Annotated in this window: 51 protein-coding genes and 1 pseudogene (2 of these 52 running past the window's edge); 19 read left to right on the forward strand and 33 right to left on the reverse strand. The window is 71.5% G+C overall.

Annotation, left to right across the window (positions count from 1 at the left end; translation table 11 throughout):
• Positions 1-954, reverse strand: partial view of an MFS transporter gene (locus L3i22_RS36215; RefSeq protein WP_255657427.1) — the 5' portion only. Its footprint begins 237 nt before the window's first position; only the first 954 of its 1,191 coding nucleotides appear in the window; the start codon lies at positions 952-954; its stop codon lies off the left edge, out of view.
• 210 nt (positions 955-1,164) lie between these two features.
• On the opposite strand from L3i22_RS36215, the gene L3i22_RS36220 reads away from it, so the two are divergent.
• From L3i22_RS36220 to L3i22_RS36230, 3 genes are all read left to right on the forward strand, one after another.
• Positions 1,165-1,629, forward strand: a complete 465-nt coding sequence (locus L3i22_RS36220; RefSeq protein WP_221321978.1) for a MarR family winged helix-turn-helix transcriptional regulator — start codon at positions 1,165-1,167, stop codon at positions 1,627-1,629.
• 85 nt (positions 1,630-1,714) lie between these two features.
• Entirely contained in the window at positions 1,715-2,419 is a 705-nt protein-coding gene (locus tag L3i22_RS36225; protein ID WP_221321979.1) for a response regulator transcription factor, read from the forward strand.
• A complete protein-coding gene (locus L3i22_RS36230) occupies positions 2,416-4,215 on the forward strand; it encodes a cell wall metabolism sensor histidine kinase WalK (protein ID WP_221321980.1) in 1,800 nt (599 codons plus the stop codon). The genes L3i22_RS36225 and L3i22_RS36230 overlap by 4 nt, the downstream gene beginning before the upstream one ends.
• Here L3i22_RS36230 and L3i22_RS36235 read toward each other — a convergent pair.
• Both L3i22_RS36235 and L3i22_RS36240 read right to left on the reverse strand, forming a co-directional pair.
• On the reverse strand, positions 4,202-5,044 hold the full coding sequence (locus L3i22_RS36235; protein WP_221321981.1) for an aminoglycoside phosphotransferase family protein: 843 nt from the start codon (positions 5,042-5,044) through the stop codon (positions 4,202-4,204). The genes L3i22_RS36230 and L3i22_RS36235 overlap by 14 nt on opposite strands.
• Positions 5,044-5,937 carry an alpha/beta hydrolase-fold protein gene (locus L3i22_RS36240; protein ID WP_221321982.1) on the reverse strand — a complete coding sequence of 298 codons (894 nt, stop codon included), beginning with the start codon at positions 5,935-5,937 and terminating at the stop codon, positions 5,044-5,046. The genes L3i22_RS36235 and L3i22_RS36240 overlap by 1 nt, the downstream gene beginning before the upstream one ends.
• 55 nt (positions 5,938-5,992) lie before the next feature.
• Between L3i22_RS36240 and L3i22_RS36245 the strand changes: the two genes are divergently transcribed.
• From L3i22_RS36245 to L3i22_RS36265, 5 genes and pseudogenes are all read left to right on the forward strand, one after another.
• Entirely contained in the window at positions 5,993-6,529 is a 537-nt protein-coding gene (locus L3i22_RS36245; protein WP_221321983.1) for a GtrA family protein, read from the forward strand.
• Positions 6,530-6,669: 140 nt separating this feature from the next.
• Entirely contained in the window at positions 6,670-9,312 is a 2,643-nt protein-coding gene (locus tag L3i22_RS36250; RefSeq protein WP_221321984.1) for a tetratricopeptide repeat protein, read from the forward strand.
• A gap of 129 nt (positions 9,313-9,441) precedes the next feature.
• Positions 9,442-11,349, forward strand: a complete 1,908-nt coding sequence (gene asnB, locus L3i22_RS36255; protein WP_221321985.1) for an asparagine synthase (glutamine-hydrolyzing) — start codon at positions 9,442-9,444, stop codon at positions 11,347-11,349.
• 103 nt (positions 11,350-11,452) lie between these two features.
• Positions 11,453-12,034, forward strand: coding sequence for a helix-turn-helix domain-containing protein (locus tag L3i22_RS36260; RefSeq protein WP_221321986.1), 582 nt, complete (start codon positions 11,453-11,455; stop codon positions 12,032-12,034).
• Positions 12,031-13,263 (forward strand): annotated as a pseudogene (locus L3i22_RS36265) (MFS transporter). Before L3i22_RS36260 ends, L3i22_RS36265 begins: the two are co-directional and overlap by 4 nt.
• Here the strand turns inward: L3i22_RS36265 and L3i22_RS36270 are convergent.
• The 11 genes from L3i22_RS36270 to L3i22_RS36320 all read right to left on the reverse strand — a co-directional run bounded on the left by L3i22_RS36270 (position 13,229) and on the right by L3i22_RS36320 (position 22,761).
• Positions 13,229-15,505, reverse strand: coding sequence for an excinuclease ABC subunit UvrA (locus L3i22_RS36270; RefSeq protein ID WP_221321987.1), 2,277 nt, complete (start codon positions 15,503-15,505; stop codon positions 13,229-13,231). The pseudogene L3i22_RS36265 and the gene L3i22_RS36270 sit on opposite strands and share 35 nt — an antisense overlap.
• Positions 15,495-16,043 (reverse strand): MerR family transcriptional regulator, encoded by a 549-nt coding sequence (locus L3i22_RS36275; protein ID WP_221321988.1) that lies wholly within the window; start codon positions 16,041-16,043, stop codon positions 15,495-15,497. The genes L3i22_RS36270 and L3i22_RS36275 overlap by 11 nt, the downstream gene beginning before the upstream one ends.
• A gap of 257 nt (positions 16,044-16,300) precedes the next feature.
• Complete coding sequence (locus L3i22_RS36280) at positions 16,301-16,765, reverse strand: bifunctional nuclease family protein (RefSeq protein WP_189330985.1); 465 nt, start codon at positions 16,763-16,765, stop codon at positions 16,301-16,303.
• 125 nt (positions 16,766-16,890) lie between these two features.
• Positions 16,891-17,559: a MerR family transcriptional regulator gene (locus tag L3i22_RS36285; protein WP_255657428.1), complete on the reverse strand. Its 669-nt coding sequence runs from the start codon at positions 17,557-17,559 to the stop codon at positions 16,891-16,893.
• A gap of 68 nt (positions 17,560-17,627) precedes the next feature.
• Entirely contained in the window at positions 17,628-18,080 is a 453-nt protein-coding gene (locus tag L3i22_RS36290) for an FHA domain-containing protein (RefSeq protein ID WP_221321990.1), read from the reverse strand.
• A gap of 208 nt (positions 18,081-18,288) precedes the next feature.
• A complete protein-coding gene (gene gcvH / locus L3i22_RS36295; protein ID WP_221321991.1) occupies positions 18,289-18,672 on the reverse strand; it encodes a glycine cleavage system protein GcvH in 384 nt (127 codons plus the stop codon).
• Positions 18,673-18,686: 14 nt separating this feature from the next.
• Entirely contained in the window at positions 18,687-19,640 is a 954-nt protein-coding gene (locus tag L3i22_RS36300; RefSeq protein WP_255657429.1) for a DUF881 domain-containing protein, read from the reverse strand.
• Positions 19,641-19,683: 43 nt separating this feature from the next.
• A complete protein-coding gene (locus L3i22_RS36305; protein WP_221321992.1) occupies positions 19,684-20,016 on the reverse strand; it encodes a small basic family protein in 333 nt (110 codons plus the stop codon).
• Entirely contained in the window at positions 20,013-20,984 is a 972-nt protein-coding gene (locus L3i22_RS36310) for a DUF881 domain-containing protein (RefSeq protein WP_370644268.1), read from the reverse strand. Before L3i22_RS36310 ends, L3i22_RS36305 begins: the two co-directional genes overlap by 4 nt.
• Positions 20,981-21,604, reverse strand: coding sequence for a CDP-alcohol phosphatidyltransferase family protein (locus L3i22_RS36315; protein ID WP_221321993.1), 624 nt, complete (start codon positions 21,602-21,604; stop codon positions 20,981-20,983). Before L3i22_RS36315 ends, L3i22_RS36310 begins: the two co-directional genes overlap by 4 nt.
• A gap of 188 nt (positions 21,605-21,792) precedes the next feature.
• Entirely contained in the window at positions 21,793-22,761 is a 969-nt protein-coding gene (locus L3i22_RS36320; RefSeq protein WP_221321994.1) for an RNA polymerase subunit sigma-70, read from the reverse strand.
• 938 nt (positions 22,762-23,699) lie between these two features.
• On the opposite strand from L3i22_RS36320, the gene L3i22_RS36325 reads away from it, so the two are divergent.
• Both L3i22_RS36325 and L3i22_RS36330 read left to right on the forward strand, forming a co-directional pair.
• Positions 23,700-24,323, forward strand: coding sequence for a maleylpyruvate isomerase family mycothiol-dependent enzyme (locus L3i22_RS36325; RefSeq protein ID WP_255657430.1), 624 nt, complete (start codon positions 23,700-23,702; stop codon positions 24,321-24,323).
• Between the two features lie 95 nt (positions 24,324-24,418).
• The gene (locus L3i22_RS36330; protein WP_221321996.1) at positions 24,419-25,375 is read left to right on the forward strand and encodes an AraC family transcriptional regulator; all 957 of its coding nucleotides are present in this window, start codon (positions 24,419-24,421) and stop codon (positions 25,373-25,375) included.
• 7 nt (positions 25,376-25,382) lie between these two features.
• Here L3i22_RS36330 and L3i22_RS36335 read toward each other — a convergent pair whose 3' ends face one another.
• The gene (locus L3i22_RS36335) at positions 25,383-27,335 is read right to left on the reverse strand and encodes a VWA domain-containing protein (protein WP_221321997.1); all 1,953 of its coding nucleotides are present in this window, start codon (positions 27,333-27,335) and stop codon (positions 25,383-25,385) included.
• A 2-nt stretch (positions 27,336-27,337) separates the two neighbouring features.
• Positions 27,338-28,762 (reverse strand): sigma 54-interacting transcriptional regulator, encoded by a 1,425-nt coding sequence (locus tag L3i22_RS36340; protein WP_221321998.1) that lies wholly within the window; start codon positions 28,760-28,762, stop codon positions 27,338-27,340.
• A gap of 113 nt (positions 28,763-28,875) precedes the next feature.
• Here L3i22_RS36340 and L3i22_RS36345 point away from each other — a divergent pair, with 113 nt between their 5' ends.
• Entirely contained in the window at positions 28,876-29,691 is an 816-nt protein-coding gene (locus tag L3i22_RS36345; RefSeq protein ID WP_221321999.1) for a PhzF family phenazine biosynthesis protein, read from the forward strand.
• A 33-nt stretch (positions 29,692-29,724) separates the two neighbouring features.
• Here L3i22_RS36345 and L3i22_RS36350 read toward each other — a convergent pair whose 3' ends face one another.
• On the reverse strand, positions 29,725-31,296 hold the full coding sequence (locus L3i22_RS36350) for a GGDEF domain-containing protein (RefSeq protein WP_255657431.1): 1,572 nt from the start codon (positions 31,294-31,296) through the stop codon (positions 29,725-29,727).
• A gap of 70 nt (positions 31,297-31,366) precedes the next feature.
• Between L3i22_RS36350 and L3i22_RS36355 the strand changes: the two genes are divergently transcribed.
• Together L3i22_RS36355 and L3i22_RS36360 are read left to right on the forward strand one after the other, a co-directional pair.
• Entirely contained in the window at positions 31,367-32,995 is a 1,629-nt protein-coding gene (locus L3i22_RS36355; RefSeq protein ID WP_221322000.1) for an ABC-F family ATP-binding cassette domain-containing protein, read from the forward strand.
• Positions 32,996-33,004: 9 nt separating this feature from the next.
• On the forward strand, positions 33,005-33,397 hold the full coding sequence (locus tag L3i22_RS36360) for a hypothetical protein (RefSeq protein ID WP_221322001.1): 393 nt from the start codon (positions 33,005-33,007) through the stop codon (positions 33,395-33,397).
• A 33-nt stretch (positions 33,398-33,430) separates the two neighbouring features.
• Here L3i22_RS36360 and L3i22_RS36365 read toward each other — a convergent pair whose 3' ends face one another.
• The 3 genes from L3i22_RS36365 to glgA are packed head-to-tail and all read right to left on the reverse strand — an operon-like array spanning position 33,431 to position 37,246.
• Complete coding sequence (locus L3i22_RS36365; RefSeq protein ID WP_221322002.1) at positions 33,431-34,441, reverse strand: hypothetical protein; 1,011 nt, start codon at positions 34,439-34,441, stop codon at positions 33,431-33,433.
• A gap of 4 nt (positions 34,442-34,445) precedes the next feature.
• Complete coding sequence (locus L3i22_RS36370) at positions 34,446-36,056, reverse strand: glycoside hydrolase family 10 protein (RefSeq protein WP_221322003.1); 1,611 nt, start codon at positions 36,054-36,056, stop codon at positions 34,446-34,448.
• Positions 36,053-37,246, reverse strand: coding sequence for a glycogen synthase (gene glgA / locus L3i22_RS36375; RefSeq protein WP_221322004.1), 1,194 nt, complete (start codon positions 37,244-37,246; stop codon positions 36,053-36,055). Before glgA ends, L3i22_RS36370 begins: the two co-directional genes overlap by 4 nt.
• Before the next feature lie 81 nt (positions 37,247-37,327).
• On the opposite strand from glgA, the gene L3i22_RS36380 reads away from it, so the two are divergent.
• The 3 genes from L3i22_RS36380 (at position 37,328) to L3i22_RS36390 (ending at position 43,242) form a co-directional block, all read left to right on the forward strand.
• The gene (locus tag L3i22_RS36380) at positions 37,328-39,550 is read left to right on the forward strand and encodes a bifunctional diguanylate cyclase/phosphodiesterase (protein ID WP_221322005.1); all 2,223 of its coding nucleotides are present in this window, start codon (positions 37,328-37,330) and stop codon (positions 39,548-39,550) included.
• Between the two features lie 58 nt (positions 39,551-39,608).
• Positions 39,609-40,841, forward strand: coding sequence for a glucose-1-phosphate adenylyltransferase (glgC, locus tag L3i22_RS36385; protein ID WP_221322006.1), 1,233 nt, complete (start codon positions 39,609-39,611; stop codon positions 40,839-40,841).
• A gap of 82 nt (positions 40,842-40,923) precedes the next feature.
• On the forward strand, positions 40,924-43,242 hold the full coding sequence (locus L3i22_RS36390; RefSeq protein ID WP_255657432.1) for a bifunctional diguanylate cyclase/phosphodiesterase: 2,319 nt from the start codon (positions 40,924-40,926) through the stop codon (positions 43,240-43,242).
• A gap of 107 nt (positions 43,243-43,349) precedes the next feature.
• Here the strand turns inward: L3i22_RS36390 and L3i22_RS36395 are convergent, their stop codons facing one another.
• The 5 genes from L3i22_RS36395 to L3i22_RS36415 form a co-directional block, all read right to left on the reverse strand.
• Positions 43,350-44,339, reverse strand: a complete 990-nt coding sequence (locus tag L3i22_RS36395; protein ID WP_221322007.1) for an AraC family transcriptional regulator — start codon at positions 44,337-44,339, stop codon at positions 43,350-43,352.
• A 9-nt stretch (positions 44,340-44,348) separates the two neighbouring features.
• On the reverse strand, positions 44,349-44,732 hold the full coding sequence (locus L3i22_RS36400) for a phospholipase (RefSeq protein WP_221322008.1): 384 nt from the start codon (positions 44,730-44,732) through the stop codon (positions 44,349-44,351).
• A complete protein-coding gene (locus tag L3i22_RS36405) occupies positions 44,729-46,120 on the reverse strand; it encodes a DUF4331 domain-containing protein (RefSeq protein ID WP_221322009.1) in 1,392 nt (463 codons plus the stop codon). The genes L3i22_RS36400 and L3i22_RS36405 overlap by 4 nt, the downstream gene beginning before the upstream one ends.
• A 19-nt stretch (positions 46,121-46,139) precedes the next feature.
• Positions 46,140-46,415 carry a hypothetical protein gene (locus L3i22_RS36410; protein WP_221322010.1) on the reverse strand — a complete coding sequence of 92 codons (276 nt, stop codon included), beginning with the start codon at positions 46,413-46,415 and terminating at the stop codon, positions 46,140-46,142.
• Positions 46,416-46,553: 138 nt separating this feature from the next.
• Complete coding sequence (locus tag L3i22_RS36415) at positions 46,554-47,444, reverse strand: lytic polysaccharide monooxygenase (RefSeq protein WP_221322011.1); 891 nt, start codon at positions 47,442-47,444, stop codon at positions 46,554-46,556.
• A 135-nt stretch (positions 47,445-47,579) separates the two neighbouring features.
• Between L3i22_RS36415 and L3i22_RS36420 the strand changes: the two genes are divergently transcribed.
• Positions 47,580-47,948 (forward strand): FKBP-type peptidyl-prolyl cis-trans isomerase, encoded by a 369-nt coding sequence (locus L3i22_RS36420; RefSeq protein ID WP_221322012.1) that lies wholly within the window; start codon positions 47,580-47,582, stop codon positions 47,946-47,948.
• A gap of 11 nt (positions 47,949-47,959) precedes the next feature.
• Here the strand turns inward: L3i22_RS36420 and L3i22_RS36425 are convergent, their stop codons facing one another.
• From L3i22_RS36425 to L3i22_RS36435, 3 genes are all read right to left on the reverse strand, one after another.
• A complete protein-coding gene (locus L3i22_RS36425; protein ID WP_221322013.1) occupies positions 47,960-48,607 on the reverse strand; it encodes a hypothetical protein in 648 nt (215 codons plus the stop codon).
• A 92-nt stretch (positions 48,608-48,699) separates the two neighbouring features.
• Positions 48,700-49,566, reverse strand: a complete 867-nt coding sequence (locus L3i22_RS36430) for a hypothetical protein (protein WP_221322014.1) — start codon at positions 49,564-49,566, stop codon at positions 48,700-48,702.
• 104 nt (positions 49,567-49,670) lie between these two features.
• Entirely contained in the window at positions 49,671-49,880 is a 210-nt protein-coding gene (locus tag L3i22_RS36435) for an RNA-binding S4 domain-containing protein (protein ID WP_203677087.1), read from the reverse strand.
• 177 nt (positions 49,881-50,057) lie between these two features.
• Between L3i22_RS36435 and L3i22_RS36440 the strand changes: the two genes are divergently transcribed.
• Positions 50,058-50,957, forward strand: coding sequence for a DUF1775 domain-containing protein (locus tag L3i22_RS36440; protein ID WP_221322015.1), 900 nt, complete (start codon positions 50,058-50,060; stop codon positions 50,955-50,957).
• Between the two features lie 646 nt (positions 50,958-51,603).
• Here L3i22_RS36440 and L3i22_RS36445 read toward each other — a convergent pair.
• Both L3i22_RS36445 and zwf read right to left on the reverse strand, forming a co-directional pair.
• Positions 51,604-51,939 carry an STAS domain-containing protein gene (locus L3i22_RS36445; protein WP_221322016.1) on the reverse strand — a complete coding sequence of 112 codons (336 nt, stop codon included), beginning with the start codon at positions 51,937-51,939 and terminating at the stop codon, positions 51,604-51,606.
• A gap of 75 nt (positions 51,940-52,014) precedes the next feature.
• On the reverse strand, positions 52,015-53,505 hold the full coding sequence (gene zwf, locus L3i22_RS36450) for a glucose-6-phosphate dehydrogenase (RefSeq protein ID WP_221322017.1): 1,491 nt from the start codon (positions 53,503-53,505) through the stop codon (positions 52,015-52,017).
• A gap of 183 nt (positions 53,506-53,688) precedes the next feature.
• Between zwf and L3i22_RS36455 the strand changes: the two genes are divergently transcribed.
• On the forward strand, positions 53,689-54,627 hold the full coding sequence (locus L3i22_RS36455; protein WP_221322018.1) for an exopolyphosphatase: 939 nt from the start codon (positions 53,689-53,691) through the stop codon (positions 54,625-54,627).
• Positions 54,628-54,883: 256 nt separating this feature from the next.
• On the opposite strand, the gene L3i22_RS36460 is transcribed toward L3i22_RS36455, so the two are convergent.
• The 3 genes from L3i22_RS36460 to mmsA all read right to left on the reverse strand — a co-directional run.
• Positions 54,884-55,936 carry an ROK family protein gene (locus L3i22_RS36460; RefSeq protein ID WP_221322019.1) on the reverse strand — a complete coding sequence of 351 codons (1,053 nt, stop codon included), beginning with the start codon at positions 55,934-55,936 and terminating at the stop codon, positions 54,884-54,886.
• Between the two features lie 157 nt (positions 55,937-56,093).
• Positions 56,094-57,341, reverse strand: coding sequence for a multiple monosaccharide ABC transporter permease (mmsB, locus tag L3i22_RS36465; protein WP_221322020.1), 1,248 nt, complete (start codon positions 57,339-57,341; stop codon positions 56,094-56,096).
• Positions 57,338-57,671, reverse strand: the 3' portion of a protein-coding gene (gene mmsA, locus L3i22_RS36470; RefSeq protein ID WP_221322021.1) for a multiple monosaccharide ABC transporter ATP-binding protein. The gene runs 1,202 nt beyond the window's last position; only the last 334 of its 1,536 coding nucleotides appear in the window; the start codon falls outside the window, past its right edge — the gene reads right to left on this strand; its stop codon occupies positions 57,338-57,340. Before mmsA ends, mmsB begins: the two co-directional genes overlap by 4 nt.

Consider the following 57,671-nt stretch of genomic DNA (forward strand, 5'->3'; position numbering starts at 1 on the left):
GTAGCTGAGGATGCGCATCTGCAGCCCGGGCACCGTTCCGAAGCCGAACCCGCCCATCAGCAGCAGCCCCGCGACCGCCGCGATCTGGTTTCCGGCGGTCAGTGCGAACAGGGCCAGCGCCACGGTCAGCGCGGCCAGCAGGACCGTCAGGGTCCGCGGCACGTTGCGGTCGGCGGCCCGGCCGCCGAGGAGGTTGCCGATGAAAAGACCAAGACCGAAAACGATCAGGAGCCACGGTACGGCGGCAGCCGTGAACCCGCTCACCCCGGTAAGGGTGTACGCCAGGTAGCTGAAGGCCCCGAACATGCCCCCGAAGCCGAGCACGGTGACCAGGATCGACAGCCACACCTGAAGGCTCGCGAACACCCGGAACTCACCGAACACGCTGCCGCTCGGGGCGGCCGGCGTGGCCGGGATCAGCGCCGCGATCCCGGCGAGGGCGAGCACGCCCACGGCGGAGATGGCCCAGAACGTCGAGCGCCATCCGGCGGCCTGGCCCAGGAATGTCCCGAGCGGCACGCCGAGCACGTTGGCGACGGTCAGGCCGGTGAACATGATCGAGATCGCGCCGGCCTTCTTCTCGGCCGGCACCAGGTCGGTCGCCACCACCGTGCCGATGCCGAAGAACGCGCCGTGGCACAGCGCGGCCAGGATCCGCCCGAGCAGCATCAGGCCGTAGGTCGGGGCCAGCGCGGAGAGCACGTTCCCGGCGATGAACAGGACCATCAGCCCGAGCAGCGCCCGGCGGCGGTCGATCCGGGTCAGCGCGGCGGTGAGGACGATCGCGCCGACGGCGACCGCCAGGGCGTACCCGGAGATGAGGCCGCCGGCGACGGCTTCGGTGACCCGGAAGTCGGTGGCGACCTCGGGGAGCAGGCCGGCGATGACGAATTCGGTGAGTCCGATCCCGAAACCGCCGATCGCCAGCGCGTACAGGGCGATGGGCACGAGCATTCCTCCAGCGTGTGCAATATCCAGCGTGTGCAACTAAAAATACTTGCATGCGCGCTATACCCGCGCAAGCGGATGTAGAGTGAGCAGCGCCGCACCCACCGGGGCAGCGCCGCACCCACCGGAGCGGGCCGCACCCACCGGAGCGGGCCGCACCCACCGGAGCAGACTGCTGGACGGGTTGTGGGAAATCAGTGCGTGGGAGGGACGACGATGGGGATCGGCAACGACGCGGTGGAGATCCGCGCGCAGGGCTGGCGCCGCCTCGCCGCCCTGCACGGCCTGATCGAGACGGCTCTGGAGAAGGAGCTGCAGTCCGGCTTCAAGCTCTCGATGGTCGAGTTCACCGTGCTCGACGCGCTGAGCCGGCAGGACGGCTGGCACATGCGCATGCAGCAGCTGGCCCGCGCCGCGGCACTGTCCAGCAGCGCCACCACCCGCCTGGTGACCCGGCTGGAGGACCGCGGCCTGCTGACCCGGATCCTCTGCGCCGACGACCGCCGCGGCATCTACACCGAGCTGACCCCGGCCGGGCAGGCGCTGCTGGCCACGGCGCGACCGACCCACGACCGGGTCCTCGAAGCGTCGCTCACCCGGGCCGAGCTGATTCCCGAGCTGGAGAGCCTGGTCACGGCTCTGACCTCGGACGAGAAGACCGCTATCGACGTACGGAAATAGTGGTTTGCTGTTTTTGATGGGTTTTTGCCCGGTGGCCTCACCGGAATCGCACATTTATTGAGGCCGGTGGACTCGCTGAGCCAGAATGCGAGCCGTGACCGCCCGTATCCTTGTCGCCGACGACGACCCGAAGCACGCCCAGCTCATCCGGCTCTACCTGGAGCGGGAGGGGCACCAGGTGCTCACCGTCGGCGACGGCCGGGCGGCCCTGGAGCAGACCCGCGCGCGGCGGCCGGACCTGCTGGTCCTGGACGTGATGATGCCGCTGGTCGACGGCCTGGACGTGTGCCGGATCCTGCGCGCCGACCCGGACCCGGGGCTGGCCGGGGTGGCGATCCTGCTGGTCACGGCGCGCTCGGCGGAGAGCGACATGCTGCTCGGGCTGGACATCGGCGCCGACGACTACCTGAGCAAGCCGGTCAGCCCGCGGGAGCTGACCGCACGGATCCGGGCGCTGCTGCGCCGGGTGCGCGGCGGGGAGAGCCCCGAGGTGCTGCGGGTCGGTGACCTGGAGGTGGACGCGCCGCGCTTCGAGGTGCGGGTGAGCGGCAGCGCGGTGCGGCTGACCGCGAAGGAGTTCGCGATCCTGGAGCTGCTGGCCCGGGAGCCGGGGCGGGTGTTCACCCGGGGTCAGATCATCGACAAGACGTTCGGGTTCGAGAACGACGTCTCGGAGCGGACCGTGGATGCGCACGTGGTCAACCTGCGCCGCAAGATCGAGGCGAATCCGGCCGAGCCGCGGTACGTGCAGACCGTCTACGGGCGCGGTTACCGGATGGGCGAGCGGTGAGTTTCCGGCTGCGGATCTTCCTGCTGGTCTCGATCGTGGCCGGCACGGCGATCGGCGCGACGGCGTGGCTCACGCTCAGCCTCACCTCGCGGGAGGTCTCCCGGCTGGACAGCGCGCGGCAGAAGCACGAGGCGGAGATCACCGACGCGATCTGGACGTTCGGCGTCACCAACGGGCGGTGGAACGGCATCGACCGGGTCGTCGACGACCTGTCCCAGCGCACCGGCCTGCACATCCGGGTGGAGGCCGACGGCGAGGTGCTGACCGATTCCGACGTGCTGCACAACAAGATGGTCGGGCCGATCCAGACCAGTTACACCACGATCGACCCGTACCCGGAGCTCGAACCGGAGATCGGCCGGCAGGCCAGTGTGCTGTCCTCGGCCGCGTCGGCGAGCCCGGCCGATCAGAAGGTCGCGCAACTCTGGGCCAAGAACCCCAAGCGCCAGATGTACGTGACCGGCCCCGTCCCGGCCCGTCCGGAACTGCCCGCCGAGCTGTTCGCCACCACGCCGTCCGCCGCCGCCCTGCCGAATCTGGAGTCGCGCGCACTGTTCCAGGTGGCGCAGTACCGGGCCGCCCTGGTCGCGGTCCGCTGCGGGTACGAGGCCCAGCTGCTGCGCGCGCCGGCGCTGGGCCTGCTCACCGCGCCCTACCTGTCCCCCGCCCAGCTCGCCGCCGCCCCGCGGTGCGTCCGGGCCGGGCAGGTCAAGGTCTACGGCGACACGGGCTGGCTGGACCAGTGGTGGCAGGCGATCGCCCAGTGCCGGCTCCAGCCGATGATGTACTTCAACCAGTGCCTGCCGTCGGAGTTCGTCCAGGCGGCGTCGAGCACCGCCGCGCTGCCGGTGCGGGTCTTCTTCGGCGCCGGGCAGATGGAGTTGACCGGGCTGGCCCAGCCGGCCGTGTTCGGCGCGGCCGGGCTGCTGCTGGCCGCCGCGATCGGCACCGCCTGGATCGCCCGCCGGATCAGCCGGCCGGTGCGGGCGCTGACCGGCGCGTCGCTGCAGCTCGCCGCCGGCCAGCTGGACGTGCGGGTGGCCACCCGGGGCAAGGACGAGCTGGCGTTCCTGTCGTCGTCGTTCAACGCGATGGCCGAGGCGGTGCAGCGCAGCGAGGAGCGCCAGCGCCGGCTGGTCGCCGACGTCGCGCACGAGTTGCGCACCCCGCTGTCGAACCTGCGCGGTTACCTGGAGGGCCTGGCCGACGGGGTGATCGAGCCGAGCCCGGAGCTGTTCGCGTCGCTGCACGAGGAGACGCTGCTGACCCGCCGGATCCTCGACGACCTGCAGTACCTGGCGCTGGCCGAGGCGGGCGACCTGGCGTACCACCCGGAGCCGCTGGACCTGTCCGAGCTGGCCGCGACGGCGGTCACCGCGCACCGGGCGAACGCCGCGAACGCCGGGCTGGAGATCGTCATCGACGCGCCCGAGCCGGTCCACGTGCACGCCGACCCGGGCCGGATCCGGCAGGTGCTGGGCAACCTGCTCAGCAACGCGATCCGCTACACCGACGCCGGTGGCCGGGTCGAGGTGCGGGTGGCCCGCGACCCGTTGACCGCGATCCTGTCGGTGACCGACACCGGCGTGGGCATGTCCGAGGCGGAGGTGTCCCGGGTGTTCGACCGGTTCTGGCGGGCCGACCCGGCCCGGCAGCGGGCCACCGGCGGGTCCGGGCTCGGGCTCACCATCGCCCGGCGGATCGTCGACGACCACGGCGGCAACATCGGCGCGACCAGCCGGCCGGGGCTGGGGTCCACGTTCACGGTCCGGCTGCCGGCGGCTATCCGCCCGTGATCCGGCGCAGGGTGCTGCGGCCGAGCCGGGCCATCGGCGGGTTGGTCCGGTCGTAGTACCAGACCAGGCCCATGGCCTGTTGGAACGCCCAGGCTCGGCCGCGTTCCCAGTCCAGGTCGGTGCAGGTGACCGCCGATCGGAAGGCTTCCCGGGTCGCCCGGTCGAAGAGGTGCCAGGCGCAGATCAGGTCCAGCGCCGGATCGGCCGGGCCGAGGCCGCCGACGTCGAGGACCCCGGCCAGGTGATCACCGTCGGACAGCAGGTTGCCGGGGATCAGGTCGCCGTGGCACATCACTTCCGGGGACTCGCGGGGCAGCTCGCGCAGCTCGGCCCAGAGCCGGCGCAGCGCCGGGACGTCGAGCAGGCCCTCGCCGGCGCGGAAACACGACTCCAGGTACGCGTCGTGGGCCGGGAGGTCGCCGCCGCGTCCCTGGCCGCGGAACGTGCGGCCGGCCGGGTCCAGGGTGCGGACGCCGTGGATGAACTCGGCCATGTCGTACCCGAAAGCCTGGTTTTGCTGGTGTGAATTTTCGCTGGTCACGGTGCCCGGGAGCCAGGTTTGGACGGACCACGGCCGGGGGAAGCCGGGGCCGGGCACGCCGAGCGCGACCGGCTCGGGGGTGCGGAACCGGGTCGCGCCGAACAGCTCGCGGGCGGCCGCGGCCTCGGCCTCGACGTCCTGGTCCTGCAGCGGGAAGCGGGCGGTGAGGCCGTCGCCGAGGCGGAAGACCGCGTTGACGGTGCCGTGCACGCCGACCCGGGCCAGCGGGAGGTCGCGCCACTGCGGAAACTGGGCGGCGAGCAGTGCATGTGCGGTTTCGGTCCGCATCACAGCGGGCCGTAGCGGCGGGCGGCCGCCGGGTCCCGGCGGGCGGCCTCGGCGAGCTCGTCGGCCATCAGCACGCGCAGGGCGGTCGAGGCGGACGGGCCGAACGGGTCGAATCGCGGCGGGTCGCCCTGCCGGCCGGAGGACTGCCAGGTGAGCCAGGCGTCGTCGAGCGTGCGATCCGCCGTACCGAAGCAGGTTCTCAGAAAGGCGAACGCGGCGCGCAGCGACGCCGTCGCCTCCGGGCCGAGATGGTCGGCGCCGCGCACCAGGTGGTAGTCGTGGGCGATGTCGAGATCCCACAGCTCGCGGTGCAGCAGCTCGGCGCCGTCGTGCATGTTGAACACGTCGTGGTCGCCGCAGCGGAGCAGGATCGGCAGGCCGCTGGACCGGATCTGATCGGCGTTGGCGCGCAGCCGGTGCACGATCGTGTCCTCCGGGCGCATCTCGGCGGCGAACTGCGCGAGCACGCTGAGCGTGTTGCGGGGCCGCGGCTCGGCGGTGAGCAGCGCGGGCGACACCGCGGCGACCGCGGTGAAGCGCGCCGGGTCGGCGAAGGCGATCCGCAGCGCGCCGTAGCCGCCCATCGAGCTGCCGACCAGCGCGATCGCGCCGGTGTTGAACTCCGTCGCCAGGTGCGCGGGGAACTCCTCGGCGACCAGGCGCTCCCATCGGCCCAGGTAGAAGCCGCCGACGGTCGGCGTCGAGAGGCAGGCGACCAGGGTCCGCGGGAGGCCGGCCGCCTCGATCACCGGCCGCATCATGGTGAGCACGTCCGCGGAGGAATTCGCCCCGTGCAGCACCAGAATCAGCGGCAGTCTTTCCGCGTTCGTCCAGCCTTCCGGGGTGAGCACGGTGTAGCCGTGGTCGTCGAGGGTGCCGCGCACGAGGTCCATTCCGGCCAGCCTTCCAGTGGTGCGGGAGTGGCGGCCAGCGAATAAACTCCGGCGGATGCGACTGAGGCGGTTGTGGGTCAAGCATCACGAGGCGGCCAAGTTCCTGCTCGTCGGCGGGGTCTGCCTGGTCGTCACCACCGCGATCAACTACCTGCTGAAGCTGACCGTGCTGCACGAGAAGCCGGTCACCGCGCTCGCCTTCGCGACGATCGTGGCCACGATCCTGTCCTACGTGCTGAACCGGGAGTGGTCGTTCCGGACCCGCGGCGGCCGCGAGCAGCATCACGAGGCGGCGCTGTTCTTCGCGGTCAGCGCGATCGGAATCGGTCTGAACCTGGTCCCGCTCGCGGTCTCGCGCTACCTGCTCGACCTGCGCGTGCCGGACGTCAGCCGCCCGATGCAGGAGATCGCCGACTTCGTCAGCGGGATCGTGCTGGGCACGCTGATCGCGATGGCCTTCCGGCTCTGGGCGTTCAAGCGCTTCGTCTTCCCGCACGAGGACGCGCGCCCGGCGCGCTCCCGCCCGGGGCCGCGCACCCGGTCCCTGCGGCATCGCCCGCGTCCGGCGGCTCGGGACCGGTCCGACCTCTAGGTTCTGTCCCGCCGATCGCGCGGGAGCCGCAACGTAGTCCGGTAGGCCGGTGCGGTGAGGCGGGCCGGCATGGAATGGTGTGCGCGTGCAGATCGAGCTGGATGACGCTGTCGTGACCCCGGACCAGGGGCGCTGACCGCGTGCGCGCCGGACGTGTGGTGAGTGTGGAGGCGCCCGGGCGCCGCGGTTCGGGCTACCTGATCGCCGGGCGGCTGGTGCTGACCTCGGCCGAGGTCGCGCCGGCGGTCGGCGAGCCGGTGACGATCGTGCCGGTCTCCTCCGGGCGGTCGTTCCCCGGGGTGGTGACCTGGCGGGGAACGCCGGGCGCGCTGGTCCGGGTCGACGATCCGGGCTGGAGCGACGTGAGCGACCCGGCCCCGGTGTTCGGGCGGGTCGCCACCGCCCGGGCCGGCCTGCCCGGGGAGACGTGGGGCTCGGCGAGCCGGGAGCGGGTGGCCGGCTCGGTGAGCTTCGAAGCCGACCGGCTGGTGCTCAGCGCCCCGGACGAGCCGGCCGCCGGCGCCGCGGTGTTCTGCCACGGCCTGCTCGTCGGCGTGGTCGCCGACGGCGGGCCCGGGCTGCTCGAAGTGGCGCCGGTCGCCGGGCTGTCCCGGGAGCCGGGCTTCCTCGAGGCGGCCGGGCGGGCCATCCCGCGGCTCGCGCCGGTTGAGCTGGCCGCCGCCCAGCTGACCGAGCCGGACCAGCCGCGCTCCCCCGCCACGCTGCTCAGCGCCGCCGCCGAGGTGGTCGGCTTCCGCGGCCGGCAGCAGCTGATCGACGAGCTGGGCGCCTGGTGCTCCGGCGCCGGCTTCGCGACCCTGCTGCTGCACGGCCCGGCCGGGCAGGGCAAGTCCCGGCTCGGTCACGAGCTGGCCGGCCGGCTGACCGCGGCCGGCTGGGCCACCCTGTGGCTCGACGAGGCGGCCCCCACCGACGCGCTCGCGGTGCTGGCCGACGTGGTGGTGCCGCTGCTGGTCGTGGTGGACACCGCGGAGACCCGGCCGGACCAGCTCCGGGCGCTGTTGCAGGCGTGCGCCGGGCACGACGGGACGCGGCCGCTGCGGGTGCTGCTGCTGGCCCGGACGGCCGGGGACTGGTGGCGGCTGCTGCGTACCGACCCGGCCGCCGAGCGGCTGCTCGACGGCGCGTCCGTGGTGGAGCTGCCGGTGCTGGACGAGGACCCGGCCGGCCGGGCCGACGCGTACCGGCAGGCGATCCAGGACCTGGCCGGCACGCTCCCGCACGTGCCCGGGTACGCCGTGCACAACTGGGCGTCGGTCGCCGCGCGGCTGACCGCCGAGCCGCACGACGCCGGCGGCGAGGCGCTGACCGTGCAGACCACCGCGCTCGCCGACCTGCTCGACGCGATGTGGCCCGGCCCGGCCGCCGACGGGCGCAAGACCGCCGAGGACCGGGTGCTGGCGCACGAGCAGCGCTACTGGTCGTTCACCGCGGCCTGGCACGGCCTCGATGTCGCCGAGCCGGCCCTGCAGGACGTGCTCGCCGCGGCGTTCCTGTTCAGCCCGACCGACTCCGAGCAGGCCTACCGGTTCCTGGGCGCGGTCGCCGACCAGGACCGGCGCAACACACTGCGGGCCTGGCTGGCCGACCTCTACCCGGGCACGAACGGCCGGCCCTGGGGCACGCTGCCGCCGGACCGGCTCGCCGAGCGCTTCGCCGGGCTGCGCCTGGCCCGCTCCCCGGGTCTGCCCGAGCCGCTGATCCCGGTCGCCACCGACCGCCAGCTGCGGCGGATGCTGGCCGTCTACGCCCGGCACCCGGGTCTCGCCGAGCGGCTGGTCGACCTGTGCGTCCGGCACGCCGACCGGCTCACCCCGGCCATCGTCGCGACCGCCACCAGCATCGACACGCCCGAGCCGCTGCTCGCCGCGCTGCAGCGGATCAGCGCCGACCCGGACACCGACGTGGAGCGGCTGGCGCTGATCGGCGACGGGCTGCCCCGGCTCAGCCCGCTCGCGGTGGAGATCGCCCAGCGGGTCACCGACCGGCACCGGCAGTCCGGCCGGGCCGCGGAGCTGGCCACCGCGCTCAACAACCTGTCGATCCGGCTCGGCGACCTGGGCCACAACGGTCCGGCGCTGGCCGCGATCGAGGAGGCCGTCATGATCCACCGGCAGCTCGCCGGGGAGCGGCCGGAGACGTTCGAGGCGGACCTGGCCCGCTCGCTGGGCAACCTGTCGGTCCGGCTGGGCGAGCTGGAGCAGCCCGAGCCGGGCCTGGCCGCGGCCGAGGAGGCCACCGGGATCTACCGGCGGCTCGCCACCCGGCAGCCGGACACGTTCGTACCCGACCTGGCCTCGGCGCTGATGAACCTGTCGCTCAGCCTCGGCGCGCTCGAACAGTTCCCGGCCGGGCTGGCCGCGATCGAGGAGTCCGTCGACCTGTACGGGCAGCTCGCCACGCACCGGCCGGACACGTACCTGCCGGACCTGGCCGCGGCGCTGAGCGTGCTCGGGATCAGCCTGGGCAGCCTGGACCGGGACGAGCCGAGCCGGGCGGTGGCCGAGGAGGCCGTCACGATCCGCCGGCAGCTGGTCGCCCAGCGGCCGGACGCGTTCCTGCCCGGCCTGGCGACCGCGCTGACCGACCTGGCCGTCCGGCACGTCGTGCTCGGCGAGCGGGAGTCGGCGCTGGCCGCGATCGAGGAGGCGCTCGCCATCCGGCACCAGCTCGTGGAGCGGTCGCCGGCCGCGTTCGGCGAGGATCTGGAGTGGTCGCTGCACGTCCACAAGGTGATCCTGGAGTCCGCCGCCCCGGAGTGAATTGTGCGGATCAGGTGAAGAACTTTCACGCGAGGCCGTGCGGGCCCGGAAGCCCGCAGGATCCGCACAGGTTCTTCACGAGCCGGCCCTACGGTCGCCTCCTCGACCAGGAACACGAGGAGGCCCGCGATGTGTGGTCTGAGTGCGTACTTCAGCAGCCGGTCCGACGCCGGACCGATCGACGAGACGATGGCGGCGGCCTTCGCCGCCGCGCTGGAGAGCATGCGGCACCGGGGGCCGGACGACACCCGGATCGAGCACGGCGACGGCTACGCGCTCGGTTTCAACCGGCTCGCGATCATCGACCGGGACCATTCGGTGCAGCCGCTGCACTACGCCGACCGCTGGTCGGTGGTGTTCAACGGCGAGATCTACAACTACCGCGAGCTGCGCGCCGAGCTGATCCGCGACCACCGGGCGAGCTTCGCCACCGACGGGGACTCCGAGGTGCTCGCCGCCGCGTTCCACTACTGGGGCGAGGCGGCGCTGCCCCGGCTGCGCGGGATGTTCGCGTTCGTCGCCTACGACCACCGGACCGGCACCGTGCACGCCGCCCGGGACGCGTTCGGGGTCAAGCCGCTCTACCTGCTGGAGACCGCGGACGGGCTGTGGCTGGCCAGCGAGCGCAAGGCCCTCGACCCGTTCGCGGCGCCGGCCGGGGGCGCGCTGAACACCGACGCGGTCGGGCACTACCTGACGTTCCAGTACGTACCGGACCCGATCACCCTGCACCGGCACATCCGCCGCCTCCCGCCGGGCCACCGCCTGGTCTGGACGCCGGGCGGCGGGGTCCGCGAGCACCGCTGGTTCCGGCCGTCACTGCGGCCGCTGCGCCTGCAGCCGGCGGCCGCTCACCAGGCCATCCAGGACGCGTTGCGGGCCAGTGTCCGGACCCACCTGCACGCCGACGTCCCGGTCGGCACGTTCCTGTCCAGCGGCGTCGACTCCTCCGCGGTCGCGGCGCTCGCCGCCGAGGCCCGGCCGGGCATCCACGCGTTCACCGCCGGGTTCGCCGCCGACGGGTACTCCGAGATCGAGATCGCCCAGGACACCGCGAACCAGCTCGGCATCCCGCTGACCCCGACCGTGGTCACCGACGAGCAGGTGCTCGCCGAGCTGCCCCGGATCGTGCAGCTGCTCGACGACCCGGTGGCCGACCCGTCGCTGATCCCGCTCTACTTCCTGGCCCGCACCGCCGCGCGGTACGTGACCGTGGTGCTCTCCGGCGAGGGCGCCGACGAGCTGTTCGGCGGGTACACGATCTACCGCGAGCCGCTGTCGCTGGCCGGCGTCGACCGGCTGCCGCAGGGCGTCAAGCGCGGCCTGAAGCACCTCGCGCACGCGCTGCCCGAGGGCGTGAAGGGCCGCTCGTTCCTGGAGCGCGGGACCACCCCGATCGAGCAGCGCTACTACGGCAATGCCCGGATCTTCGATCCGGAGGAGAAGGCGCGGCTCATGCGCTTCACCGCCGAGCCGCACACGGCGATCACCTCCCGGCTGTACGCGGAGACCGCCGACGTGGACGAGGTGGCCTCCATGCAGTACGTGGACCTGCACACCTGGCTGCCCGGCGACATCCTGGTCAAGGCCGACCGGATGTCGATGGCGCACAGCCTGGAGCTGCGGGTGCCGTTCCTGGACCAGCAGGTCTACGCCGCCGCGGCCGGGCTGTCGACCGAGCTGAAGCTGCCGCACGGCTCCCGCACCACCAAGGCGGCGCTGCGCGAGGCGATGCGCGGGATCGTCCCGGAGTCCGTGCGGGACCGGCCCAAACTGGGCTTCCCGACTCCGACCCGGCTGTGGCTGCGCGGCGTGATCGGCGACTGGGTGGACCACCTGTTCGCCACCTCGCAGACCGGCCACCTGCTGGACCTGGAGTACGCCCGCGGCCTGCTCGCCGAGCACCGGGCCGGGACGGCGGACCGGTCCCGCAAGGTGTGGACGGTCGCGATGTTCTGCCTCTGGCACGCGATCAACGTGGAGCGGACGATCGTGGTCCCGCAGCCGGCGGCGGAACGGGTCATGACGACCTACTGAGACCTTCCCGAACGGCGGCGCCGTCCCGCCTCCCCGCGGGGCGGCGCCGCTTCCATCGACGTACGTATTGAGAAGAAGTCTTTGCATTGATATCTTCTCATGCATGACCGATCGCTCTCCGGGAGCGCCGCGGGTTCTCGACGTGGACTCCCTCAAAGCCCTGGCCCACACGCTGCGGCAACAGATGCTCGCGCGGCTGCAGCGGGAGGGCCCGGCCACCTCGGCCGAGCTGGCCGCCGAGTTCGGCGCCGACCGCGGGGCCACCAGTTATCACCTGCGCCAGCTCGAACGGTTCGGGTTCATCGAGGAGGACACCGGCCGGTCGGCCGGGCGGCGGCGGTTCTGGAAGGCCGTCCCGCAGGACCTGCGGCTGCCGCGCCGGTCCGACGACCCCGCGGTCGCGGCCGCCGCCGAGGAGGTCGGCCGGCAGTGGTTCGAGCGCGGCCGGCACGAGCTCGACGACTACCTGCGCAACCGCGAGTCGTTCGGCGAGTGGGCCGAGGCCGTCATGCACTCGTACGGCAGCACCCGGCTCACCCCGGACGAGCTGAAGCAGTTCGCCGAGGAGTACATCGCGTTCCTCAAGACCTGGCACCGCGGTCCCGGCGAGGACAGCCCCGGCGCCCGATCGATCACCGTCCTGTTCAACGCGTTCCCCAGCCCCGACGGGCGGGCCGAGGCATGAGCACCTCGCTGTGGCGCAACCGGGACTTCACCGCGCTCTGGGCCGGGCAGGTGGTGTCCGCGCTCGGGGCGTCGATCACCAGCACCGCGATGCCGCTGCTGGTGCTGGCCACCACCGGGTCACCGCGGGACGCCGGGCTGGTCGGGGCGGCCGGGACGCTGCCGTTCCTGGTCGGCAACCTGCCCGCCGGGGCGCTCGTGGACCGGTGGAACCGGCACCGGATCCTGCTGGTCAGTGAGCTGCTCGCGGCCCTGGCGGTGGTGACCGTGCCGCTCGCGATCTGGGCCGGGCGGTTGAGTGTGGGCCAGATGTGCGCGGTCGCGTTCGTACAGGGAATGTGTTTCGCGTTTTTCAGTCTTGCCGAACGCGCCGCCCTCCCGCGGGTCGTCCCGGGTGAGTAACTGGCCACCGCGATGGCGCACAACGAGGCCCGCAGCCGCGGCGCGACCCTGGCCGGGCCGCCGCTCGGCGGCCTGCTGTTCGCGGCCGGCCGGGCGCTGCCGTTCCTGGTGGACACGATCACCTATCTGGTCTCGGCCGCCGCGCTGCTCTGGGTGCGCCGCGATCTGAGCAGCGACAATCCGCCGAAGGAGCCGCTCTGGCGGTCGGCGGCCGACGGGCTGCGCTGGGTGTGGCGGTTCCCGCTGATCCGCGCCGGGATCCTGCTGGTCGCCGCGAGCAACCTGGTCTTCCAGGCGCTGGTCCTGGTCCTGGTGGTGCTCGCCGGGCAGCGCGGGGCGAGCCCGGCCGCGATCGGCGTGATGCTCAGCGTCTACAGCTCCGGTGGGCTGCTCGGCGCGATCGCCGCCGGCCGGCTGCACAAGCATCTCCAGCCGCGCACCGTGATCATCGGGGTGAACTGGGTGTGGGCCGCGCTGCTGCCGCTGTTCGCGGTCGCCGGCGCGCCCTGGCAGCTGGGGCTGATCGGCGCCGCGACCGCGTTCGTCGGCCCGCTGTGGAACGTGGTGATCGGTACCTACGCGGTCACGCTGGTGCCGAACGAGCTGCTGGGCCGGGTGAACAGCGCCGGCATGGCGCTGTCCTGGGGCGTGCTGCCGCTGGGCTCGCTGGCCGCCGGCTTCCTGCTGGACGGGGTCGGCCCGATCGGCGCGGTCTGGGCGCTGTCCGGGTTCATGCTGCTCACCGCGGTGCTCGGGACGCTCAGCCGGGCCGTCCGCGGGGCGCCGCCGCTGGTCAGCTCACATACTCCCGAAGATGCTGTGCGGTGAGCGTGTCCGACTTGGCGATCAACTCGTGCGGCGTGCCGGTGAAGACCACCTGGCCGCCGTCCTGCCCGGCGCCCGGCCCCAGGTCGATGATCCAGTCGGCGTGGGCCATCACCGCCAGGTGATGCTCGATCACCACCACCGTGTTGCCGGTGTCGACGAGCCGGTCCAGCAGCGCCAGCAACTGGTCGACGTCGGCCAGGTGCAGGCCGCTGGTCGGCTCGTCGAGCAGGTACGTCGCCGGACTCCCGCCCATGTGCACGGCCAACTTGAGCCGCTGCCGCTCCCCGCCGGAGAGCGTGTTGAGCGGCTGCCCGAGGGTCAGGTAGCCGAGCCCGACCGCGGCCAGCCGGTCCAGGATCGTCCGCGCGTTCTTCTCGGTGAAGAACTCGAGGGCCGCACTGACCGGCATCGCGAGGACCTCGCTGATGTCCCGGTCGCGCAGCTTGTACTCGAGGACCTTGGCGGTGAAGCGGCGCCCCTCGCACTCCTCGCAGACGCTGGCGACACCGGCCATCATCGCCAGGTCCAGGTAGACCAGGCCGATGCCCTTGCAGTTCGGGCAGGCGCCCTCCGAGTTCGCGCTGAACAGGGCGGCCTTGACCTTGTTAGCCTTGGCGAACGCGGACCGGACGGCGTCGAGCAGGCCGGTGTAGGTGGCCGGGTTGCTGCGCCGGGAGCCGCGGATCGCGGCCTGGTCGACGACGATCACGCCGGCGCGTTTCGGTAAGGACCCGTAGAGCAGCGAGCTCTTGCCCGAGCCGGCCACGCCGGTCACCACGGTCAGGATGCCGAGCGGGATGTCCACGTCGACGTCCCGCAGGTTGTGGGCGTTCGCACCGCGGATCGGCAGCGTGCTGGATTTTTCGCGACAAGTCTCTTTGAGGGCGATCTTGTGGCTCAGGTAACGACCGGTCAGAGTGCCTGAAGCGCGCAGATCGGTCACCGCGCCTTCGAACTGCACCCGGCCACCCGCCGGGCCGGCCCCCGGACCGAGATCGACCACGTGGTCGGCGATCGCGATCGTCTCCGGCTTGTGCTCCACGACCAGGACCGTGTTGCCCTTGTCCCGCAGTCGCAGCAGCAGTCTGTTCATCCGCTGGATGTCGTGCGGGTGCAGGCCGACGGTGGGTTCGTCGAAGACGTAGGTGATGTCGGTGAGCGACGACCCGAGGTGCCGGACCATCTTGACCCGCTGCGCCTCACCACCCGACAGGGTGGCCGACTCCCGGTCCAGCGACAGGTAGCCCAGACCGATCTCGACCAGCGACTCCAGGGTGTGCCGCAGACCGCGGACCACCGGCGCGACGGACGGCTCGGTGACCCCGGCGAGGAACTCGGCCAGGTCGCTGACCTGCATGGCCGCGGCCTCGGCGATGTTGCGCCCACCGATCCGGGACTCCAGGACGGCCGGCTTGAGCCGGGCGCCGGCGCAGTCCGGGCAGGTGGTGAACGTGGCGACCCGGTCGATGAAGGTACGGATGTGCGGCTGCGCCGACTCCCGCTCCTTCGCCAGGTACATCCGCTGGACCTTGAGGACCAGACCCTCGTACGTCGTGTTGACCCCGGCGATCCGCAGCTTGACCGCGGGCTTGTAGAGGAAGTCGTCCCACTCCTGCTCGCTGAAGTCGCGCAGCGGCTTGTCCGGGTCGAACAGCCCGGAGTCGGCGAAGCCGCGCACGTACCAGCCGCCGACGGTGAAGTTCGGGACCGTGATCGCACCCTGGTTGATCGACTTCTCCCGGTCGACCAGGCCGTCCACGTCGATGCTCGACACCCGGCCCAGCCCCTCGCACGCCGGGCACATGCCCTCGGCGTTGAACGAGTAGGCCAGCGCGCTGCCGGCGCTCGGCGCGCCCAGCCGGGAGAACAGGATCCGCAACATCGTGTACGCGTCGGTGACCGTGCCGAGCGTGGACCGGGCGTTCGCGCCCATCCGCTCCTGGTCCACCACGATCGCGGCGCTCAGATTGTGCAGCGCGTCCACGTCCGGCCGCGCCGGGCTGCCCATGAACGACTGGAGGAAGGCCGAATAGGTCTCGTTGATCAACCGCTGGGACTCGGCCGCGATGGTGCCGAAGACCAGGGACGACTTGCCCGAGCCGGAGACCCCGGTGAAGACGGTGAGCTGGTGTTTCGGGATGTCGAGCGAGATGTCGCGAAGGTTGTTCTCACGCGCCCCGCGAACCTGGATGAGGTCGTGCCGGCCGGGGGTCGGATGCTCTGGGTCGGGGTCAGCCTGCACGCCGGCGAGCCCTCCTGGCGGCCAGTTCGTCGCCCGCGGCGGGTTCCTCGGGCAGCTCGTTCACCGGCTGCGGCGCGGCCGGCTCGGCGGGCAGATGCGACAGCGAGCCCTGGATCTCCTTGAACGCGCCGCCGATCGCGATGCCGAACACGCCCTGGCCGCCCTGGAGCAGATCGACGACCTCCTCCGGGGAGCGACACTCGTAGACCGTGGTGCCGTCCGAGATCAGCGTGATCCCGGCCAGGTCCTCCACCCCGTGCGAGCGCAGCGTGTCGATCGCCCGGCGGATGTTCTGCAGCGAGACCCCGGCGTCCAGCAGACGCTTGACCACCTTGAGAACGACCAGGTCCCGGAAGGAGTAGAGGCGGGACGTGCCGGACCCGGAAGCGTCCCGCACGCTCGGCACCACCAGCGTGGTGCGCGCCCAGTAGTCGAGTTGGCGGTAGCTGATGCCGACCGCCTGGCAGGCCGTCACCCCGCGATAGCCGACCGAGCCGTCCTCGCCGACGAGTGGGCCTTCAAGAGGCTGCTCGTGCACGCGACTACCTCCCCGCTGCCCGTGATCTATGGATCTGGGCGGTGCCGGTTCACCTGGACTTCACGAGCGTATATCTCAGTCGCGGGTGAAACATGGAGGTAACCGCACGACACGCCGCGTTCGGACGAGCGACACGCCGACACGCCGTTACTCTCCGGCGCGTCGGGGGGTTTTCCGTCTCTTCCCGGCGTTTCCGGCAGCGACACGGCCAGAAACATCAACCGTTTCCGGCCGCGGCCGACCGGCGCCAGGCGGCGTCAGCCGGCGAAATCCTCCGGCCGCACCTGGTCCAGGAACTCGCGGAACTTCTCGACCTCGTCCTCCTGCTCGTCCGGGATGACGATGCCGGCCTCGGTGAGCACCTGATCGGCGCACCGGATCGGCGCACCCACCCGCAGCGCGAGGGCGATCGAGTCACTCGGCCGCGCGGAGACCCGCAGGTTGTCCCCGATCAGCAGATCCGCGTAGAAGACGTTGTCCTTCAGCTCCGTGATCTCCACGGCTTTCAGCGGCTGCTGCAACGCCGCCAGGATGTCCCGCAGCAGATCATGGGTAAGCGGCCGAGCCGGCTTCACACCCTGCTGCTCGTAGGCGATCGCGGTCGCCTCCACCGCACCGATCCAGATCGGCAGATACCGGTCGCCGTCGACCTCTCGCAGCAACACGATCGGCTGGTTACTGGGCAGCTCCACCCGGACCCCGACCACGCTCAGCTCGCGCACCGCCGCCTCCGTGTTCGTTGTTGTCGCCGCCCCCAGACGGCCCGCCCCTTACCCTGCACGGTACACGCACTCCAAGCCGATCCGCCCCGCGCGGGACACCCCGCACAGGGTAGGCCGACACCGGGTCAACGACCCAGTTCGCCGCGCAATCCGGTGCGCACCAGCGCCGCGTGCAGCCGCTGCGACAGAGCCTGCAGCTCACGGGCGGTGTCGGTGGCCCGGGCCCGGGCCGCCGGGTCCTGCTGGCGCACCATCGGCGCCAGCAACTGGGTGAACAGGCCGACCTCACGGTCCGACGAGTTCTTGAACGCGCGCAGATGACGCACCTCGAGACCGAACTGGGTGAGACCCACCACGGCTTCGACGATGATCACCGCGTCCGGGTCGTACCACCCCGGCGGGCGCGCCACGACCAGGCCGATCTGCTCCAGCTCGGCCAGCAGCGCCTCGTCGATCCCGGTCCGCTCGACCAGATCGTCCTTGGGGATGCGGGCATCGGCCGGATCGGCCGCCCGCTGCGTGCCGACCGCCACCAGCGTCGGCCGCTGCGGGACCACCGGCTCCTGCTCCATCCGGTCCAGCTGCTCCCGGATCACCCGCAGCGGCAGGTACTGATCCCGCTGGGCGGTCAGCACGAAACGCAGCCGGGCGACGTCGTTCCAGGAGTACTTGCGGTACCCGGAGGCGGTGCGTTGCGGGTCGACCAGACCCTCCGCCTCCAGGAACCGCAACTTCGAGATCGTGGTGTCGGGGAACTCCGAACGCAGATGGGCCAGCACCTCCCCGATGCTCATCAGCGCACTCTCGCGCCCGCCCTGGGGGCGCGAAGCCCCCGGGTCGCGTGCGGCCGCCCCCGACGGGTTCACGCCCGGCCGCCCTCGCCCTCCGGCCGCGGGCCGGCGATGAACACCAGACGGAACTTGCCGATCTGGACCTCGTCGCCGTTGCTCAGCGTCGCCGCCTCGACCCGCTCACGGTTCACGTACGTACCGTTGAGCGAACCGACGTCGCGCACGGTGAACACGCCCCCGTCACGGTGGAACTCGGCGTGGCGACGGGAAACCGTCACGTCGTCGAGGAAGATGTCACTGTCCGGGTGCCGTCCGCTGGTCGTCACGTCGTGGTCCAGCAGGAACCGGGCGCCCGCGTTCGGCCCGCGGCGGACCACCAGCAGAGCCATGCCGGGCGGCAGCGAGCCGGACATCCGGCTGGGTACCACGTCGGTGTCCGGACCCTCGAGCACCTCGTCAAGGGCGCCAAGGTTCAGCGTGGACGTGACGTCGAGCGGGGGGAACTCGTCGTCTGGGCGCGTCATCGGACCACCTCACGGATCAGTTGGTCGTCGCCTCGACCGGCAAGGTCATGATGTTGCGACCTCACCGAGGCCATCAAGGCCCGACGCACGACTATGTTGGTCGGTTTCAAAGGAATAACAGTTCTACATGTGCCCCGCGAGCCTAGTCAGCGCCAATATCGCAGGGCAACCAGACTCGCGGGCAAGCCGGAAGATCCGGGTCGATCCCTCAGTTCTCGATGAGCGCCTGGTACGCATCCGCGTCCAGGAGCCCGTCCAGAGACGCCGGGTCGGCCGGGGCGATCTCGATCAGCCAGCCGGCCGCGTACGGCTCGGCGTTGATCAGCTCGGGCTCGTCACCCAGGGTGGCGTTGCGGGCCACCACGGTACCGGCGATCGGCGCGTAGATCTCCGAAACGCTCTTGGTCGACTCGACCTCGCCCATCGACTCGCCGGCGTCCAGCTCGCGACCCTCGTCGGGCAGCTGGACGTAGACGATGTCGCCGAGCGCGTCCTGCGCGAAGTGGGTGATCCCCACCCGCACGGGACCATCGCCGTCACCGACGGCAACCCACTCGTGCTCCGCGGTGTACCGCAGATCCTCAGGAATCAACACTTCCTCCGTAGTCACGAAACCGGACGTGCGTACTGCAAGGCAGTAGCCTTGCGCACCGCGGTCACCTCGACCATGGAGCGCGAATCCATGGTCACGCTACCGCCGTCGCTCTTCACCGACGCCACCACCCCGCCCGGGATCTGCAGCGCCGTCCTCATCGTCTCCGGAGAACCGATCACGAGCAGCCGGAACGGACCGGTCAGCCGGTCACCGTCGGCGAGGATCCCACCACCGGCCGCATCGACGAAATACGTGGACGCGACGATCCGTACGGACGTGCCGTTCACCCCGCTGATCTGCATCACCTCGCCGCCCGAGCCGCGCAGCTCCTGCACCGTGTTCAGCACGTCGGACGCCTTCACCTTGTCCATCGCGATGTCCAGCCCGGGGCCGCGGCCGGCGATCGTCCCGGCCAGGAGTCCCAGCTCCTGGCTTCGCTTACCGGCCTCCTCGAGCGCCGCCTGACGGCCCTCGACGCCCGAGGTGAGCTGCTGCCGGGTCCGCTCCAGGCTCTCGATGTCGGTGTTCAGCCGGCTGTCCCGGGCCTCCAGATCGCTCAGGATCTGGACCAGGTCCTCCTGCCGCATGGTCGACAGCCCGCTGTCCGCGTCGTTGCTGCGCAGCTGCACCACCAGGGTGAAGCCGAGCAGCGCGAGCAGCACCCAGATCAGCGTCCCGGCCGGCGCCGGACGTTTCAGGCCCGGTTTCCGTTCCTTCGCGGCGCTGCGGTCAAGATCACTTTCGGCGCTAGCAGGCTCGGGCGTGTCGGGCATCGACGCAACGGGTGACGTGGGCGATATCTCCTCCACGGTCACGTCACCCACCCGGGTGTCCTCGGCCTCGGCCGGCTCGGCGTCGCCCCCGGCGCTCTCCGGCACGTCCACGGCCGGCGGCTTGCGTCCCGCCGTGGGCAGGCCGAAGCCCGGCACCGTCTCGTCGCGGTCGCTGTCCTCGCGGTCGGTCATCGAGTCCCCACGTTGTCCTGCCCGACAGATCGGATACGGGCCGTCACGCCCGGAAGAGATGCCGGCGAATCGCCGCGACGTTACCGAAGATCCGCACGCCGAGCACGACCACGACGCCGACCGACAGCTGACTGCCGACGCCGAGCTGGTCACCGACGTACACGATCAGCGCGGACACCAGCACGTTCGAGATGAACGAGACCACGAACTGCTTGTCGTCGAAGATCCCGTCCAGCTTGGCGCGCAACCCGCCGAACACCGCGTCCAGCGCCGCGATCACCGCGATCGGCAGGTACGGCACCAGCTCCAGCGGCACCGACGGGTGGAACACGATGCCCAGCAGGACACCGACGAGCAGGGCGAGTACGGCGATCATCGGCCGCCTTCCGATCCAGAGACGGACGGCACCGACCCCGAGGGGGCGCCGGAGCCGGACACGGACGAGGCGCCCGACGGAGCGGGCGGAGGGGTGCTCGGCGACGCCGACCGCAGCTTCAGCTCCGGCGCCGCGTCCAGGGTGACGTCGCGGACCTTGGCCGACTCGAACGACATGCCATAGGTCTGCGCCAGACTCTCGAAGAACTTCCCGGCGTAGCCGTTGCGGAAGTCGGCGGCCAGGTCGGCCGGGCCCAGCGCGATCACCTCGTACGGCGTCGTCACCGGCCGCGTGTCGACCAGGATCGCCTCGCCGGCCTGCCGGATCGTCGACGTCGCGGTCAGCCGCTGCCCGTTGATCGCGATCGCCTCGGCCCCGGCCGCCCACAGCGCGTTCGCCGCGAGCTGCAGGTCGGTGTCCTTGACCCGGCCCTCGGTACCGCGCACCCCGGTCACCGCGTCCACCGACGTCGGCCCGTCCGCCAGCCGGATCTTCGCCCCGGAGCCGTGCACCGCGGCCAGCCCGGTCGCCGCCTCCAGGTTGTCGATCCCGGCCATCGCGGCGCTGCCCAGCTCCTGCTCGCGCAGCTTGTCGACCTGATCGGCGAGCACGTCGGCCCGGGCCTGCAACTGCTCGGTCTGCTCGCGGCGGCTCTCCACCTGCTTGGCCAGCGAGTCCCGGGCCTGCGTCCGGCTCGGCTCGTCGGCCACCGTCTGCTGGTAGCCGATCACCAGCAGGAAGCCGATCGCGGCCAGCGTGACCGAGGCGAAGCCCCGGGTGGCGCGCTTGCGGGCGCCGGTCCGGCCGTGCCCGGCGGCGCGCCGGGCGGCGGCGTCCGCGTACCCGGGGTCCAGCGGATTCTGGAAGAGCGCGGTGAGGAAGTCGGGGCCGTAGGTCCGCTTGCCCGCGGCGGTACCGTCCGGATCCGGGGTCGACGACTTTCGGTCAGGAGTGGCCGGGATCGTCACGGTGCGACCGCCCGGGGCGTGCCCGGGCCCGCCCGGTCGGCGCGCAGCAGACGCGCGGCCTGGGCCAGATAGAGCGCGCCGGCCGCCCAGTACAGCCCGAGCGCCCACCAGGCCAGGCCCCAGCCGATCGGCTGCGCCCAGCTGTCGATCGACGGGACCGCGCTGGCCAGCAGGATCACCGGGAACGCGGCGAGCAGCACGAACGTGCCGGTCTTGCCGACGTAGTGCACCGGGGGCGGACCGTACCCGTGCCGGCGCAGGACCAGCAGCGCGACGCCGAGCACCACCTCACGCAGCAGCAGCGCGCCGGTCAGCCACCACGGCACGACGTCGCGGATGGTGAAGCCGACCAGGGTGGCCAGGATGTAGAGCCGGTCCGCGAACGGGTCGAGCAGCTCACCGAGGCGGGACACCGAGTTCATCCGGCGGGCGACGTAGCCGTCCACCCAGTCGGTGGTGCCGCCGATCGCCAGGACGATCACCGCGGCGATGTCGTGATGCGGGCCGAGCAGCAGGTAGAGGAAGAGCGGGACCCCGAGCAACCGGAAGAAGCTGATCACGTTCGGAATCGTGAAGATCCGGTCGGAGGTCTCGATGGACGGCGCAGGCTGCTGCGACATCGCCACGACTTCCTCTCCCCCTTTGGTGCGACAGGTCTGTCGCTTTCCGCTCGCCGAGCACTATAACCACCTGCCTACCGCCCGCCGCCGCCCAGTCACGCTCGCCACACCCCCTAATCCATCCTAGGAGGCTAGGCACCTGCCCAGACCCGGCAGAATCACGATCAACGGCATTGCGCCGTACGGCGTCAGCCCACGTCCCCGAAGAGCGGCCACAACGACGGCGCCACCGGCGACGGAAGCCGCCACCCACCCGTCTCCAGCCACGTCGTGGTGTTGATCACGCGGTTCGCCACGATGTCGAGCATCACCAGGGCGAACGGCTGATATTCCGTACCCTCAGGTCGCATTTGCCAGAAAGCGGGCTGGCCCGAGGCCGCCACCGGAACCAGCCGATGGCCCTCGCAGGCCGCCTCGGGCGCGGCCATCGCCAGGCCGATCTGATCCCGCCCGCGCAACCCCCAGGCGAACGGCGGCATCGACGTCGTCGCATCCTCGTGCAGCAGCGCCACGAGCCCGGCCACGTCGTGGCTCTCGAACGCCGCGCAGTACCGCGCGAGCAGCTCCTTCTGCGCCACGTCGAACGGATCGAGCACGTCACCGGGGCGCGGCGCGACCGTCCGCAGCGTGGCCCGGGCCCGCTGCAACGCGCTGGTCACCGACGCCGCCGACGTCTCCAGCAGCACCGCGACCTCGGCAGCCGGCCAGCACAACACGTCCCGCAGGATCAGCACCGACCGCTGCCGGGGCGGCAGATGCTGCAGCGCCGCGACGAACGCGAGCCGCACGCTCTCGCGCTGCACGACCAGCGTCGCCGGGTCCTGCGCCAGGTCCAGGACCAGCCGATCCGGCACCGGGCGCACCTCGGCGCCAGGCGGCAGCAGGGCACCGAACGGCTCGCCGGCCCTCGACGGCACGCTCAGGTCGATCGGCAGGGCCCGGCGTGCGGCGCCGCGCAGCAGGTCGACGCAGACGTTGGTGGCGATTCGGTAGGCCCAGGTGCGTACTGAGGCGCGGGCGGGGTCATAGCGGTCGGCGGCTCGCAGGACCCGTTCGAACGTCTCCTGGACGGCGTCCTCGGCCTCGTGCCCTGAGCCGAGCATGCGGTAGCAGTAGCCGGTCAGCTCGGTCCGCAGCCCCGCCAGCGCCTCCTCCACGCCCTGACCTTATGCCTGGCCCTTCCCTGGTATGTCGCAAGGCCCGCCCCGAACAGAACAGTCCCCCACCCACCACCGGGGGGACGACCCAGACCCATTCTGACCGAATTTTCATGATCGTTCCGGCGGCCTGTGGACAGAGCGCCAGTGTGGATAACTCCCGGCGCCCGCCGAAACGTGGTAGGCAACGCACCGCCGCCCTCGGCCGCGGCCTGCTCGCTGCCAGCTTTGCCGACCCGCCACCGCCGACCGGTCACGGCTGCGGCCTACCCGCTGCCAGCTTTGCCGACCCGCCACTGCCGACCGGTCACGGCTGCGGCCTACCCGCTGTTTGCTTGCCAGGCACCGCCCGCTGGTGCTCACGGCTGCGGCCGCCGCTGACGGAGGTTGCCGATTGCGGTTGCTTCGGAGGTACGCCGTAGGCGCGCTCCGCCGACGGCGCAAGCTCCCCGGCTGGTACTCAGGGCTGCCCCGACACGATCGAACAGCTCTCACGACCAGCCGAGTCCGGCGAGCTGGTGCTCACGGTCGTTGAAGGCGCCCAGAACAGCCATGACAACCAGCCGGGACCGGGACCGCGCGGCATGGGCGACGCGGCACGGCACGGGCGGCACGGCACGGGCGGCACGGCACGGGCGGCACGGCACGGGCGGCACGGCACGGGCGGCACGGCACGGGCGGCACGGCACGGGCGGCACGGCACGGGCGGCACGGCACGGGCGACGCGGCACGGGCGACACGGCACGGGCGACACGGCACGGGCGACGCGGCACGGCGGGGCGGCGCGGCGGGGCGGCGCGGCACGGCGGGGCGGCGCGGCACGGGCGGCGCGGCACGGGGGCTTCACGCCGTACCGAAGAAATGTTGGACCGATTAATCGGCGGAGCCGCAGCCGTATGTCTTTCCGAAGCGCGCCGCAGGCGCCTGAGGAGGGACCGATGATGGAGACCGAGGTGCGCACCGAGATCGCCGCGCAGCGGACCGAGCTGAGTGAGATGCTCGGCGGGCTGGCGCCGGAGCAGTGGGACGCCGGCACGCTGTGTGCCGGGTGGCGGGTGCGGGAGGTGGTCGCGCACATCACCTATCCGTTCCGGACGTCGCCGCCGCGATTCTTCCTCGACCTGGCGAGATCCGGTGGGAAGTTCGATCGGATGGCCGACCGGACCGCGCGCCGGGATGCCGCCGCGATGAGTGCCGCCGAGCTGGTGGCCGGGCTGCGGGACAACGTGGATCACCCGTGGTCGCCGCCGGGTGGCGGGCTCGCCGGGGCGCTGTCGCACGATGTGATCCACGGGCTGGACATCACTCTTGCGCTGTTCCCGGAACGGACCGTTCCGGCCGACCGGATGGCGGTGGTGCTCGGCGGCATGACCCCGCGCACCATCGGCTACTTCGGCACCGACCTGTCCGGCGTCCGGCTGATCGCGACCGATCTCGACTGGGCGTTCGGGGACGGGGAGCCGGTGCACGGCCGGGCCCAGGACCTGCTGATGCTGGTCTGCGGCCGCGCCCTGCCGGCCGGTCTGCTGAGTGGGGGTTCCGCCGCCCGATACACCGAATGACCGAGGGCAAACCGCCCGATCAGGCACAGTGAGGCGCATTCAACACCGGTTGGCAGGGTGTCAACTGACCGGTCAAGCTGTTGAGCGTGCACGCGATGACAACTCATTTGACCAATGTGGAGGAAGCTCGGGAGGTCCTGCGCCAGGCCTTCTACACGATGGACGTGGAGGTGCTCCGTCCGAAGAAGGACTGGACGGCCCGCTTCGCGGTCGGTGGCTGCAAGTCGGTCACCCTCGGCGACCTCGACTTCGGGGTGGACGTCCGGGTCCGGGCCGGCGAGCTCGGCGCCTACCACGTGAACCTGCCGCTGACCGGGGCGATGGCCTTCCACCAGGGCCGCGACGAGCCGAACCGGGCCCGGGCCGGGCAGGGCGCCGCGCTGTTCCAGCCGGTCGGCGACACCGTCGTGGACAGCTGGGACGGCGACTGCCGGATCCTCGCCGTCAAGATCGGCCGGGCCGACCTGGAGACCCAGCTGGAACGGATGCTGGATCGCCCGGTGCGCGGCCCGGTCGACCTCGGCCAGGTGCTCGACACCCGGAGCGGGCCGGGCGCCAGCTGGGCCCGCCTGGTCCGGCTGATCACCGCCGACGCCAGCGGGCCGAACGGGCTGACCGGGCACCCGGTGATCGGCGCCCGGATGAAGGAGGCGCTGATCACCGGCCTGCTGCTGTCCACCGACCACAAGTACCGGGGGCCGCTGGAACGGCAGAGCCCGGCGCTGGCCGCGCCGGGCGCGATCCGGCGGGTGGTCGAGGCGATGCGCGCGCAGCCGGGCCGTCCGTTCACGGTGGCCGACCTGGCCGGTATCGCCGGGGTGGGTTCCCGGGCACTGCAGCAGAGCTTCGCGAGGTACGTCGGGATGCCGCCGATGACCTATCTCAAGCAGATCCGGCTGGCCCTGGTCCACGACGGCCTGCGCGCGGCCGACCCGGGGACGACGACGGTGGCCCAGGTGGCGTACCGCTACGGGTTCACCCACCTGGGCCGGTTCGCCGCCGCCTACCGGGAGCGGTACGACGTCCCGCCCTCGGAGACGCTGCGCGGGTGACCGCCGCTCAGCCCCGGCCCCGCCGGGCCCGCACGTAGTCGTCGATCACGTAGCGGCCCAGCTCGGCGGCGTCCGGGCTGAACACCCGGCCGCCGTTGCGCCGGGCCACCGCGTCCATGAACCGTTGCAGGCCCGGGTCCTCGCCGAGCATGAACACGTTCATCGTGGCGCCGTACCGGGTGAGCAGGTCGACCTCGCGCACGGTGGCCCGGACCGTCTCCGGCGTCGGCGGCCACCAGAACGTGGCCTCGCCGTCCTCCTCCAGGTGGGCGGTCGGCTCGCCGTCCGTGACGACCAGCACCACCGGCTCGGCGCCGGGATGCCGCCGCAGGTGCCGGCCGGCCAGTTTCAGGGCGTGCTGCAGGTTCGTGCCCTTCTCCATGGTCGGCTCGGTCCCGGCCAGCTCGCCCTGCGACAGGGTCATCGCATACTTCCCGAAGCCGATGATCTGCAGCGCGTCCTGCGGATACTTCGTGGCGACCAGGTGCGACAGGGCCAGCGCGGTCTGCTTCATCGGGCCCCAGCGGCCGTCGGCGAACATCGAGTAGGACAGGTCGACGCAGAGCGCGACCACCGCCGAGGACCGTCGTTCGGTCTCGGCGATCTCGAAGTCGTCCGGCTCCAGCCGCACCGGGAGGGTCGCGGTGCCACGTGAGGCGGCGCGGCGGCGGACCGCGTTGCCGATCGTGCGGACCACGTCCAGCGGCTGGTCGTCACCGAACTCCCAGCGCCGGGACGAGCCGATCAGGTCGCCGGCCGCGCCCGCGTCGCGTACGTCGTGCTCGCCGCGTTTGCCCTTGACGTCGTGGAAGATCTTCGACAGGGCGGTCTGGCCGAGCCGGCGCAGCGCCTTCGGCGACAGGGTGAGCCCGTCGCCGTCGCGCTCCACCCAGCCCTGCCGGCGCAGCTCCCGCTCCAGCTCACGCAGCCGGCGCAGGTCGTCGGCGGCGGACCGGCCGAGCTGGCGCTCGACCGCGTCGACGTCGACGTCGTCCAGGGTGGCGCCCGGATGCTCCTGGCCGAGCTGGTCGATCAGCTCGTCCAGGTCACCGATCTCGCCGAGCGCCTCGGCCGCGTCGCCGTAGCCGAGGTCCTCGCCCCCGCGCATCCGCTCGCCGCGGCCCCAGTTCATGCCGGGGCGCAGCGCCTGCAGATTGTCGGTCAGCTCGTTCAGCTGACCGCGCAGCGGGCCGTCGCCGAGCGCCTGGTCCATCAGGCTCTGCAGCTCCTCGCGCTGCTGCGGGCTCAGCGACCGCATCAGGCGTTCGGCCGCGGCGGCCTGGCGGGCCAGCGAGTCGATCAGCTCGTCGATGTTCTGCGGGTCGTCCGGGAAGAACCGCCCGTGCTTCTCCATGAACTCGCGGAACGCGTCGTCGGTGTCCTCGCCGCGGGCGTGTTTCTCCAGCAGCTGGTTGAGGTCGCCGATCATCGCCGAGACCTCGGCGAAGTCCCCGTTCTGCAGCGCGTTGCGCATCCCGGCGAAGCGCTGCTCGACGACCTCCTGCCGAAGGCCGTCGAGGATCTGCTGGTAGATGGCTCGCGCTTCCGGCGAGGCCCAGTTGTACTCGGACAACTCCGCAATGGCCTGCGAGGTGGACCGCGGCAGATTGTCCAGGACCGCCTCGTTGAACCGCGCGTCCATGTCGTCGCGGGCGCTCAACGTGTCCCGCTCGGCGGCCAGGGCCTGGTCGAGCTGCTGCCGGGCCCGGGTGACCGCCCCGTCCAGGTTGCCCCGGCGCAGGGCCTCCTTGCGGAGCCGGCGCGCCCGGTCCCGCAGATTCTCCAGCCCACGGCCGTCGCGCGGACCGCGGCGGATCAGGTCACGCAGGGCATCCCGGAGGCTGTCCCCCTGCATGACCCGCTCGCCCATCTCGTCCACGGCCGCGCGCACGTCGTAGGGCGGGGCGAGCGGATCGGGCCCGTCCTGCCACGCTCCATAGCGGAAGACGTTGCGAGGCATGTTCAGCTCCCGTAGAGGGTGCGGCCGTCGTCGGTCAGCTCCTTGGCCAGCCGTCTGGTCAGGTGCAGCCCCTCCAGGACGAACTCGATGCCGGACGCGGCCTGCCCGGGGCTCGGCGCGTCGCCGAGGCCGAGCCGGTCGAGGACCTTGGCCAGGCCCGGGACCGTGCCGATCTGGGCGAGCAGCTCGTCCGCGCTGACCAGGTCGCCGGTCTCGATGATCGCGCCCTCGGCGACCAGATCGGTGAAGCCGGACAGGTCCAGGCCGGCGAGCCGGGCCCGGAACGTCTCCGCGGTCGCGACCCGGAGCAGGTGACCGAGGATCTCGGTCTCCCGGCCCTCCTCCCCGCTCTCGAACTCGACCTTCCCGCGCAGCGTCGACGTGACTGAGACGGTGTCGCAGATCCGGGCCACCGCCTCCCGCTCGTTGCGCAGCCCGGACCGGCGCAGCGCGGACGCCGCCACGGTCTCGGCGGCGGCGATCGAGAACCGGGCCGAGACGCCCGAGCGGGAGTCCACCGACGACGACTCGCGGACCGCCCGCGTGTACCGCGCGAGCACGTCGATCAGGTGCTCCGGCACGGCCGCGACCAGCGCCGCCTCCTGCCGGACCAGGGCGGTCTCCAGCTCCAGGTCGACCGGGTAGTGGGTACGGATCTCCGCCCCGAACCGGTCCTTGAGCGGGGTGATGATCCGCCCGCGGTTGGTGTAGTCCTCCGGGTTCGCCGAGGCGACCAGGAGCACGTCCAGCGGCAGCCGCAGCTGGTAGCCACGGACCTGGATGTCGCGCTCCTCGAGCACGTTGAGCAGCGACACCTGGATCCGCTCGGCCAGGTCGGGCAGCTCGTTGACCGCGAAGATGCCCCGGTTGGTCCGCGGGACCAGGCCGAAGTGGATGGTCTCCGGGTCGCCCAGGGCCCGGCCCTCGGCCACCTTGATCGGGTCGACGTCGCCGATCAGGTCGCCGACGCTGGTGTCCGGGGTGGCGAGTTTCTCGCCGTACCGCTCGGAGCGGTGCAGCCAGGAGATCGGCAGCAGGTCGCCGGTCTCGCCGGCCAGCCGGCGGCTGCCCGGGGTGAGCGGGTGGTAGGGGTGTTCGTGCAGCTCGGAGCCGGTGATGAACGGCGTCCACTCGTCCAGCAGGCCGATCAGCGAGCGGATCAGGCGGGTCTTGCCCTGGCCGCGCTCACCGAGCAGGACCATGTCGTGGCCGGCGAGCAGCGCCCGCTCGACCTCGGGCAGCACGGTGTCGTCATAGCCGACGATCCCGGGGAAACGGGGCTCGCCGGTGCGTAACTTCTGGAGCAGGTTGTCGCGCAGCTCCTCCTTGACGGTGCGGAACTCGTGCCCGGTGGCACGCAGCTCGCCCAGGGTGCGCGGCAGGTCGGCGGGAGGTTCGAACGAGATCGCGGTAGGACCCTCAGTCACCGCTGGAACGCTACTCCGGAGATCGGACAACCGGCGACTGTGATCGGGAACGCGGCCAGGGCCGCGAGATTGGCTCTTACCCGCGGCGGCGGCCGCGCGGCACGCTTGGTCCCATGATTGAGCGGTACGCGGCATTCACCGATTCCCCGTCCGGCGGCAACCCGGCCGGGGTCGTCCTCGACGCCTCCGGCCTGACCGACGCGGACATGCTCCGGATCGCGGCTGACCTGGGCTATTCCGAGACCGCCTTCGTCACCGAGCGGGCCGGCGAGCGGTACCGGGTGCGCTATTTCAGCCCGCTGACCGAGATCCCGTTCTGCGGCCACGCGACCGTGGCGACGGCGGTCGCGCTCGGCCCGGGCGAGCACCGGTTCGTGACCAACGTCGGCGAGGTTCCGGTGATCGTCGACACCACCGGCGTCGCCACGCTGACCAGTGTCCCGCCGGCCGTCGCCGAGCTGCCGGCCGCCGATCTGGCCGCGCTGCTGACCACGCTGGGCTGGTCGGCCGAGGACCTCGACCCGGAGCTTCCGCCCCGGGTGGCCTACGCCGGGGCGTTCCACCCGGTGATCGCCGCCGGCAGCCGCAAGCGCCTGGCCGAGCTGGACTACGACGTGCCGGCCCTGAAGGCGCTGATGACCGACCGGGACTGGACCACGGTGCAGCTGGTGTTCCGGGCCGGTCCGGACAGCTTCGACGTGCGCAACCCGTTCCCGATCGGCGGCGTCTACGAGGACCCGGCGACCGGCGCGGCGGCCGCCGCCCTCGGCGGGTACCTGCGCGAGCTGGGCCTGGTCCCGGACGACGCGACCCTGGGTCTGCGGCAGGGCGACGACCTGGGCCGTCCGAGCCGGATCACGGTCCGCCTGGTCCCCGGCGAGCCCGGTGTCCGGGTCAGCGGGCGGGCGGTGCCGATCCCGGCGGAGTGATCTCCACGCCGGGAGGCGCGGCGCCGGCTGGGCTCAGGCGTTGAAGGCCATGCCGTCCTGGTAGCGGTTCCAGGTGCCCTTGCCCTGGTGCTTGGAGGCGTACATGGCCATGTCCGCGTCGTGGAGCAGGGTGCGCACGTCGTCCCGCTCCTCGGCGCAGGCGATGCCGATGCTGGCGTTCGCGTGCACCGCGATGTCGCCCACGTCGATCGGGTCCTTCATCGACCGCAGGATCCGCTGCGCGGTCAGCTCCGCGTCGCGGACCGTGCAGTGGCGCAGCAGCACCGCGAACTCGTCGCCGCCGAGCCGCGCCACCAGGTCGCCGGAGCGCACCGACTGGCGCAGCTTCTCGGCCACCCCGGCGAGCAGCAGGTCGCCGGCCTGGTGGCCGTGGGTGTCGTTGACCGCCTTGAAGCCGTCCAGGTCGACCAGCAGCAGCGCGACGCTGCCCGGCACGGTCTCGGCGTCCTCCAGCGCGCTGGTGGTCTCCTCGCGGAAGTGCGCGCGGTTCGCCAGGCCGGTCAGCTCGTCGTAGTGCGCCTGGTGCCGCAGCCGCTGCTCGTGCTCGCGCAGCTCGGACAGCGTGGTGTCGAGCTGGTCGATCAGGCGGGTGTTGTCGTGGAACGCGGCCAGCTGCCGGGCCACCACCAGCGCGATGATCGCGCCGAAGCCGGCCACCACGCCCCACAGCTGCGCGTTCACGCCCTTGCCGCTCGCCTCGTGCGGCAGCGCGTAGACCAGGGTCAGGAAGACCACCACGATCGAGCCGTACGGCAGCAGGCTGTACGGCTTGCGCCGCCGCGACCCGAACGGCGCCTCGTCGAACTGGGCGATGATCTCCTGGATCCGCGGGCCGAGCGCGATCAGCAGCGACGGCGTCAGCCGGACCACGTAGACGATCGCGGGCAGCGAGCCGTTCGCGCCGGGCGGGGCGACGAACAGGCCGACGCTGCTGGCGATCGCCGAGAAGATCATCGGGAACGCGGCCGCCTTGTTCATCGGCGCGTTCCCGGACAGCACCATCTTCACCGTCGCGAACGAGGAGGTGAGCGCGACCGCGCCGCCCGCCAGCGTGCCGATCAGGCTGGCGCCCTGGTCCATGTCGGCCGGGTTGATCAGGAAACACCAGGCCACCACGACGCCGCCGACCAGGACGGTGGCCGAGTCCAGCCAGAAGGCCAGCGACTCCCGCCGGGTGCGGTTCGGGTGCGGGTGGATCAGCATCGCCACGATGATCAGCGCGAGGCCGGAGGCGAAGCAGGCGGACTGGACCGTGCCGCCGGCCGTGGACCACTGGCCCTGCCGGGTGAACGCGAGCACCGCCTGCACGGTGTCGCCGAACAGGAACAGCGACGAGCCGATGCCCATCAGACGCCAGAACCGGCGGATCGGGTGCTTGGCGACCCGGAAGACCTGCCAGGACGAGTACATCAGCAGGAAGTCCAGCGGAGGCTGCGCCAGCCAGAAGATCCGGACCTGCGAGTTGGGGTTCCCGACGACGACCAGCAGCACGCCGGCCAGCACGAACGCCGCGATCGCGGCGAGCATGGCCCAGTCCCGGCGGATCGCGGCAGCGGTCTCACGCCCGTATGCCAGCCTCGTCACAAAAGGGTGATCGGCCGGTGACCCGCCGTCATGAAGGTTCCGGCGCGGGCACTGCGTAGGATGCGCCCTGATGAGCGCCACACTGATCGCCCGGGAACTCGCCGCTGGGCACGGCGACCGCAACCTCTTCACCGGGCTCGACCTGGTGGTCGCGCCGGGCGACGTGATCGGCCTGGTGGGGGCGAACGGGGCCGGGAAGACCACGCTCCTCCGTACCCTCTCCGGGTTGTTGGCCGCGGAGAGCGGGAGCGTCACGCTCAGCCCGCCCACCGCGAACGTCGGATATCTCCCGCAGGAGCGCGAACGGCGCGCCGGGGAGACCGTGCGGGACTTCCTCGCCCGCCGCACCGGCGTCGCCGCGGCCCAGATCGCGATGGACGCCGCCGCCGAGGACCTGGCCGTGGGCACGGCCGGCGCCGACGACCGGTACGCGGTGGCCCTGGAACGCTGGCTCGACCTGGGCGGCGCCGACCTGGACGAGCGGGCCGCGCCGCTGGAGACCGACTTCAAGCTCGACCTGGACCTGCCGATGACCGCGCTCTCCGGCGGCCAGGCGGCCCGGGCCGGGATGGCGTCGCTGCTGCTCAGCCGCTATGACATCTACCTGCTGGACGAGCCGACCAACGATCTCGACCTGGACGGGCTGGCCCGGCTGGAGACGTTCGTCGAGGGGTTGCGGGCCGGCGTCGTGGTGGTCAGTCACGATCGGGAGTTCCTCGTCCGTACCGTGACGAAGGTCCTTGAATTGGATCTTCATCAGAACCAGACCCATCTGTACGGCGGTGGCTACGGCTCCTACCTCGAGGAGCGGGAACGGGCGCGCTCGCATGCGCGGGAGCAGTTCGAGGAGTACTCCGACAAGAAGGAGGACCTGCTCGAACGCGCCCGCACGCAGCGCGCCTGGATGGACAAGGGCGTGCGCAACGCCCGCCGCAAGGCGCCCGACAACGACAAGATCGCCAAGAGCCAGCGCGGCGAGACCAGCGAGAAGCAGGCCGCCAAGGCCCGGCAGACCGAGAAGATGATCGAGCGGCTGGACGTGGTCGAGGAGCCCCGCAAGGAGTGGGAGCTCCGGATGGAGATCGCGGTCGCGCCGCGGGCCGGGGCGGTGGTGGCGACCCTGCGGGACGCGGTCGTGCGGCGCGGGTCGTTCACGCTCGGCCCGGTCACCGTGCAGATCGACTGGGGCGACCGGGTCGCGATCACCGGGGCGAACGGCGCCGGGAAGTCGACGCTGCTCGCCGCCCTGCTCGGCCGGCTCGACCTGGACTCCGGGACCCAGCACCTCGGCCCGGGGGTCGTGGTCGGCGAGGTCGATCAGGCGCGCGGGCTGTTCCTGGGGTCGTCGTCGCTGGTCCGCGCGTTCGGTGACGCCGTGCCGACCTGGGCGGACGCCGACGTGCGCACGCTGCTCGCCAAGTTCGGCCTGAAGTCCGGCCACGTGATGCGCCCCGCCGAGTCGCTCTCCCCCGGCGAGCGCACCCGGGCCGCGCTGGCCCTGCTGCAGGCCCGCGGGGTGAACCTGCTCGTCCTCGACGAGCCGACCAACCACCTCGACCTGCCGGCCATCGAGCAGCTGGAATCCGCGCTGGCCGGCTACACCGGGACGTTGCTGCTGGTCACCCACGACCGACGGATGCTCGCGGCGGTCCAGACGAACCGGCACCTCGAGGTCGGCGACGGCCGGGTCACCGGCTAGGTTGACGGAGTGAGCACGATCATCACCTTCTACACGGCCGCCGACGACGACGCGGCGGAGGAGCCCGGGCCCGGCCGCGACGCGGTGCGGTTCGAGGGCTTCGACGTCTTCGCGTCCCTCGAGGAGTGGGAGAGCCTGCTGCTCGACCGGTCGGGCGACGAGGTGGACGGGCCCGAGCAGGTCAACGACGAGGTGTCGCCGATCATCCTGGCCTTCCTGCCCCGGCTCGCCAAGGCCCTCGCCGCAGCGAACCCGGCCGCCCTCGGCGACCTCACCCGGCGGTGGGTGGCGGCCCGCGCGAAGGACGGGGAGACCCTGGACCCGGCGCTGGCCCGGCGGGTCCTCGACGCGGTGGCCGCGCTGGCGCGGTCGCGGCGCAAGCTCTACTGCCAGGTCGCCTGATCAGAGCACGCGTGCCAAGCCGCACGACGACGGTCAGCCGGCCGCGGGTTTGATCCTGGCCAGGAGCGCGGCCGCCTCGGCCGCCGGCAGCTCGGCGGTGACCTGGACCGACGGGATCATCAGCGGGTAGGCGCGGCCGACGTTCCAGCTCCGGGTGTATGGCGCCGGATCGACGACCGCCACGCGGACGCCGTCGAGGTGCGGGATGTCGGCGGGCCGGCCCTCGTTCCAGATCCAGGCGCCGTCCGCGTCGGCCAGGTTGAAGTTGCCGCTGATGCCGCCGGGCACGTCCATCCCACCGGTGGACGCGGCGGCGACCTCGGCCGGGCTGGGCGCGGAGCCGGGCAGCACCTCGGCGGGAAGTGCCGCCGCGAGCAGCGTGTGCAGCTGGAAGTTGTCGCCGATGCCGGCGATCGTGACCCGGAACGCGCGGCCCGAGGCGCGGGCCACGACCAGCAGCGTCTCGTCGTCGAGGACCTGGAGCAGGCCGTGCAGCCACTGCGCGGCGTCGAAGTACTCCGCGGCGGCGGCGACCGCGGCGGTCAGCTCGGCGCGTTGCGGCAGCGCGGCCCGCACGTCGTGGCGCTGGGACAGGAACAGCACCGGCTGCACCCAGTCGTTCGCGGTGAACCACGCCTCGCCGGCCAGCCGGTGCTCCGGCGGCAGGCTCGCCAGGACCGGGCCGATCGCGGCCTCGTCCTCCGGGTCGGGCAGCTGATCGTCGTCGCCGACGAGCTGCCGGAACTGCTCGGCCGCGGCCAGGACCTCGATCGCCCGGGTGGTGAGCACCGGCAGGATCGCCTCGATCTCGCCGCTCTCGCCGGCCATCCCGCCGGCCAGCTGGGCCAGCGAGCTGCCGATCCCGAACGGGATGCTCGCCAGCACCGGCGCGATCCGGGTCAGCGCCGCGCCGACCTGCTCGGGTGCCGACCTGGGCGTGGTCTTCGCCAGGCCCTGCAACGCTTCGTGGAACCGGTCGGCGTCCCGGGCGGCGTGCGCGGCCACCAGGACGTCGGCGTATTTGACGACATTCTTTCCGAACATCCGATCACGCTACTGGGGCGGTCAACCCCGGGCTGAGCGGGCTCTCGTTGCCGTTGCGGTCGACCGCGCTCAGGCAGTACGTGCCGTTCGCGACCGGGTACCGATCGGCGATCTCGGCGCCGGCGCGACCGGTGGCGACCAGGCCGGCCGGCCCGCCGGTGGTGCGGTAGAGCGCCCAGTTCGTGGTGGCCACGCCGCTCTGCGTGAAGATCAGCTTGCCGGTGGCGTCGCGGCGGACGGCGGTCAGCTGGGGCGTCGCCGGGGCGGCCGCGGTCAGCCGGGCCAGCCGGGGCTGCAGCGCCGGGGAGTTGTAGAACGCCTTGCGGTACCGGGTGACCGCGCCGAGCTTGTCGTCCCGCACCTGGGTGGCGCTGAAGTGGATCTCGCCCTGCGCGCCGAGCTGCCGGTTGAGGGTCATCTCCCGGCTCAGCATGGTGGGTTTGCTCCAGTCGTTCTTCTCGCCCACCCGGTAGTCCGCCATGCCGATGTAGAGCTGGACGTTCGTGCCCTTCGTCAGCGCCGTCCACCATTTCAGCATGGTGGTGTAATCGGCCTTGTCGAACCCGATCGTCCAGTACAACTGCGGCGCGATGTAGTCCAGCCAGCCGGACTGCACCCATTTCCGGGTGTCGGCGTAAATGGTGTCGTAGCTCTCCAGCCCGTTGGAGGCCGAGCCCTTCACATCGGTGGCCTTGTTGCGCCAGATGCCGAACGGACTGATCCCGAACCTGACCCACGGCTTGGTCTGCTGGAGCCGGTCGTGCATCTCCTGGACCAGGACGTTCACGTTCTCCCGGCGCCAGTCGGACTTGGACCTGCCGGCGCCGTACTTCTTGAACGAGGCGGCGTCCGGGAAGTCCTCGTTCGTGCCCTCCGGGTACGGGTAGAAGAAGTCGTCGAAGTGCACGCCGTCGACGTCGTACTTCTGCACCGCCTCGAGCATCGAGTCCTCGACGAACTTACGCGCCTCGGGAATTCCCGGGTCGAAGTAGAAACGGCCGGTCTTGCCCTTCGGATAGGCGACCCGCCATTCCGGGTGCAGACGCAGAGGATGATTCGGCGCGAGCTTGGCGGCGTCGGTGCCGACGCCGCTCGGGGCCGGCTGCGTTCCCCGGTACGGGTTGAACCACGCATGGAACTCCAGCCCCCGCGCGTGTGCCTCGGAGACCATGAACGCCATCGGGTCCCAGCCCGGCGACTTCCCGTCGAAGCGGCCGGTGAGCCAGTTCGACCAGGGCGCGTACGCGGACGGCCAGAACGCGTCCCCGCTGGGCCGCACGTGCACGAAGATCGCGTTGTGGTTCTGCGCGACGGCCAGGTCGAGCCACTTCTCGTACTCGGACTTGACCTTGTCCTCGCTGAGCCCCGGTTTGCTGGGGAAGTCCAGGTTGTAGACCGTGGTCAGCCACATGCCGCGCAGCTCCCGGGTGGCCCGGGCGGGCTGCCCGGCGCACTGCCCGGTGGTCCCGGCCACCGCGCCCGCGCCACCGTTGACCGGCGCGGCCGCGGAGGCCTGGTAGAACGCCGCCCGGACCAGCCCGGCGCCGATCGCCAGCGCGGCGATCAGGACGACCGACAGGAGCAGCCCGAGGCGGAGACGTTGAACCCCGGTCACAGCACCGACCGGTAGACGTCCAGCGTGTCCTCGGCGATCCGGGCCCAGCTGAAGTGCTCGACCGCGCGGCGCCGGCCGGCCTTGCCCATCTGCTCGGCCAGCTGCGGGTCGTTGAGGACCCGGGCGAGCGTGGCGGTCAGGTCGGCGACGAACTTCTCCGGCTGCAGCGGGGTGCCGGTGCCGTCCCCGGCCTGCTCGAGCGGGACCAGCAGACCGGTCTCGCCGTCCGCGACGACCTCGGGGATGCCGCCGGTGGCCGAGGCGACGACCGCGGTCTCGCAGGCCATCGCCTCCAGGTTGACGATGCCCATCGGCTCGTAGATCGACGGGCAGACGAAGACCGTGGCGTGCGTGAGGACCTGGATGACCTCGGCCTTGGGCAGCATCTCCTGCACCCAGATGACGCCCTGCGGGTCCCGGGACGCGCGCAGCTCGTCGGCCAGGGCGGTGACCTCGGCGGCGATCTCCGGGGTGTCCGGGGCCCCGGCCAGCAGGATGATCTGCGCGTCGGACGGCAGGTCCTTGCAGGCCCGCATCAGGTACGGCAGGCCCTTCTGCCGGGTGATCCGCCCGACGAAGACCACGCTCGGCCGGTTCCGGTCGATGCCCAGCCGGTCGACCACGTCGGTGCCGTGATCGGGGGCGTAGAGCGCGGTGTCGATGCCGTTGTAGACGACCTGGACCTTGTCCGGGTTGACCGTCGGGTACGCCTTCAGCACGTCCCGCCGCATCCCGGCGCTCACCGCGATGATCGCGTCGGCGTGCTCGATCGCGGTCCGCTCGCAGAACGAGGAGAGCGCGTAACCGCCGCCGAGCTGCTCGGCCTTCCACGGGCGGAGCGGCTCCAGGCTGTGCGTGGTCAGCACGTGCGGGATGCCGTGCAGGAGCTTCGCGGTGTGCCCGGCGAAGTTCGCGTACCAGGTGTGGCTGTGCACGATGCTCGACCCGGCGCAGCCGTCGGCCATCGCGAGGTTCACCCCCATGGTGCGCAGCGCGGCGTTGGCGCCGGCCAGCTCGGCGGGCTCCGGGTACGCCGTGACGCCCTCCTCGGTACGCGGCGCACCGAAGCAGTGCACCCGCACGTCGGCGAGCCGCCGCAGGTCCCTGGTCAGGTATTCCAGGTGCACGCCGGCACCGCCGTACACCTCCGGCGGGTATTCACGGGTCAGAAGGTCCACACGGAGAGCCACGCCCCGCAGGATAGCCCACCGCAACCCGGCGCGACCCGGTCCAGCACCCGGCCGGCAACCGCCGCCCGATTAGATGTCTGAGTGTTCAAGACTCCGCCCGGGTGGCAGTGTGCCCTGATCATCGGGGTGGTGGCGGTCACCGCCACCCATCTGCTCGCCGGTACGTCCGGTGGACCGCTCTTCGTCGCGATCCAGGCCGTCGCGCTCGCGTTCGTGGTCCGCGCCCGGTCCGGCACCGGCTGGCGGCTGGTCGCCGCGTCCCAGCTGGCCGGCCTGGCCTGGACCGCCTGGTGGACGCTCGGACCGTTCCACGCGACGACCACGCAGTCCGGGCTGAGCCTGGCCCCGCAGTACGCGCTGTTCGGGGCGGGCGCCCTGCTGCTCACCCGGCGCCGCCGGACGATCGGCCTGGCCGAGATCGGCGTCGAGGCCGGCGCGGTGGTGCTCGGCCTGGCCATGGTGGCCTGGTCGTTCGTGGTCCTGCCGTACCTGGGCACGGCGAACTACCTCCAGGTCAGCAACGCGATGGCCGGGCTCTTCGCGGTCCTGGACCTGACCATCCTGGCCGCCGCGATGCGCGGCCTCACCGGCCCCCGGCGGATGTCGGCGTGGCTGCTCAGCGCCGCGGGCGCGAGCCTGCTCGGCGGGCACCTGGTGTACGCGGCCACGGACAGCGGCGGCACCGGCCCGTTCCTGCCCGGCGGCCTGCCGTTCCTGATCTTCCAGCTCGCCGGGGTGCTGATCGTCGCCGCCGCGCTGCACCCGGCGGCGGCCGCCCCGGGTGTCGCCGTCCCGGCCCCCACCCAGGTCGACCGGCGGCCGCCGGCCCGGATGGTGGCGATCGCGGTCGCCGCCCCGCTGCTGCCGATCGCCACCCGCCACGACGAGCCGGCCATCTGGGTCCCGGCGGTGCTCACCTCGGCGCTGTGCGGCCTGCTGGTGCTGCGGATCTGGCTGCTGGCCCGGGTCTCCCGGCGGCACGCCCGGGAGGCCGAGCGGCGCTCCACCGCGCTGCGGGCCGCGATCGACGAGCAGGCCGCGCTGCAGCGGCGCCTGCAGTACCGGGCCGGGCACGACGCGCTGACCGGGCTGGCGAACCGGGACCTGCTGCTGGAACAGCTGGCCGGGCCGGGCGTCCGGGACCGGGCGCACTGCCTGATCCTGTGCTCGCTGGACGGGTTCAAGGAGGTCAACGACTCGTACGGGCATCCGGTCGGCGACGAGGTGCTGCGCCAGCTGGCCGGGCGCCTGCTGCTGTTCGCGCCGGAGGCGGTGCTGGTCGCCCGGCTCGGCGGGGACGAGTTCGGGCTGCTGCTGACCGACCCGGGGGTGGCGGCCGAGCTGGCCGCCCGGGTGCTGGACACGGTGGCCGGGGTGCCGGTGACCGTGGACGACCGGCGGATCCATCTCACCGCCAGTGCGGGGCTGGCCGACGCCGTACCCGGAAATCCGCCCTCGGCCGTGCTCGGTGACGCGGACCTGGCGCTGCGCAAGGCCAAGCGGGCGGGCGGAGCCCGGCTCGGGTATTTCGACGACTCCCTGCGGGCGGAGCAGCACGAGCGCGCGCACCTGGCCGCCGGGCTGCGGCAGGCGCTCGCCGACGAGTCGCTGTTCCTGCACTACCAGCCGGTGGTGGACCCGGCGAGCGGCCGGATGACCGGGGTCGAGGCGCTGATGCGCTGGCGGCGCGACGGCGAGCTGGTCCCGCCGGCGGTGTTCATCCCGGTCGCCGAGCAGACCGGCCTGATCGGCGCGATCGGCGACCGGGCGCTGCGGCTGGCGTGTGCCCGGGCCGCCGGATGGTTCCGGCGCGACGGCGTCTACGTGACCGTGAACGTCTCCACGTACCAGCTGCGCGACCCGTCGTTCGCGGCCACCGTGCTCGGCATCCTGGCCGAGACCGGGCTGGCGCCGGCCGGCCTGGTCCTGGAGATCACCGAGTCGGTGCTGATCGACGCCGCCGACACGCCGGTGCTCGGCCGGCTGCGCGAGCACGGGATCCGGATCGCGATCGACGATTTCGGAACCGGATATTCCTCGCTGGCGTACCTGCGGACCCTGCCGGTCGACATCCTGAAGATCGACCGGTCGTTCATCGGCGACGTCAGCATCACCCGGGCGATCCTGGAACTGGCACGCAGCCAGGACCTGGTCACGGTGGCCGAGGGGGTGGAGACGGCGACCCAGGCGGAGCAGTTGCGCGAGCTCCGGTGCGACCTCGTCCAGGGCTACTATTTCGGTCGTCCGGCCGCTCCCGAGGTGATCGAGACACTCATTCGAGAGAGCAGCGCCACGGCGGCTTAACCAAAGTTCGTAACACTTTGGGTGGCGGACGGCAGGCCGGGATATTAGCGTCCTTGCCATGGCTGTCAAGGTGCTTGCGATCGTTCTGGCCGGTGGAGAAGGCAAGCGCCTGATGCCCCTAACCGCGGACCGGGCCAAACCCGGGGTCCCGTTCGGGGGCATCTATCGCATGATCGATTTCGTTCTCTCCAACCTCGCCAACGCGGGGTACCTCAAGATCGTCGTGCTGACGCAGTACAAGTCGCACTCGCTCGACCGGCACATCTCCAAGACCTGGCGGATGTCGACGCTGCTCGGCAACTACGTCACCCCGGTGCCGGCCCAGCAGCGACTCGGGCCGCGCTGGTTCGCCGGTTCCGCCGACGCGATCTACCAGAGCCTCAACCTGATCAACGACGAGTCGCCGGACTACGTGATCGTCTTCGGCGCCGACCACATCTACCGCATGGACCCGAAGCAGATGGTCAACGACCACATCGCCTCGGGCGCCGCGGTCACGGTGGCCGGCATCCGGCAGCCGCTGTCGCTCGCCGACCAGTTCGGCGTGATCGACGTCGGTCAGGACGGGAAGCGGATCCAGGCCTTCCGGGAGAAGCCGCGCGACGCCCAGGGCCTGGCCGACTCGCCCGACGAGGTCTACGCGTCGATGGGCAACTACGTCTTCACCACCCGGGCCCTGTGCGAGGCGGTCAGCGCCGACGCGCTGAACCCGGACAGCAAGCACGACATGGGCGGCAACATCATCCCGATGCTGGTCGAGCGCGGCGAGGCGAACGTCTACGACTTCCGCGACAACGACGTGCCCGGCGCCACCGAGCGGGACCTCGGCTACTGGCGCGACGTGGGCACGCTCGACTCGTTCTACGAGGCCCACATGGACCTGATCGCCACCCTGCCGATCTTCAATCTCTACAACCACGAGTGGCCGATCTTCACCAACTACGGCTCCTGGCCGCCGGCCAAGTTCGTGCACGGCTACGACGACCGCCAGGGCCGGGCCATCGAGTCGATGATCTCCCCCGGGGTGGTCGTCTCCGGCGCCCTGGTCGAACGCTCGATCATCTCGCCGAACGTCCGGGTCAACTCGTGGGCGCACGTGGAGGGCTCGGTGCTGATGGAGGGCGTCTCGGTGGGCCGGCGCTCGGTCGTCCGCAACGCCATCATCGACAAGAACGTGTCGATCCCGGAGGGCGCCCAGATCGGTGTCGACCTCGATCGCGATCGCAAGCTCTACACCGTCAGCGACAACGGTGTCGTGGTCATCGGCAAAGGACAGAAGATCGAGCTCTGAGCGTACGGCGTGAGACCCGTCCCGTAGTTTGCTCCACGGCACGGGTCCTCAGTCCGTCCGGTTCGGTGCCGATACCGGTGGTGTGAGCGACGACGTCGCCTTGCGGCCGGTCCGGCCGGCCGTCCGCGCCATCGCCGCCTGGCTGCTGGCCGGTCTCAGCCTGCCCGCCGCCGCGCTGGTGGGGACCCTGCGCGGGGCGCCCGCCAGTACCGCCTACCTGATCGTCACCCTGATCTGCGTGCTCGCCGGCGCCGCCGGGGTCCGGCACAACCTGGCCGCCGGGCAGCGGCGCCCCTGGGTGTTCATGCTGGCCGCGCAGGGCCTGTCGGTGGCCGGCCAGCTGATCCGGGTGGTGCCCGGCGGCCCGGCGCCGGTCGCGAACGCGCTGCTGCTGCCCAGCTATCTGCTGCTCACCGCGGGCGTCCTCGACCTGCTCCGGCGCAGCCGGGCCGCCGAGGACGAGCCGGCCCGGGTCGACGCGGTGCTCCTCGGCCTCGGCTCGACCCTGGTGGTGTGGTCGCTGTGGGTCGAGGACTGGCTCGCCGGCCCGGACCCTCGATGGCCGGACCTGGTCGCCGCCGTGCTGCCGCTGGCCGCCGCGCTCCTGGTCATCATCGTGCTGCCGATGCTGCTGCTGGGCCGGGTACGCGCCCCGGCGATGTGGTTCTTCGCCGCCGGGGGCGCGGCGCTGCTGGCCGGCGACGTCCTGATCGCGGTCCGCGGATGGGTCCCGGACGGGCCCGGCGTGATCGGGCTGAACGTGATCGGGGCGGCGATGCTGATCGCGTACGCCACGAACTCGGCCTGCATGCTGCACCCGACCGTGGTCGCGCTCACCGAGCGGGTCCAGTCCCGCTCCTGGGACCTGCGGACCTCCCGTACCGCGGCGATCACGGCCGCGCTGTGCGCCCCGACCGTCCTGGCCGTCGTCGCGCCGCCGGACACCACGACGTTCGCGCTGGTCCGGGCCGCGCTCTCGCTGGCCCTGATCGCCACCGCGGTGGCGCGCATCGTCCGGGCCAACAACTCCCGGGCCCGGGCCGAGACCCAGGCCCTCTGGCAGGCCGGGCACGACGCGCTGACCGGGCTGCCGAACCGGGAGTCGCTGACCACGACGCTGGCCGGGTGGGACGCCCGCGAGGTCAGCGTGCTCTTCCTGGACCTGGACCGGTTCCAGCTGATCAACGACCACTGGGGGCACGAGGTCGGGGACGAGCTGCTGCAAGCCGTGGCCGGGCGGATCCGCGGGGAGGTACGGGCCGAGGACCTGCTCTGCCGGGTGGGCGGGGACGAGTTCCTGGTCGCGCTGACCGAGCCGGCCGAGCCGATGGCCGCGCGCCTGCTCGCGGCCCTGGCGGCGCCGGTCCCGCTGTCGGTCGGGTCGGTGGACGTGACGGCCTCGATCGGGATCGCCCGCTCCGCGGCCGTTCGTCCCTCCCAGGACCAACGCTCCCAGGACCAGCGCTCCCAGGAGCGGGGGCTTCTCGGGCGGGCTGATGCGGTGGAGCTGATCCGCGACGCCGACACCGCGATGTACCGGGCCAAGAGCTCCGGCCGCAACCGCTACACGATCTTCGACCTCGCCCTCCGCGACCGGATCCGCACCCGGATCATCGTCGAGCGCGCGCTGCGCGGTGCCCTGGCGAACGGCGAGCTCGACGTCCACTACCAGCCCATCGTCGACCTGCGGACCGACCGCGTGGACGGCTTCGAGGCGCTGATGCGGTGGACCCACCCCGAGCTGGGCGCGGTCTCGCCGGTCGAGTTCATCCCGATCGCCGAGGACACCGGCCTGATCGTCGAGTCCGGCGCCTGGCTGCTGGCCGAGGCATCCACCCGGATGCGCGACTGGCGGGCCGGCGACGACGGCCCCCGGCACGTGTCGGTCAACCTGTCCGTCCGGCAGCTGCGCGAACCCGGCCTGGCCGACCGGGTCGCGGACATCCTGACCCGGACCGGCCTGCCCCCGGACGGCCTCTGGCTGGAGGTCACCGAGTCCGGCCTGATGGAGGACCTGGACAGCTGCCTCGCGGCGTTGCACCAGCTCCGGGACCTGGGGATCACGCTGTGCATCGACGATTTCGGCACCGGGTACTCGTCGCTCAGCTACCTGCAGCGCCTCCCGGTCGCCATCGTCAAGATCGACAGGGCCTTCATCGCGGGCGTGGGCGACGGCGGCGCCGACGAGTCGATCGTCCGGGCGGTGCTCGCCATGTCCCAGGCCCTGGGTCACCGGGTGGTGGCGGAGGGGGTCGAGACCGCGGCCCAGCGGGACTGGCTGCGCGCCAACGGCTGCGACTTCGCCCAGGGCTGGCTCTACGGCCGCCCCCAGCCCGCCGACGCCATCCGCCTGACCACCGCCGCTGCCACCGCTGCCGCCTCGGCCGCCGAAATATCCTGAAAAATCCGGCATCGCTGCCGCGAACGAGGGCCGCTCGGACGAGCAATCGGCGGTCGGGAGATTCACGCCGTACCCAGGAATGGTCTTGAATTTGGTGGGAGCGAGGGTCAGGACCGGTCGCGCAGGGTGGCGGACGGGGAGACGCCGAATCGGTCGCGGTACGCCCCGGCGAACCGGCCCAGATGGGTGAAACCCCACCGGTAGGCGACCTCGCTGACGCTCGCGGTGCCGGGATCGGCCCGGGTCAGCTCGGTGTGCACCCCGTCGAGCCGCAGCCGGCGAAGATAGGTCATCGGCGACATCCCGACGTGCTGCCGGAACGAGTCCTGCAGCACCCGGATCCCGACGCCGGCGATCATCGCCAGGTCCCGCGAGGTGTAGTGCCGCGACGGCTCGGCGTGCATCACGTCCAGCGCGCGTTTCACGGTCCGCGGACGGTACGGCCCCTGCAGCCCGGCCGGCTCCTCGCCGTACGGATGCTCGACCGTCAGCGCCAGCCCGCTGACCACCATGTCCCGCCAGCGGGCCGCCATCCGGGGCTGGGAGGCCAGCCCGTCCGTCCCGCGCAGCTCGGCCAGCAGCAGCCGGACCAGCGCCACCCAGGTCCGGCCCGGGCCGTCCACCAGGTCGAAGCTGGCACCCAGCAACAGCGGGGAGACCACCTGCTGGTCGAGGGCGGCGTCCAGCTCGCGTTCCAGGGCGCCGCGCTCCACCTTGACGCTGAGCAGCCGGCAGGAGCCGGGCCACTCCAGCTCGATGTCGCCGGTGGGCCGGAACACCGCGGCGCGGGTCGGGTCGGCGAGCACCATCGTGCCGCGGTGCCAGGAGCGGAGCACCCCGGTCAGCGGCACGAGCACGTGGTACGACGTCTCCAGCCCGGCGATCGAGACCCGGATGTCGGTGCCGTACCCCACTTCGCCGACCGTGATCGGCCCGAGCTCCACCACGTCCGCGTTGAAGTCGAACCGGCCGGGGTCACCGACCGATTCGATCCGCAACGGCTCGTAGTAGATCTTGCGGCAGAAGGCGCGGGCCTCCTCCATGTCGGTGGTGCGCAGCGCGACATGGACCGGAACATCGACCGGAAGACCCGCCATCGTTCCACCCTAGACCGAAAGCAGGGTCCTTCCCGGTACGGCGTTCTCCGGCCAGGCGAACTGGGCGACCGCGCCACCGCGCACCTCGATCTCGGTGAGCGGCTCACCGCCGTCGGCCCAGATCGCGTACCGGCCCTCGGCCAGCCCGTCGATGACGACACAGTAGGTGACGCCGCCGCGGATGTAGCGGGCCCGGACCGCGGCGTGCTGCCGCTGTTCGGGGGTCGCCACCGGGCTGATCTCGATCTCGTGCCCGTGGAACCGGGCCGACGTGTCGATGATCAGCGCGCCGATCGAGCCGCCGATGTTCAGCATCACGGTGCCCTGCCCGGAGGGGGCCAGGGTGTGGTGGTGATGCGCATGTCCGTGACCGTGATCGTGCGAATGGCTCATGACGGCACCGAGAATCCATCGAAGGGGGTACCCAGGTACGGGAACTTCTTCAGCAGACCCGAGCTCACGTTCTTGATGCTCAGGCCCTGCTCGACGAGCGCCGCCGCGGCGTCCGGCTTGAACTCCTTGTCGACCAGCGGCAGGGTCACGCCGGCGATCGCCCGCAGCGAGATGGAGACCACGTCGTCGGCGATCCGGCGGCCGTTCGGGAAGCCCTGGATGTCGCCGCCGACCACACCGAACGCGTTCGGCTTGGCCGCCGGCGGGATCGCCGTGTTCAGCCGCAGCACGTCGGCCTGCACCTTGCCGGTGTTGTTCTGGAAGCCGTCGATCAGGCCGGACGGGATGCCGGTGAGCAGGATCGCGAGCAGGTCGGCCCGGTCCTTCTTGAGCTTGTTCTGCGCGGCCAGGTTGTCGAACAGACCCGGGTAGAGCACCGGCAGCAGGCCACCGAGCTCCGGGGTGGCGACGAACTCGGCGAACCGCTTGTCCTCGCTCGGCGGCAGGCTGTTCCACTTGTCCTTCTGCGCCATCGGGACGATGACCTCGTTGAACAGCGGGTTGCCCAGCCGGGAGACCTGGACCTGCGGGCCCACGTAGACCTCGCCGCTCTTGTCGTCGCCGCGCACCTGCACCTGGCGGCGGCTGGCCGAGGTCCACACGCCGATCACGGCGGCGGCGTCGTCGGCCTTGACCCGCTTCTTGCCGTCGCGGCGGACCATGTCCAGCGGGATCTTGATCGCGATGCTGTGCACGTTGGTCTGGTCGGTCGCGTTGACCGCCTTGCCGGCGTAGTTGAACAGCTTCTGGCCGACCAGGTGCTTGTCCTGGAACGGGCGCAGCGTGCCCAGGTCGAAGATCGAGCCCAGGTCGACGAAGAACGCGTCGGCGCGCTGCCCGGCGAAGACCGTCTCGCGGCTCTTCAGCTTGTGCACCGCGTCGGCGGCCAGGCCCTCGTAGTCCGGGATGGAGATCTTGCCGACGTTGCAGGGCGGACACGGCAGCTTCTTGGCCAGCACGGTCTGCTTGCCGTGGCTGTCGACCTTGGTCACCGAGAAGAACTGCCGCCGGTTCCAGTTCTCACTGTCCAGCGACTCGATCTGGCCGGTGTTGTAGAGGAACGTCCGGTCGTTGCGCAGCTCGGTCACGAACCGGAACTGGTACGTGATGTCCGGCCGGGCGTCGCCGTTCGCGTCGATGTGGATCTCGTAGAGCACGTCGTCGCCGAACTCGAAGAAGTTCGGGCCGCTCGCCGGAATCTGCAGCGGGACGTAGTTCGCGATGATGGTGACCGTGTCCGGATCGTCGGGACTGACGAACGCGTATAGGTCAGAACTGTCGGCGACCGGGTCCTTGCTGATTTCCGGCGCTTCGCGGTGAGAAGACATTTTTGCGGAATCCTCCGGGTCAGCGAGCGGCCTTGAGCAGCTGGGCAACGAGTTTCTTGTCGGTCACGGTCTTCTTCGAGTTGCCGGAGAAGACGTCGATCGTGCCCTTTTTGGCGTCCCGTACGGAGATGACCAGGGGGGATCCGTCCGAGGACGACGTGGTCTCGTTCTCCCCGGCGAGGCTGATCCCGGCGACCGAGACGGCCGAGACCCCGACACCTGCCGCGGTGAGCGCCAGCATCCGGCGGCGGTTGAACCGCGGGAATGCCTGAGCACGGTAACGACTACGACTCATGCTGGGCCTTTCGTCTGTTGGGGGCCGGACGGGCGTTGCAGTTGTCGACGCCGGTGATTACGTGAATGGAGATCGAGGAGTTCAAACATTTTTTCCAGGTACTTCCCAGGACCACGAGATAGGCCCGTGATGCGCTGCTCAGAGGCCCGAACGACGCCTGCGGGTGAGGAAACCGATCGCCAGGGCGACCAGTCCGGCCGCGAGCGCTCCGCCGATCAACCAGTGACCCACCGTGTTCGGCTGCTCCTCCGCGGGGCTGTTCGCCGCGGCGAGCACCGGGTCCGCGCTCACCGCCGCGGTCGTCGCCGCCACCGTCGCCTCCGGAGCCGGCGAGGTGGTCGCGACCGTGGTGGTCGGCACCGGCGCGGCCTTCTTCGTGACGGCCGGCGCCGACGACGCCTTGACCGCCGCCGGGAAGACCAGATCGGAGCACGAGTAGTAGGTGTCCGGGGTGCTGGAGGTCTCCCACACCACGTAGAGCATCTGCCGCCCGGTCCGCTCCGGCAGCGTCACCGACATCCGGTACGAGCCGCCGGTCAGCGGCGGGTCGGTGAACGTGCCGATCGGCTTGCTGCCGAGGTCGTCCCAGGTCAGCTTCTTCAACGGGCTGTAGCCCGGCCTGGTCAGGAAGATCCGGAACTGGCCCTTGTGCGGGATGGTCCCCTCGTACTGGATCGGCAGTTTCTGCCCGGACTTCACCGCGGTCGACGGGAAGTCGTCGCGGGCCAGGTCGAGTCCCTTGTAGTTGTCGAGGCCGCCGCTGCAGAGCTTCCCGTCCGGCACGACGTCCCGGTCCTTGCCGTTCACGTTCGCGATCCGCAGGTTGTCGAACGCGCCGATGAACCCGTTCGTGGCGACCTTGGCCGCCTTGCACGCCGCCGCCGAGGTCTTGATGCCGTTGCCCGCGCAGGCGGCGGACCGGCTGATCGGGGTGATCGGGGCGCCGTGGGCGAGTGCGGGCACGGCCGGTACGGCGAAGGGCGCCACCGCGAGAAGCAGAGCGGCGGCGCGGAGGCGGCGGACGGACACGGGATTCCCCCAGGCGGGTCACACGACCGGGACGTTCCCGGTCACCCGGGGATACGGAGATCCGGCACCGCTCGTTCAGCGAGCCCCCGGCTGTGATTGCATGACCGAGTCCGGTAACACCATTCGGGAGGACCCATGAACAAGCCCGACGTCGGTCAGATCCCCGACGAAGCGCCCGCCGATCTCGTGATCGAGGACATCGTCGAGGGCACCGGCCCGGAGGCCAAGCCCGGCGAATTCGTCAGCGTCCACTACGTGGGTGTCGCCCAGTCCACGGGCAAGGAGTTCGACGCCTCCTACAACCGTGGCGAGGCGCTCGGTTTCCGGGTCGGTGGCCAGCAGGTCATCGCCGGCTGGGACCAGGGCGTGGCCGGCATGAAGGTGGGCGGCCGGCGCAAGCTGACCATCCCCCCGCACCTGGGCTACGGCGCGTCCGGCGCCGGCGGCGTGATCAAGCCGCACGAGACCCTGATCTTCGTCGTGGACCTGGTCGAGGTGCACTGATTCCCGGCTGATCAGGAGGGCCCGGGGGCGTCCCCGGGCCCTTGGAGCAGACCCGACAGCCCGGCGGCCTCCTCCGCCTCCAGCCGCGCGGTGGTCGCCTCCTCCTCGGCGAACCGGGCCTCCTCGGCCAGCACCTCGGCGGCGACCTCGGCCACGTGCGCCGCGCGCCGCTCCTCGACCGCCTCGACCAGCGCCGCCGAGTAGCGCAGCTTGGCCTCCTCGATGTCCTGGTCCATCTGTTCCACCTCGGCCTCGTCCGGCCGGGTGTGGTGCCAGATCCGGTTCAGCTGGTCCACCGTGATGTCGCCGCGCCGGTACGCCTCCAGAGCCGCCCGCTCCACCAGCGTGCGGCTCTCGTCCTTCGGCCCGGTCCACGCGTCCCACTTCGCCCGCTGATAGCGCTCCTCGGCCTCGTCGCGTACGTCGTTCGCCTCGGTCGCCCGTTCCCGTGCCTCGTCGGCAGCCGCGACCGCACGCTGTGCCGCCGCCCACACCTCACCGGCGCCGCTCTCCAGCTCCACGACCTCCGGCGCCATCTCGGGCGGCGGAGGGGCGGGCGCGCGACGGCCGGCGAAGACGGCCATCCCGCCGAGCGCCAGCACGGCGAGCAGGAGCAGCGCCAGCGAGATCCGCGCTGCCTCGATCCCCGTTCCACTCACGTTCCTCGACGCTAGTAGGAACGTGAGTCAGACGCACATCGGGGGTTCGTCCTCGGGAGCCGGGGCGGGCGGCCACGGCTCGTCGATCGGGATCACCGCGCGTCCTTCAGCGCGGCGCAGCCGCCGGTCTCGTCCGGCAGGAACGGCCGGAAGGTGATCCCCCACTGCTTGCCGCCGGAGGTCCACGGGGTCCGCGCGTTCGCCTTCGCGGCCGCGGCCAGCACCGTGTCCTTCTCGGCGCCGGTGACGGTGACGCAGGACAGCTTGGTGTCCGGGTTCAGCACCGCACCGGGCAGCGCCGGGCCGGGCCAGGCGATGTCGGCCTGCTTGGCCTGCGGGTCGGGCACGTACGTCTGGACCAGCGCGGCCACCGCGTCCGGCGCATAGGCGACCGGTGCCGGGGAGCCGGTCTCGGCGAAGGAGGTCAGCTCCTTCGCGTAGGCGGCGAGCTTCTTACGCGCCGCCTGCTGGGCCGCGGTCAGGTTCGAGTCGTCCGGAGCCGCCTCGTTCAGGGCGGTGACCCGCACGGTCTGGGTCGCCCCGCCCGAGGTGGCGGTGATCACCGTGTCCGGGATGTCGGCGACGCCGGGCTGCCCCAGATCGGCGCCGGTCCGCACGCCGGCCTTCAGCGCGTCGTCGGCCCACTGCCGGGCCCGCTCCGGGGTGATCGTGGCGACCAGCAGGTTGGGCAGCGCCGCGCCGGGATACATCATCGTCGTCGGGCCGGTGGTGATCACCCGGCCGTCGGAGTAGATCGTCGCGACCGGCATCCGGCCGTAGTTGTAGTCCCGGATCATGAAGCCGCCCTCGTGCGCGATGCGGACCAGCACGGTCGGCGACGCGGCGGAACTCTCCAGGATCGGGTCGGCGGCGGATCCGGCTTCGCCCGGCCGGGCACAGCCGGCCATCAGGATCAGGGGGACGGCGGCGGCGGTCAGCAGGCCGCGGGTTCGGGTCATACCGGTTCGACGAGCCGCGCCGGGCGCCGGTTCCGCTCCCCCGCGAGATTCCCGCCGAAAGGATGGATCTTGTCCGACGCCATCAGATCAAGATCAAATTCCGCTTACGGTACGACGCGAGCACTGTTCCCGAGCACCGACACCACGTCCCCGGGGTGCAGCTGACGTCCCCGGCGCGTGTCCACCTCGCCGTTCACCGTCACGTCCCCGGAGGCGATCAGGACCTTGCCCTCGCCACCGGTGTCGATGAGGTCGGCCAGCTTGAGAAACTGGCCCAGCCGGATCATGTCGCCGTCGATCGGCACGTCGCGCATCGGCACATCATCCGGCACCGCCCGGCGTCGCCCGGAGGCAGGGCTGGCGACAGCCCTGAAAAGAACTCGAAAACTTTCCGGCCGGGTTTGAACCATCGGGGCCCGTGATCCGAACTAATTCCCGTGAGGTATTTGGGAACAGCGCTCACGCTCGTGACGGCCGCCGGGGTGCTCGGCGTGACTGCCGGTCCGGCGTTCGCCGACGTGACCGTCAGCCCGGCCAGCGTGCCGCAGGGCAGTGGGCAGAACCTGACCTATCACTACGTCAACGAGGGCACCCTGCCGGTGTCCGAGGTGACGTTGCTGGTCCCGCCGGACAGCCCGATCGCCGAGGTCTACCCGCTCTCGGTGGACGACTGGGCGCCGAAGATCGACTATCAGCAGCTCACCGAGCCGCTGAAGACGATCCACGGCGGCACCCCGGTCACCCAGGCGCCGAAGTCGATCACCTGGATCGCGGTGGCCGGCAAGGAGATCGCCCCCGGCGGCGCCGCCGACCTCAGCGTCGCGCTGGGCCCGCTGCCCACGCTCAGCTCGCTGAAGTTCTCGCTGACCGGCAAGTACACCGACGGCAAGGCCGCGCCCGCGATGACCGCGGACCTGACCCTCACCCCGGACCCGGACGGCTCGGTCGCCGCGGCCGGGCACGCCGCCCACGGCACCGGCACGGACACGACCACCACCAGCGAGGACCAGATCTTCGCCGACGCGGTGAACGCCGCGCAGAACGACCGCGGCGCCTCGGTGCTCAGCCTCCTCGGCTGGGTGGTGGCCGCCCTGGCCCTGCTCGGCGCCGGCTGGATCGTGCTGCGCAACCGGCACCGCGCCAGCGAGGAACCGGACGAGCCCCCGACCCCGGAGGACGAGTCCACCGAGCCGGCCGCCGCCAAAGCCGACGGCGCCGCTCCCCGAGCCGAAACCGGCAGCGGCGCTCCCCAAGCCGAAGCCGAGGGCGGCAGCGCTCTCAAAGCCGAAGCCGAGGGCAGCGGCGCTCTCAAAGCAGACGCCGAGGCGGGAGCCGACGGCGAGGACGAGAAGGAAGCGGTCGTCGCCGGCCGCTGGAGCATCCGGACCTGAGAAAGAGAAACTCCCCCGCAGGGCAGGGTCCTTGCAGCGGGAAACCTCACGCGGGTGGGCGTGAGGCAGTCGTGTGAAGCGCGTGGGGCGCCGACCACGACAGGCGGGTGGGGCCCCGGGCAAGGCCCGTGATCCGCACGGCGGGCGGGTGGGGAGGAAACTCCCCACCCGTTCCGTATGCGCCCCGGCCCGAAACACCCGCCGCAAGCACCGCCCGAGCCGCCCCGCCGCAAGCACCGCCCGAGTCGCCCCGCCGCAAGCACCGCCCGAGCGCCCCGCCGCAAGCAAGGCCGAGCGCCCCGCCCCGCAGCAGGCACCCCGCCCGCGGCACGCGCCGCGGCCCCAGGCTGGCCCTCACGGTCGCTTCGCGGCTGCAGGCTGGCGCTCACGGTCGCCTCGCGGCCGGGGAACAGCCCCCAGCACCAGCCGAAAGCCCGCGCCGAACCCCCGCAACACACGCGGCCCGGCTGGCAGTCACGGTCGCCTCGCGGCCGGGAACAACCCGCCAGGAACAACCCGCCGGGGACAGCCCGCCGGGGACAGCCCGCACCGCCGGCCGAGGGCGGGGCGCGCGGCGTGGGTGCGGCGGGATCAGGCCGCGACCGGGCGAGGCGGGACCCGGCTCACGACGTACCCAAATCGGGTTTCAATCGGTTTTCAGGGCCGTTGCGACGTCGGCGAACATCGGCAGGTAGTCGCTGAGGCCCAGCGTGTCGAAGAGGCGCCGGAGGAAGCCGGACGGCGCCGCGAGGCGGACCCAGCCGCCGCGCTCCATGGCGCGGCCGTGCGCGGTGACCAGGACGCCGACGCCCATGGAATCGCAGAAGTCGAGGCCGGCGACGTCCACCACGACACGCGGGGCGGGTCGCTCGACCAGGCGGCCGAGGTTGGCCTTGAGCGCGGGCGCGGTGTCGATGTCGAGAGAACCGCGCAGGACGAGGACGGCCGTGTTCGGTGGATGGTGCGCGACCGATACCTGCATTGTGCTGTGAACCTTCGGGTCGGGGGGCGGACTCGTTGAAGCAACCCTATGCGAGCCCGCCCACCACCGCAGTTCTCAGATCGAGTTACGCCACTTCCGGCCGTTACGCCCGATCAGGCGATCGGCGTCGGTCGGGCCCCACGAGGCGGCCTCGTACGTCGGGATCGGCGACCGGTCGTTCGCCCAGTGCTCGATGATCGGGTCGACCACGCGCCAGGACTGCTCCACCTCGTCACTGCGGATGAACAGCGACGCGTCCCCGACCAGGGCGTCCAGCAGGAGGCGCTCGTACGCCTCCGGCGACTCCTCGACGAAGGTCTGGTCGTAGGAGAACTCCATGCTGGCGGTCCGGACCCGGAACGAGTGGCCGGGCACCTTCGCCCCGAAGCGCAGCGAGATGCCCTCGTTCGGCTGGATACGCAGGATCAGCGCGTCCGCGTCCAGCTCGGTCAGCTGGTTGGTCGGGATCGGCAGGTGCGGGGGCCGCTGGAACTGCAGCGCGACCTCGGTGACCCGGGCCGGGAGCCGCTTGCCGGTACGCACGTAGAACGGCACACCCGCCCAGCGCCAGTTGTCCACGTTGAGGCGCAGCGCGGCATACGTCTCGGTCCGCGACAGCGGGTCGACGCCGACCTCCTCGCGGTACCCGGCCATCAGCTCCTCGCGGGTGCCGCCCCGGGTGTACTGCCCGCGGACCGCGGCGTCGGCGATGTCCCGGTCGGTGGGCAGCCGGATCGCCTGGAGCAGCTTCACCTTCTCGTTGCGCAGCCCCTCGGACTCGAACGAGGCCGGCGGCTCCATCAGCGCGAGCGCGAGGACCTGGAGCACGTGGTTCTGCACGATGTCGCGCATCGCGCCGGCCGACTCGTAGAAGCCGCCACGGGTGCCGACGCCGAGCGTCTCGGCGACCGTGATCTGCACGTGGTCGACCCACGAGCGGTCCCAGATCGGCTGGAAGATCGAGTTGGCGAAGCGCAGGGCCAGAACGTTCTGAACCGTGTCCTTGCCCAGGTAGTGGTCGATCCGGAAGACGCTGGACTCGTCGAACGCGGCGTGCACGACCCCGTCGAGCTCGCGCGCGGTGGCCAGGTCCCGCCCGTACGGCTTCTCGATCACCAGCCGGGCGAACGAGCCCTCCGGCGCGTGGTTGAGCCCCGCGCCGTCCAGGCCGCAGATCACCGGCTCGAACGCGTTCGCCGGGGTCGACAGGTAGAACAGCCGGTTGCCCGACGTGCCCCGCTGCGCGTCCAACTCGTCGAGCGTCTCGGCGAGGCGTTTGTAGGTCTCCGGGTCGTCGTAGCCGCCGGAGACGTAGCGGATGCCGCCGGCGAGCTGTCGCTTCTCGCTCAGGCTGCGGCCGCCGAGGGCACTTTCCGCGAACTGTTCGTCGGACATCGGTGTCCGCGCGACGCCGACCAGGGCAAACTGGTCGGGCAGGCGGTTGTGGCGGGCCAGGCTCTCGACCGCCGGGAGTAGCTTGCGGCGGGTCAGGTCACCGGAGGCGCCGAAGATCACCAGAGTGGCCGGCGGCGCGCTGCGCTCCTGGATGAGCTGAGGTTGATCCATCGTCTCCGTGTCCTCCGACCGATTTGTTACCGTCCGTTAGAACCTTACGCAGCGGCCCCCCTCCATGGTTCACCCTGATGTGTGCCGCCGAGCACAATGCGACCGCTTCTCTGGATGCGACAGAGACCTAACCGATAAAAGTGGCAAAATGGGCGCAAAGGTCTGGCAACCGAGGGGGACCCCGTGAAGTACCGGCTCGTGACGCGCAGCGACTTCGACGGCTTGGTCTGCGCGGTGTTGCTGCGGCACCTCGAGATGATCGACGACATCATGTTCGTGCACCCCAAGGACGTTCAGGACGGCGTCGTCGACATCACCGACCGGGACATCCTCACGAACCTGCCGTACGACGCCCGCGCCTACCAGGTCTACGACCACCACCATTCGGAGACGCTGCGTAACGAGGGCGACCGCAGCAACCACGTGATCGACGCGGACGCGCCGTCCGCGGCCCGGGTGATCTACGACCATTTCGGGGGCAAGGCCCGGTTCCCGAAGGTCGCCGACGACCTGATGTTCGCGGTCGACCAGGCCGACTCGGCCGACTACTCGCTGACCGACATCCTCAGCCCGACCGGCTGGACGCTGCTGAACTTCCTGATGGACAGCCGCACCGGCCTGGGCCGCTTCCGCAACTTCCGGATCTCCAACTACCAGCTGATGATGCAGCTCATCGACGCCTGCATCATCCACACCGACGTGCACGACATCCTGGCCCTGCCGGACGTCGCCGAGCGCGCCGAGCTCTTCCACGAGTGCTCCGCGCGCTTCGTCGAGCAGCTGCACCAGGTCAGCCACCTCGACGGCGACGTCATCGTGGTCGACCTGCGCGAGGTCGAGGTGATCGAGGCGGGCAACCGCTTCATGGTCTACGCACTGTTCCCCGAGGCCCGCGTGTCGATGCACGTCATCTGGGGCCGGCAGAAGCTGAACACGGTCTTCGCCTGCGGCAAGTCGATCCTGGACCGCTCGTCACCGGTCGACATCGGCGAGGTGATGCTCCGCTACGGCGGCGGCGGCCACATCGCCGCCGGCACCTGCCAGGTCCCGCACGACGAGTCGGACCGCGTCGAACGCGAGATCATCGACGCCCTCCGCACCGAACGCGTGGTCTCGGTCTGACCCCACGCGCGGCGGCCCGGTCGCGGCCGCCGCGCGCCGCGCGGGAACCATCAAGATCAAATTCTTCATTGCCTCGGCTGCGGCCAATAACTGATCGTCGCTCCCGCGGGGACCCTTCCGGGCCTCGCAAGGGCGCGGGGCGCCCAGAACACGAGACCCTCCAGGGCGACGTCCGCGGGTGGGCACGGTTTCAAAGGACCCACGCGAGCCGGCGGCCGGGCCAGGCCCAGCCGCGGGCTCGCGAGCCCGCGGCAGGTCAGCGCGGGACGGGCGTGTTGACCGCGTCCAGCGCCGCGACGGCGGCACCCCGGGCGCCGGCCATGTCCAGGTCCGCGACCAGCGCGAAGGTCGCCGCCTTGGCCTGCTCGTCGCGCAGCTCGGTGCTCTCCCGCACAGTGTTCAGGAACCACTGCCGGAAGTGCGGCGCGGCCTCCACCACACCCCCGCCCAGGAAGTAGGCGGCCGGGTCGGTGAAGTTCGCCGCGATCGTGAACAGCTTGCCGATCGCCCGCGCCTGCTGCCCGAAAACGGCCATCGCGAGCGGATCCTCCTTCTCCCCGTACCCGCGGAGCATCTTGGCGGCCTTGCCGACCGGCTCGCCGGCCAGCGGGTGGTCCGGGAAGCGGGTCAACCAGTACGGCAGCAGGTTGTTCTTGATCCCGGTCAGCGACGCGATCGCCTCGACGTCCCCGGCGAACCCGCAGTTGCAGGCGGGCACCGGCTGATCGTCCTCGAGCACCCCGTGCAGCGGGATCTGGACGTGCCCGAGCTCGCCCGCCATCCCGGCCGTGCCCTTGACCACGCGACCGTTCTCGACCACTCCCCCGCCGAGGCCGGTGCCGACGATCGCGGCGACCGACGACATCTCCAGCGCGGCCGTGCCGAAGTGCCGGTGGTGCGCGTAGAGCGCGGCGGCGTTCGCGTCGTTGTTGTAGATCACCGGCAGGCCCAGCCGGGCCTCCAGCGCCCCGCGGATGTCGAACCCGTGCCAGGAGACCTGGTTGAAGTTCGTCGCGCCCTTGGACGAGATCACGCCGTTCGCGCTGGCCGGGCCGGGCGTGTCCAGGCCGACCGCGCGGACCAGCGACAGCGGCGTGCTGGTCAGCTCCAGGATGTTGGTGAACGCGTCGGCGAGCGACTCGACGGCCGACTCCGGCCCGTCGAGGACCCGGGACGGGTTCTCCACCAGGTTGTCCACCAGGAACTGCCCCGTCGCGTCGAGAACGGTGGCGTTGTTGCAGGTCCCGCCGTTGTCGAGACCGACGACGACCCAGGACGACGGGGTACGTACCGCTTCAGCCTGATCCACGATCCGAAGCCTACGTCCGTCACCGGTGTCCGGTCACGGAGGCGCCCGGATTTGCGGCCCGGGAAGCCCCGCCACGGCTCGGCGGACAACAAAAACGACAGCAAAATACGGGACCGCCACACATGGTGGCGGCCCCGTATCTCGAGGGGTTCGGTGCTTACTTCGCGCCGGCGGTGCGGCGCTTGCTCCACACGTCGAAGGCGACCGCGGCCAGCAGCACGATGCCCTTGGCCAGCATGACCTTCTCGGTCTCCCAGCCCAGCAGGCCGGCGCCGTTGTTGATGACACCCATGATGAGGCCACCGGTGATCGCGCCGACCACCTTGCCGACGCCGCCCTGGACCGCGGCGCCACCGATGAAGGCGGCCGCGATGGCGTCCAGCTCGAAGCTGTTACCGGCGGTCGGGCCGGCCAGGTTCAGCCGGCCGGCGAAGATGACGCCGGCGACCGCGGACAGCACGCCCATGTTGACGAACAGCCAGAACACCACCGACTTGACCTTGACGCCGGAGAGCGTCGCGGCCTGCAGGTTGCCACCGACGGCGTAGATCTGGCGGCCGAACACGGCCCGGTTGGTGACGAACGTGTAGCCGACCACCAGCACGGCGAGCAGGACCAGCACCCACGGCAGGTTGCGGAACCGGGCCAGCTGCACGACCAGGAACAGCACCAGCACGGCCGGGCCGGCCGCCTTGAGGATGAACAGCCACATCGGGTCGACGGCCTGGTTGTAGCGGATCCGCGCGGTGCGGGCCCGCCACTGCACGAAGACCAGCGCGACCACGACGACGACGCCGACCAGGATGCTGAACAGGTCGGCGCCACCCAGCGAGCCGAGCCCGATGTTGTTCAGGAAGCCGGGGGTGAAGCCGTTGGCCAGGGTGCGGATCTCGTCCGGGAACGGCCCGATGCCCTTGTTACCGAGGATCATGTAGGTGATCGCCCGGAACAGCAGCATGCCGGCCAGCGTGACGATGAAGGCCGGGATGCCGAAGTAGGCCACCCAGTAGCCCTGCCAGGCGCCGATGACCGCGCCGAAGATCAGCGTCACGACGATCGCGAGCGGCCATGCCAGGTGCCAGTCGACCATCATAACCGCGGAGAACGCGCCGGTCGCGGCGACCACGGAACCGACCGAGAGGTCGATGTGGCCGGCGATGATGATCAGCACCATGCCGATCGCGAGCACCAGGATGTACGAGTACTGCACGATGATGTTGCTGAGGTTCTGCGGCGCCAGCAGGTCGCCACCGGTCGCCACGGTGAAACCCAGCACCAGCAGCGCGAGGGCGATGTAGATGCCGCTGGACTTCAGGTCGAAGTTGACCTTCCGCGTCACCTTCTGCCCGGCACCGGCCGGACCCTGGTCGATCGACAGATCGGCATTGGTGGGTGCGACGGTCACGGCGCCACCTCCTGTTCTTCCTTCGTCATGAGAGTCATCAGGCTCTCCTGGGTGGCCTCGGCGCGCGGCACCTCGCCGGTGATCCGGCCAGCCGAGAGGGTGTAGATACGGTCGCAGATGCCGAGCAGCTCGGGCAGCTCGGACGAGATGACCAGGACGGCCTTCCCCTCATCCGCGAGCCGGTTGATGATCGTGTAGATCTCGTACTTCGCGCCGACGTCGATGCCCCGCGTGGGCTCGTCGAGAATCAGCACGTCCGGATCCGTGAAGATCCACTTCGAGAGTACGACCTTCTGCTGGTTACCGCCGGAGAGCTTGCCGACGACCGCC

The organism is Actinoplanes sp. L3-i22 (genome assembly GCF_019704555.1).
Lineage (GTDB): Bacteria > Actinomycetota > Actinomycetes > Mycobacteriales > Micromonosporaceae > Actinoplanes.

Excerpts from the sequence above, each read along its gene's own strand:
- L3i22_RS36220 (WP_221321978.1), top strand. The coding sequence starts at position 1,165 with ATGGGGATCGGCAACGACGCGGTGGAGATCCGCGCGCAGGGCTGGCGC.
- L3i22_RS36225 (WP_221321979.1), top strand. The coding sequence starts at position 1,715 with ATGCGAGCCGTGACCGCCCGTATCCTTGTCGCCGACGACGACCCGAAG.
- L3i22_RS36235 (WP_221321981.1), bottom strand. The coding sequence starts at position 5,044 with ATGCGGACCGAAACCGCACATGCACTGCTCGCCGCCCAGTTTCCGCAG.
- L3i22_RS36240 (WP_221321982.1), bottom strand. The coding sequence starts at position 5,937 with ATGGACCTCGTGCGCGGCACCCTCGACGACCACGGCTACACCGTGCTC.
- L3i22_RS36245 (WP_221321983.1), top strand. The coding sequence starts at position 5,993 with ATGCGACTGAGGCGGTTGTGGGTCAAGCATCACGAGGCGGCCAAGTTC.
- asnB (WP_221321985.1), top strand. The coding sequence starts at position 9,442 with ATGTGTGGTCTGAGTGCGTACTTCAGCAGCCGGTCCGACGCCGGACCG.
- L3i22_RS36260 (WP_221321986.1), top strand. The coding sequence starts at position 11,453 with ATGACCGATCGCTCTCCGGGAGCGCCGCGGGTTCTCGACGTGGACTCC.
- L3i22_RS36285 (WP_255657428.1), bottom strand. The coding sequence starts at position 17,559 with ATGAGCATCGGGGAGGTGCTGGCCCATCTGCGTTCGGAGTTCCCCGAC.
- L3i22_RS36290 (WP_221321990.1), bottom strand. The coding sequence starts at position 18,080 with ATGACGCGCCCAGACGACGAGTTCCCCCCGCTCGACGTCACGTCCACG.
- L3i22_RS36300 (WP_255657429.1), bottom strand. The coding sequence starts at position 19,640 with ATGACCGACCGCGAGGACAGCGACCGCGACGAGACGGTGCCGGGCTTC.
- L3i22_RS36305 (WP_221321992.1), bottom strand. The coding sequence starts at position 20,016 with ATGATCGCCGTACTCGCCCTGCTCGTCGGTGTCCTGCTGGGCATCGTG.
- L3i22_RS36315 (WP_221321993.1), bottom strand. The coding sequence starts at position 21,604 with ATGTCGCAGCAGCCTGCGCCGTCCATCGAGACCTCCGACCGGATCTTC.
- L3i22_RS36325 (WP_255657430.1), top strand. The coding sequence starts at position 23,700 with ATGATGGAGACCGAGGTGCGCACCGAGATCGCCGCGCAGCGGACCGAG.
- L3i22_RS36330 (WP_221321996.1), top strand. The coding sequence starts at position 24,419 with ATGACAACTCATTTGACCAATGTGGAGGAAGCTCGGGAGGTCCTGCGC.
- L3i22_RS36335 (WP_221321997.1), bottom strand. The coding sequence starts at position 27,335 with ATGCCTCGCAACGTCTTCCGCTATGGAGCGTGGCAGGACGGGCCCGAT.
- L3i22_RS36345 (WP_221321999.1), top strand. The coding sequence starts at position 28,876 with ATGATTGAGCGGTACGCGGCATTCACCGATTCCCCGTCCGGCGGCAAC.
- L3i22_RS36355 (WP_221322000.1), top strand. The coding sequence starts at position 31,367 with ATGAGCGCCACACTGATCGCCCGGGAACTCGCCGCTGGGCACGGCGAC.
- L3i22_RS36365 (WP_221322002.1), bottom strand. The coding sequence starts at position 34,441 with ATGTTCGGAAAGAATGTCGTCAAATACGCCGACGTCCTGGTGGCCGCG.
- glgC (WP_221322006.1), top strand. The coding sequence starts at position 39,609 with ATGGCTGTCAAGGTGCTTGCGATCGTTCTGGCCGGTGGAGAAGGCAAG.
- L3i22_RS36395 (WP_221322007.1), bottom strand. The coding sequence starts at position 44,339 with ATGGCGGGTCTTCCGGTCGATGTTCCGGTCCATGTCGCGCTGCGCACC.
- L3i22_RS36400 (WP_221322008.1), bottom strand. The coding sequence starts at position 44,732 with ATGAGCCATTCGCACGATCACGGTCACGGACATGCGCATCACCACCAC.
- L3i22_RS36405 (WP_221322009.1), bottom strand. The coding sequence starts at position 46,120 with ATGTCTTCTCACCGCGAAGCGCCGGAAATCAGCAAGGACCCGGTCGCC.
- L3i22_RS36410 (WP_221322010.1), bottom strand. The coding sequence starts at position 46,415 with ATGAGTCGTAGTCGTTACCGTGCTCAGGCATTCCCGCGGTTCAACCGC.
- L3i22_RS36420 (WP_221322012.1), top strand. The coding sequence starts at position 47,580 with ATGAACAAGCCCGACGTCGGTCAGATCCCCGACGAAGCGCCCGCCGAT.
- L3i22_RS36430 (WP_221322014.1), bottom strand. The coding sequence starts at position 49,566 with ATGACCCGAACCCGCGGCCTGCTGACCGCCGCCGCCGTCCCCCTGATC.
- L3i22_RS36435 (WP_203677087.1), bottom strand. The coding sequence starts at position 49,880 with ATGCGCGACGTGCCGATCGACGGCGACATGATCCGGCTGGGCCAGTTT.
- L3i22_RS36445 (WP_221322016.1), bottom strand. The coding sequence starts at position 51,939 with ATGCAGGTATCGGTCGCGCACCATCCACCGAACACGGCCGTCCTCGTC.
- zwf (WP_221322017.1), bottom strand. The coding sequence starts at position 53,505 with ATGGATCAACCTCAGCTCATCCAGGAGCGCAGCGCGCCGCCGGCCACT.